Annotated in this window: 42 protein-coding genes, 1 tRNA gene and 2 pseudogenes (1 of these 45 only partly in view); 17 read left to right on the top strand and 28 right to left on the bottom strand. The window is 74.2% G+C overall.

Going from position 1 to position 54,368, the window contains the following annotated elements; genetic code table 11:
- Positions 1-125: 125 nt before the first annotated feature.
- Positions 126-518 (bottom strand): annotated as a pseudogene (locus D7318_RS23625) (transposase); the annotation flags it as partial.
- Here D7318_RS23625 and D7318_RS23620 point away from each other — a divergent pair.
- Positions 423-2,681 carry an exo-rhamnogalacturonan lyase family protein gene (locus D7318_RS23620; protein WP_220729768.1) on the top strand — a complete coding sequence of 753 codons (2,259 nt, stop codon included), beginning with the start codon at positions 423-425 and terminating at the stop codon, positions 2,679-2,681. The pseudogene D7318_RS23625 and the gene D7318_RS23620 sit on opposite strands and share 96 nt — an antisense overlap.
- Positions 2,682-2,771: 90 nt before the next feature.
- On the opposite strand, the gene D7318_RS23615 is transcribed toward D7318_RS23620, so the two are convergent.
- From D7318_RS23615 to D7318_RS23595, 5 genes are all read right to left on the bottom strand, one after another.
- Positions 2,772-10,028 carry a non-ribosomal peptide synthetase gene (locus D7318_RS23615; RefSeq protein WP_120699199.1) on the bottom strand — a complete coding sequence of 2,419 codons (7,257 nt, stop codon included), beginning with the start codon at positions 10,026-10,028 and terminating at the stop codon, positions 2,772-2,774.
- Positions 10,025-13,369: a type I polyketide synthase gene (locus D7318_RS23610; protein WP_120699198.1), complete on the bottom strand. Its 3,345-nt coding sequence runs from the start codon at positions 13,367-13,369 to the stop codon at positions 10,025-10,027. Before D7318_RS23610 ends, D7318_RS23615 begins: the two co-directional genes overlap by 4 nt.
- Positions 13,369-14,655, bottom strand: a complete 1,287-nt coding sequence (locus tag D7318_RS23605; protein ID WP_120699197.1) for an MFS transporter — start codon at positions 14,653-14,655, stop codon at positions 13,369-13,371. The genes D7318_RS23610 and D7318_RS23605 overlap by 1 nt, the downstream gene beginning before the upstream one ends.
- A gap of 337 nt (positions 14,656-14,992) precedes the next feature.
- A tRNA-Pro gene (locus D7318_RS23600) sits at positions 14,993-15,066 on the bottom strand.
- A gap of 73 nt (positions 15,067-15,139) precedes the next feature.
- Complete coding sequence (locus D7318_RS23595; protein ID WP_120699206.1) at positions 15,140-16,567, bottom strand: lipase maturation factor family protein; 1,428 nt, start codon at positions 16,565-16,567, stop codon at positions 15,140-15,142.
- A 138-nt stretch (positions 16,568-16,705) separates the two neighbouring features.
- Here D7318_RS23595 and D7318_RS23590 point away from each other — a divergent pair, with 138 nt between their 5' ends.
- The 7 genes from D7318_RS23590 to D7318_RS23560 all read left to right on the top strand — a co-directional run bounded on the left by D7318_RS23590 (position 16,706) and on the right by D7318_RS23560 (position 23,694).
- Entirely contained in the window at positions 16,706-17,680 is a 975-nt protein-coding gene (locus D7318_RS23590; protein ID WP_120699196.1) for an acetylxylan esterase, read from the top strand.
- 125 nt (positions 17,681-17,805) lie between these two features.
- Positions 17,806-19,416 (top strand): ABC transporter substrate-binding protein, encoded by a 1,611-nt coding sequence (locus tag D7318_RS23585; RefSeq protein WP_120699195.1) that lies wholly within the window; start codon positions 17,806-17,808, stop codon positions 19,414-19,416.
- Between the two features lie 65 nt (positions 19,417-19,481).
- Positions 19,482-20,453: an ABC transporter permease gene (locus D7318_RS23580; protein WP_120699205.1), complete on the top strand. Its 972-nt coding sequence runs from the start codon at positions 19,482-19,484 to the stop codon at positions 20,451-20,453.
- A gap of 14 nt (positions 20,454-20,467) precedes the next feature.
- A complete protein-coding gene (locus tag D7318_RS23575) occupies positions 20,468-21,364 on the top strand; it encodes an ABC transporter permease (protein ID WP_120699194.1) in 897 nt (298 codons plus the stop codon).
- A gap of 83 nt (positions 21,365-21,447) precedes the next feature.
- On the top strand, positions 21,448-22,359 hold the full coding sequence (locus D7318_RS23570) for an ABC transporter ATP-binding protein (RefSeq protein ID WP_120699204.1): 912 nt from the start codon (positions 21,448-21,450) through the stop codon (positions 22,357-22,359).
- Positions 22,352-23,005: an ABC transporter ATP-binding protein gene (locus D7318_RS23565; protein ID WP_120699193.1), complete on the top strand. Its 654-nt coding sequence runs from the start codon at positions 22,352-22,354 to the stop codon at positions 23,003-23,005. The genes D7318_RS23570 and D7318_RS23565 overlap by 8 nt, the downstream gene beginning before the upstream one ends.
- Positions 23,006-23,037: 32 nt before the next feature.
- A complete protein-coding gene (locus D7318_RS23560; protein ID WP_120699192.1) occupies positions 23,038-23,694 on the top strand; it encodes a response regulator in 657 nt (218 codons plus the stop codon).
- Positions 23,695-23,868: 174 nt separating this feature from the next.
- Here the strand turns inward: D7318_RS23560 and D7318_RS23555 are convergent, their stop codons facing one another.
- From D7318_RS23555 to D7318_RS23520, 8 genes are read right to left on the bottom strand one after another with little or no spacing between them, the layout of a single operon-like run.
- The gene (locus D7318_RS23555; protein WP_120699191.1) at positions 23,869-24,945 is read right to left on the bottom strand and encodes an MSMEG_0565 family glycosyltransferase; all 1,077 of its coding nucleotides are present in this window, start codon (positions 24,943-24,945) and stop codon (positions 23,869-23,871) included.
- Complete coding sequence (locus D7318_RS23550; RefSeq protein WP_120699190.1) at positions 24,942-25,778, bottom strand: carbon-nitrogen hydrolase family protein; 837 nt, start codon at positions 25,776-25,778, stop codon at positions 24,942-24,944. The genes D7318_RS23555 and D7318_RS23550 overlap by 4 nt, the downstream gene beginning before the upstream one ends.
- Positions 25,775-26,647 carry a carbon-nitrogen hydrolase family protein gene (locus tag D7318_RS23545; RefSeq protein WP_120699189.1) on the bottom strand — a complete coding sequence of 291 codons (873 nt, stop codon included), beginning with the start codon at positions 26,645-26,647 and terminating at the stop codon, positions 25,775-25,777. Before D7318_RS23545 ends, D7318_RS23550 begins: the two co-directional genes overlap by 4 nt.
- Positions 26,644-28,191 carry an MSMEG_0567/sll0787 family protein gene (locus tag D7318_RS23540; RefSeq protein ID WP_230424003.1) on the bottom strand — a complete coding sequence of 516 codons (1,548 nt, stop codon included), beginning with the start codon at positions 28,189-28,191 and terminating at the stop codon, positions 26,644-26,646. Before D7318_RS23540 ends, D7318_RS23545 begins: the two co-directional genes overlap by 4 nt.
- Positions 28,161-29,252, bottom strand: coding sequence for an MSMEG_0568 family radical SAM protein (locus tag D7318_RS23535; protein ID WP_120699188.1), 1,092 nt, complete (start codon positions 29,250-29,252; stop codon positions 28,161-28,163). Before D7318_RS23535 ends, D7318_RS23540 begins: the two co-directional genes overlap by 31 nt.
- Positions 29,253-29,262: 10 nt before the next feature.
- Positions 29,263-29,784 (bottom strand): MSMEG_0572/Sll0783 family nitrogen starvation response protein, encoded by a 522-nt coding sequence (locus tag D7318_RS23530; protein ID WP_120699187.1) that lies wholly within the window; start codon positions 29,782-29,784, stop codon positions 29,263-29,265.
- A 46-nt stretch (positions 29,785-29,830) separates the two neighbouring features.
- The gene (locus D7318_RS23525; RefSeq protein WP_120699186.1) at positions 29,831-30,646 is read right to left on the bottom strand and encodes an amidohydrolase family protein; all 816 of its coding nucleotides are present in this window, start codon (positions 30,644-30,646) and stop codon (positions 29,831-29,833) included.
- A 13-nt stretch (positions 30,647-30,659) separates the two neighbouring features.
- Entirely contained in the window at positions 30,660-31,970 is a 1,311-nt protein-coding gene (locus tag D7318_RS23520; RefSeq protein ID WP_120699185.1) for an MSMEG_0569 family flavin-dependent oxidoreductase, read from the bottom strand.
- A 264-nt stretch (positions 31,971-32,234) separates the two neighbouring features.
- On the opposite strand from D7318_RS23520, the gene D7318_RS23515 reads away from it, so the two are divergent.
- The gene (locus tag D7318_RS23515; RefSeq protein ID WP_120699184.1) at positions 32,235-33,263 is read left to right on the top strand and encodes an MsnO8 family LLM class oxidoreductase; all 1,029 of its coding nucleotides are present in this window, start codon (positions 32,235-32,237) and stop codon (positions 33,261-33,263) included.
- Between the two features lie 26 nt (positions 33,264-33,289).
- Here the strand turns inward: D7318_RS23515 and D7318_RS23510 are convergent, their stop codons facing one another.
- The 7 genes from D7318_RS23510 to xylB form a co-directional block, all read right to left on the bottom strand.
- The gene (locus D7318_RS23510; protein WP_120699183.1) at positions 33,290-34,612 is read right to left on the bottom strand and encodes a carboxyl transferase domain-containing protein; all 1,323 of its coding nucleotides are present in this window, start codon (positions 34,610-34,612) and stop codon (positions 33,290-33,292) included.
- On the bottom strand, positions 34,609-36,060 hold the full coding sequence (locus D7318_RS23505; protein ID WP_120699182.1) for an acyl-CoA synthetase: 1,452 nt from the start codon (positions 36,058-36,060) through the stop codon (positions 34,609-34,611). The genes D7318_RS23510 and D7318_RS23505 overlap by 4 nt, the downstream gene beginning before the upstream one ends.
- A gap of 39 nt (positions 36,061-36,099) precedes the next feature.
- On the bottom strand, positions 36,100-36,870 hold the full coding sequence (locus tag D7318_RS23500) for a bestrophin-like domain (protein ID WP_120699181.1): 771 nt from the start codon (positions 36,868-36,870) through the stop codon (positions 36,100-36,102).
- Between the two features lie 9 nt (positions 36,871-36,879).
- On the bottom strand, positions 36,880-37,011 hold the full coding sequence (locus D7318_RS34655; RefSeq protein ID WP_268987363.1) for a hypothetical protein: 132 nt from the start codon (positions 37,009-37,011) through the stop codon (positions 36,880-36,882).
- Positions 37,012-37,610: 599 nt separating this feature from the next.
- Positions 37,611-38,072: an N-acetylmuramoyl-L-alanine amidase gene (locus D7318_RS23495; protein ID WP_120699180.1), complete on the bottom strand. Its 462-nt coding sequence runs from the start codon at positions 38,070-38,072 to the stop codon at positions 37,611-37,613.
- Between the two features lie 105 nt (positions 38,073-38,177).
- Positions 38,178-39,458, bottom strand: a complete 1,281-nt coding sequence (locus D7318_RS23490) for an ROK family transcriptional regulator (protein ID WP_230424002.1) — start codon at positions 39,456-39,458, stop codon at positions 38,178-38,180.
- A gap of 8 nt (positions 39,459-39,466) precedes the next feature.
- Positions 39,467-40,900, bottom strand: a complete 1,434-nt coding sequence (gene xylB / locus D7318_RS23485) for a xylulokinase (protein ID WP_120699179.1) — start codon at positions 40,898-40,900, stop codon at positions 39,467-39,469.
- Positions 40,901-41,030: 130 nt separating this feature from the next.
- Between xylB and xylA the strand changes: the two genes are divergently transcribed.
- Positions 41,031-42,203 carry a xylose isomerase gene (xylA, locus tag D7318_RS23480; RefSeq protein WP_120699178.1) on the top strand — a complete coding sequence of 391 codons (1,173 nt, stop codon included), beginning with the start codon at positions 41,031-41,033 and terminating at the stop codon, positions 42,201-42,203.
- 115 nt (positions 42,204-42,318) lie between these two features.
- On the opposite strand, the gene D7318_RS23475 is transcribed toward xylA, so the two are convergent.
- The 5 genes from D7318_RS23475 to D7318_RS23455 form a co-directional block, all read right to left on the bottom strand.
- The gene (locus D7318_RS23475; protein ID WP_120699177.1) at positions 42,319-43,248 is read right to left on the bottom strand and encodes a DMT family transporter; all 930 of its coding nucleotides are present in this window, start codon (positions 43,246-43,248) and stop codon (positions 42,319-42,321) included.
- A 230-nt stretch (positions 43,249-43,478) separates the two neighbouring features.
- A complete protein-coding gene (locus tag D7318_RS23470; protein ID WP_230424007.1) occupies positions 43,479-44,270 on the bottom strand; it encodes an alpha/beta fold hydrolase in 792 nt (263 codons plus the stop codon).
- Positions 44,271-44,347: 77 nt separating this feature from the next.
- Positions 44,348-45,547 carry an ROK family protein gene (locus D7318_RS23465; RefSeq protein WP_120699175.1) on the bottom strand — a complete coding sequence of 400 codons (1,200 nt, stop codon included), beginning with the start codon at positions 45,545-45,547 and terminating at the stop codon, positions 44,348-44,350.
- Between the two features lies 1 nt (position 45,548).
- Positions 45,549-45,833, bottom strand: coding sequence for an SGM_3592 family protein (locus D7318_RS23460; RefSeq protein ID WP_120699174.1), 285 nt, complete (start codon positions 45,831-45,833; stop codon positions 45,549-45,551).
- A 113-nt stretch (positions 45,834-45,946) separates the two neighbouring features.
- Positions 45,947-46,930 carry a TerC family protein gene (locus tag D7318_RS23455; protein WP_120699173.1) on the bottom strand — a complete coding sequence of 328 codons (984 nt, stop codon included), beginning with the start codon at positions 46,928-46,930 and terminating at the stop codon, positions 45,947-45,949.
- A gap of 78 nt (positions 46,931-47,008) precedes the next feature.
- On the opposite strand from D7318_RS23455, the gene D7318_RS23450 reads away from it, so the two are divergent.
- The 3 genes from D7318_RS23450 (at position 47,009) to D7318_RS23440 (ending at position 48,274) form a co-directional block, all read left to right on the top strand.
- The gene (locus D7318_RS23450) at positions 47,009-47,497 is read left to right on the top strand and encodes a YbaK/EbsC family protein (RefSeq protein WP_120699172.1); all 489 of its coding nucleotides are present in this window, start codon (positions 47,009-47,011) and stop codon (positions 47,495-47,497) included.
- Complete coding sequence (locus tag D7318_RS23445; RefSeq protein ID WP_120699171.1) at positions 47,494-47,814, top strand: hypothetical protein; 321 nt, start codon at positions 47,494-47,496, stop codon at positions 47,812-47,814. Before D7318_RS23450 ends, D7318_RS23445 begins: the two co-directional genes overlap by 4 nt.
- Positions 47,815-47,956: 142 nt before the next feature.
- Positions 47,957-48,274: a hypothetical protein gene (locus tag D7318_RS23440; protein WP_120699170.1), complete on the top strand. Its 318-nt coding sequence runs from the start codon at positions 47,957-47,959 to the stop codon at positions 48,272-48,274.
- Positions 48,275-48,325: 51 nt separating this feature from the next.
- Here D7318_RS23440 and D7318_RS23435 read toward each other — a convergent pair whose 3' ends face one another.
- Positions 48,326-48,754 (bottom strand): ATP-binding protein, encoded by a 429-nt coding sequence (locus D7318_RS23435; protein WP_120699169.1) that lies wholly within the window; start codon positions 48,752-48,754, stop codon positions 48,326-48,328.
- A 119-nt stretch (positions 48,755-48,873) separates the two neighbouring features.
- Here D7318_RS23435 and D7318_RS23430 point away from each other — a divergent pair, with 119 nt between their 5' ends.
- The 3 genes and pseudogenes from D7318_RS23430 (at position 48,874) to D7318_RS23420 (ending at position 50,920) form a co-directional block, all read left to right on the top strand.
- Positions 48,874-49,785 (top strand): helix-turn-helix domain-containing protein, encoded by a 912-nt coding sequence (locus tag D7318_RS23430; RefSeq protein WP_120699168.1) that lies wholly within the window; start codon positions 48,874-48,876, stop codon positions 49,783-49,785.
- A gap of 3 nt (positions 49,786-49,788) precedes the next feature.
- A pseudogene (locus D7318_RS23425) lies at positions 49,789-50,022 on the top strand (DUF397 domain-containing protein); the annotation flags it as partial.
- A gap of 85 nt (positions 50,023-50,107) precedes the next feature.
- Positions 50,108-50,920: an SAM-dependent methyltransferase gene (locus D7318_RS23420; RefSeq protein WP_230424001.1), complete on the top strand. Its 813-nt coding sequence runs from the start codon at positions 50,108-50,110 to the stop codon at positions 50,918-50,920.
- Between the two features lie 48 nt (positions 50,921-50,968).
- On the opposite strand, the gene D7318_RS23415 is transcribed toward D7318_RS23420, so the two are convergent.
- Complete coding sequence (locus D7318_RS23415; RefSeq protein ID WP_120699167.1) at positions 50,969-53,911, bottom strand: glycoside hydrolase family 2 TIM barrel-domain containing protein; 2,943 nt, start codon at positions 53,909-53,911, stop codon at positions 50,969-50,971.
- 265 nt (positions 53,912-54,176) lie between these two features.
- Between D7318_RS23415 and D7318_RS23410 the strand changes: the two genes are divergently transcribed.
- Positions 54,177-54,368, top strand: partial view of an SGNH/GDSL hydrolase family protein gene (locus D7318_RS23410; protein ID WP_120699166.1) — the 5' portion only. It continues 612 nt past the right edge of the window; the window shows 192 of its 804 coding nt (coding positions 1-192); it begins with the start codon at positions 54,177-54,179; its stop codon lies off the right edge, out of view.

Below are 54,368 nucleotides of genomic sequence, written 5' to 3'. Positions count from 1 at the left end.
GCACGACGAAGCTCCTGGTCGAGCGAGTGATCTTGGTCGTGAACTCATCTACCAGGAGCTTCACCTCTGTCCGGACCCCACCCCCACCCCAACGCCGGCCCGCACCAGCCAGGTTGGAAAACGCTCACGGCCGGTGTCCAGGCTGAGGCCGGGACCTTTAGGACGGCCTGGTGGATGGCGTCGGTGATGGTCATGCCGACCGAGTACGACAGCCACCTTCCACGCTGGGCGAGTCAGGCGACGAACTCGTGGGTGCCGCCGCCGGAGTCGGTGCGGATCAGCGTCTGCCGTCCGCGCCGCAGCCGCTTCGGCAGCTGGGCCAGAGCCAGTCTGGTGGCCCCGGTGTGGTCGGCGGCGGTGTTGGAGCCGGCGTTGCCGGGCCGCAGCAGGCCCACGACCGGCTCGCCGGACCCGCCGCGGCCGTGGTCGACGAACCCCGTCAGCGGGTGGTGGCCGAACGTCTTCTTCCAGGTCGCGGCAGCGTCCTGCTTCTCGGAGGGCGCCAGGACCAGGACGCCGCGAGCACCGATCGCCCCGACAGGGTCAGCACCCAGTGGTTCACCAGCTCGATCGACGAGGTCACGGTCGAGCAGGAGGGCCCGGTGCGCGCCGTCGTCAAGGTCGAGGGCAAGCACAGGAAGGACCGCCGCGCGTGGCTGCCCTTCACGGTCCGCTTCTACCTCTACGCGGGCTCCGACGCGGTCCGCATGGTGCACACGTTCGTCTACGACGGCGACACGGAGCGGGACTTCGTCAACGGCCTCGGCGTGCGGTTCGACGTTCCGATGCGCGACGAGCCCTACGACCGGCACATCCGGTTCGCCGGGCAGGGCGAGGGCGTGCTGGCCGAGGCCGTGCGCGGCCTGAGCGGGCTGCGCCGTGACCCGGGCGAGGCCGTGCGCGCGGCCCAGCGCGCGGGGCAGGCGACGCCGGACCCCAGCACCTGGGACCAGCGGGTCACCACGCGCCTGGCGTACATACCGTCGTTCGGCGACTACAGCCTGCACCAGCTGAACGCGCAGGGCTTCGAGATCCACAAGCGGACCGAGCGCGGACACTCTTGGCCGCGCGCCGACGGCGGGCGGCGCGCGCGAGGGCTCGCCTATGTGGGGTCGCCCAGCGGGGGACTCGCGTTCGGCATGCGGAACTTCTGGCAGCTGCACCCCACCGAGCTCGAGATCACCGGGGCCGCCACGGACACCGCGCAGGCGACGGTGTGGATGTGGTCCCCGCGCGCCGGGTCGATGGACCTGCGCTTCTACCACGACGGCCTGGGCCAGGACACGTTCGAGGAGCAGCTGGAGGGCCTTGAGATCACCTACGAGGACTACGAGCCGGAGTTCGGGACCCCCTACGGGGTGGTGCGGACGACGGAGCTGGCCTTCTGGGCTCTTGAGGCGACCCCCACGGCCGAGCGCTTCTCCGCGCTCGCCGACGCCGTCGCCGCCCCGCCGCTCCTGGCGAGCGGCCCGGAACACCACCACAGCGCCGGGGTGTTCGGCTCCTGGGCCCCGGTGGACCGCTCCGACGCGGCGAAGGAGCGGCTCGAGGACAACCTCGCGTTCATGCACAGCCACTATGTCGAGGAGGTCGACCAGCGTTCCTGGTACGGCTTCTGGGACTACGGCGACGTCATGCACGACTACGACGGCACCCGCCACAGGTGGCCCTACGACGTCGGCGGCTACGCGTGGGACAACTCCGAGCTGTCCACGGACCTGTGGCTGTGGTACCACTACCTGCGCACCGGGGACGCGACGGCGTTCCGCTTCGCCGAGGCCATGACGCGCCACACCGGCGAGGTGGACATGTACCACCTGGGCGAGTGGAAGGGCCTCGGCACGCACCACGGCGTGCAGCACTGGGGCGACAGCGCCAAGCAGGTGCGGATCAGCAACGCGGGATACCGGCGCTTCTACTACTTCCTCACCGCCGACGAGCGGGTCGGCGACGTGCTCCACGAACTCATCGACGCCGACCGGTCGTTCCTGGTGCTCGACCCGGGGCGCAAGCTGGCCGACGAGCCGTTCGACCCGGATCCCGCGGCGCTCCCCCTCGGCAAGAGCACCGACTGGGGCGCGCTGGCCCTGGCCTGGCTGACGGAGTGGGAGCGAGGCGGCGACGAGATCGCCCACACCAAGCTGATCAACGGCGCCACCACCATCGCCGCGCTGCCCAACGCGTGGGCCCAGGGCGGCAATGTCACCTACAACCTGGAGAACGGCCGCTTCACCGGCCCGTCCGAGCCGAGCGTCAGCATCGGCAGCCTCAGCTCGGTGTTCGGGCTCATGGAGCTGATGACCGAGCTGCTCCAGCTGATCGACGACGAGCAGGTCCACGCCCAGTGGATCAGGTTCTGCCGCCTCTACAACTCCACCGCGGACCAGCAGCGCGAGGAGACCGGATCGTCATGGGGCAGCCTCAACCTGCGCCAGGCGTACTCACGGGCCATCGCCTACGCGGCCGTGCGGCTCGACGACGACGCGCTCGCCGCCCGCGCCTGGCAGGAGCTGCGCACCGGCCACGCGGGCTACCCCGAGAACCACCCCTTCACGGCCGAGCGCGTCGAGGGGACCGCTGTGCTCAACCCCGTCAACGAGGCCCGGCTCTCCACCAACGCCAGCGCCCAGTACGGCCTCGCCGTCATCCAGTGCCTTGCGCTCGTCGGCGACCACATCTGACGGCGCGCGCCCCCCGGCAGCGCGCCCCCGACCGCGGGGGAGGTCCCCAGGCGCCAGCTGTTCGTCCGGGCCCGCCCGGTCGTCCGCGCCTCAGCCGGGCTCCTCGCCTGGCTCCTCCCCGGCGCCGTCCCTCAGGAGCCCCACATACTCGTCGGCCCACGCCTCGATCGTCTCCCGGTCCCACAGGTCGGCCGAGTACTCCACGGCGCCCGTCAGGGTGTCCCCGGCCGGGGTGAGCACCATGATGAACTCCGCCCTTGACGCGGCCGGGGCGATGTCCTCGACCACGGTGGTCACCCCCGGCAGGTCGATCCCGGTGTCGAGCGAGCTCTCGTAGGCGAGGCCGAACGGCAGGGCGTCCGGCATGTTCACGCCCCTGCGTTCCCGCATGGCGGGGGCCACCTGGCGCGGCGGCATGGCGTGCTCCATCCCCGCCACGACCGAGCGGGCGACCCGGTCGGTCAGCCCGGCGAACGAACCCGCGCGGGCGTCGCGCACCCGCAGCGCGAAGCCGGTGGCCGTGCAGCCCACCAGCGACTCGAACGCGCGGCTCTCCCTGCCCGCGTACGAGATGTTCAGCAGCACGTCCGCCTGCTCCGCCTTCTCGGCGAGCATCCGGCCGAGCGCCGCCGCGGTCACCACGAAGGGCGTGGTCGCCCGTCGGACGGCCAGCCGTTCCACCGCCGAGCGGACCTCGGCGGGCACGGTGAACGCGACGACCCCGCCCCGGCCGCTCAGCGCCTCAGGCCTGGGCCGGTCGACGGGCAGGTCGGCCGTGAAGGGCGCGTCCGCCAACTCCTCGAGCCAGTGGTCCGTTCGGCGCGGACCCGTCGCCCTCGCGTGCTCGGCCTGCCAGCGCGCGTACTCCACCTGTTGCGGAGGCTCGGACGGCAGCCCGTGGTCCGTCCCGTCGACCGCCGCGCGGTAGAGCGCGGAGAGCTCCTTCAGCAGCACCGTCAGGGCCCACCCGTCGCACGTGCAGTGGTGCGTCACCAGCAGCAGCACCCACGTGTCGGCGGCCACGCGCAGCAGGCGGAGGGCGAGAACGTCCCCCTCGAACGGGTCGAGCGGCCTGTCCGCCGCCTCCAGGGCGAGTCGGTCCACCCGCGCCGCCCGCTCCGCCTCCGGCAGCGAGGTGAGGTCGTCGACGGGCAGGTCGACGGGGCGGGGCTCCAGGACCTCCTGCCGCCACGAGCCGGTGTCCTCCCTCACCAGGCGGGTGCGCAACGACTCATGGCGCGCCGTCAGCTCGCGAAGCGCGGTGCCGAGGGCCTCGGTGTCGAGACCGCCGGAGAAGGTGATCCGCAGGGCCACGTTGAAGACCTGGGGCTCGGCGTGCCGGAGGTGCAGGGACGCGAAGCGGGTCTGCTGCTCGGTGGCCGGGCCCCGGCGCACCACGTTCACCGACCCGGCGCTCCCCGACCCGGCGCCGGTCAGATACTCCGTCACCGCCCTGAGCGTGGGCTCCTGGTACAGCCGCGAGAGCGGATACTCGACGCCCCACTCCTCGCGGAAACGATTCACCAGCCTCATCGCGGTGATCGAGTGCCCGCCCAGATGGAAGAGGGAGGCGTCGGGGTCGACATCCCGGGGGGCGAGATCGAGCTCGGCCGCCCACAGCTCGCGCAGCCGAGCGCCCCGCGCGGAGGCGGCAGCGGCCTCGGTGGCAGCGGCTCCCGTGGCAGCGGCCTCGTCCGGCGCGACCCTGAGACCGGCCCGTGGGAGCCGCGCCCGGTCCAGCTTGCCGTTGGCCGTCAGCGGAAGCTCGCCGAGGACGCTCCAGGCGCGCGGCACCATGTACTCGGGCAGCCGGTCGCTCAGTTCGCGGGCCAGCCGGGCCGCCAGGGCCCGCTGTTGCCGCGCGTCGTCGCCGACGGGCGCTATGGGGACCACATGGGCGTCGAGTACGGTCTCGCCGCTCTCCCCGCGACGGCCCACGACGGCCGCCCGGCGCACCCCGTCCAGGCGGCCCAGCGTCTGGGCCACCTCCTCCGGCTCCACCCGGAATCCCCGGATCTTCACCTGGTCGTCGGCGCGGCCCACGAACGCGAGCCGCCCTTCGGCGGTCCAGCGCACCAGGTCGCCCGTGCGGTAGTGAGGGCCATCGGGACCGTCCCCCGGCGCGTTCATGAACCGCTCCGCCGTGAGGTCGGGCCGGTGCAGATAGCCCGCCGCCACCCCGGGCCCCGACACCAGCAACTCGCCCACGGCGCCGACGCGCACGGGCTTGTCCGACTCGTCCACCACGCGCAGCCGCACGTTGGCGACCGGGCGGCCGAGCGCGATCAGGTCATCGGCGTCGCCCGCGGCGGAACGGTGGGTCAGGGGCGGCGGCACCGTTCCCGCGACGCACAGCACCGTCACCTCGGTCGGACCGTAGATGTTCACCGTCTCGTACGGGGCCTCGGGCCGGGGCCGCACCCGTAGCTGCTCCCCGCCCAACAGCAGGTGCCGCAACGGTGGTTGCTCCGCCGCGGGCAGCCTGAGCAGCTGCTCGCCCAGCGCCGTGGGCAGGATGCTGAAGGCGATGTCCCGGTCCGCGTACCACCGGGCCAGCGCGAGCGGGTCCTTGCGGACCGCCTCGTCGGCCACCACGACCGTGCCGCCCGCCGTCAGCGCGGGCCAGATCTCCAGCAGGGTCGCGTCGAAGCCCTGGCCGCACACCGCCGCGCTCCGGTCCCCGCCGCCGAAGGCGAAGCGCCCGTGATGCCACCCGCAGAGGTCGACCAGACCCCGGTGTGTGAGCACGACGCCCTTGGGAACGCCGGTGCTGCCCGACGTGTAGACGACACAGGCCGGTGACCCGCCGCTCGCGTCGGACGCCGCCCCCGCGCCTCCCCCGGGGGCGGCCGCGTCCGGCCCGACGACGGCCACCGAAGGGGGCAGCCGCAGCACCTCGGCCTCGGCCAGGTCGCTGATCACCGCGCGGGCGCGGCTCTCGGCGATCACCTGGGCGGCGCGGGCGGCGCCGAGGGACGGGTCGAGCGGCACATAGGCACAGCCCGCCTTCCACACCGCGAGCAACGCCACGACCAGGTCGGCCGAGCGGGGCAGCCACACCGCCACCGCCTGACCCGGGGCACCCCCGGGGTGGTGCGCCAGGAGCGCGGCGGCGAGCCGTTCGGCGCGCTCGTCCAGCTCCCCGTACGTCAGCACGGCGCCCCCGGCCACCACGGCGGGGTGCCCTGGCCGCTCCGCCGCCCGCCGCGCGACCCAGGCGTGGACGGTGGTGTCCGCGACCTGGCGCACCGGGCCCCGCTCCCAGCGTTCCGGCACCTCGTCGCCCTCCGCCACCGCGGGGGCGAGCGAGGAGAGCGGGGTCAGGGGCGCGGCGGTGGCGGCGTCGAGCACGTCGCGGAAGACCGCGAAGAACCCGTCGACGGTGCCAGGGTCGAACAGGTCCGCGTTGTACTCCAGATGACAGCGGATCCCGTCGGGCAGGTCGGTGAAGTAGACCGTCAGATCGGTCAGCGCCTTGTCGGGGCCCGCGTCCAGGGGGGTGGCCTCGATGTCGGGGAGGTCGAAGCAGAACGGCTCCTCCGACTGGAACTCCGCACACGTCTGGAAGACCGGGGTCCGGTCCGTCCCGCGCGGCGGCGCCAGCGCCCGCACCACCCGCTCGAACGGCGTCCCCGCGTGGTCATAGGCGTCGAGCGCGACACCGCGCACCCGCCCGAGCAGCGTCGCGAACCCGGGATCGCCCGAGAGATCGACCCGCAGCGCGAGGGTGTTGACGAAGAAGCCGACCAGGTCATCCGCCCGCCGCGGTCGCTCCGACACCGGTACGCCGACGATCACGTCCTCCTGCCCCGTGACCCGCCGCAGCATCGCCGCCCAGCCGGCCACCAGGGTCATGAACAGCGTGGCGCGGTGGCCCCGCCCCACCTCCCTGACCCGCTCGGACAGCTCGGGGTCGAGGAAGTGGAAGGCCGCGCGGCCTTCCGACGTCATCCGCGCGGGCCTGGGGCGGTCGGTGGGCAGCGCGAGGACCGGCAGGTCACCGCCGAGCGTGCGCGTCCAGTGGGCCAGGTCGCGCGCGGTGTCCGAGCCGTCGTCGGCCGCGCGCCGCTCCCGCGCGTAGTCGGCGTAGCTCCACGTGAGGGCGGGCAGCTCGGCCCGCGTGCCGTCGCGTTCAGCCCGGTAGAGCGCGGAGAGGTCCCGGCTGAGGACGGCGGCGGACGCCGCGTCGACGACGATGTGGTGGAAGGACATCACCAGCACGTGTTCGGCGGCTCCCGTGCGCACGAGGCGGCTGACGAACAGCGGGCCGCGCGCCAGGTCGAAGCGACGGGCGCTCTCCGCCGCCAGCACGTCGAGGACGGCCGCCTCGGGGCGCCCCGAGCCGTCCACCACGTCGAAGTCGGGCTCGCCCGTGTCGGTCGCGCGCTGGACGGCCGACTCACCCGCGGGCAGGAAGACCGTGCGCAGCCCTTCGTGGCGGGCGACGAGTCGGCGCAGTGCCGCCCGCAGCGCGCAGGTGTCGAGCGGGCCGCGCAGCCGGATCGCCTTCACCTCGTTGTAGGCGGTGCGTCCGGGGAGCAGCCGCTCGAGGAACCAGATCCGTTCCTGGCCAGGTGACAGGGGCGCGGCCGACGACGGCTCGGGCGCGCGGCGGCTTCGGTGCCGCCGCCGCAGGGCGTCCAACCGGGGCAGTCCCGCGCGCAGTTGCTCGGGTGTCACACCGAAGTCGACCAGTGCGACGATCTCGTCGGCGCCCGCGTCGGCCACCGCGTCCGCCACCGGCAGGACCGAGTCCACGTCGCCGATCAGGGCGCGCTGGTCGCAGTAGCGGCCGTAGGCCCGCCGGAACAGCACCTCCAGGTCGTCCTCGCCGAGGGACCGCGGATCGGTGCCGAGACCCAGGCTGTTGGCGACGCCGCTGAACAAGGCGAGGGACGCCCGCATGTAACGGGCCATCGGCGCGAACGCCTCGGCGCGGGCCGTCTCGTGGTCCTCGCCCAGATAGGTGTGCAGCAGGACGGCCACCCGCCCGGCGTCCGGATCGAGCCCGTGCCGCGCCCTCGCCTTCCGGTAGCGCGCGATGTTGTCCCTGAGCCGGTCGATGTCCTGGGTCATCAGGTTGGTGACGATCCCCAGGTCATGCCGGGCGGCGAGCTCGTAGGACTCGGGGTTGGCGACCACCGCCGTGTAGAGGGGCGGTGCCTGCTGGACGGGGCGCGGGAAGAGCCGGATCTCCCGCTCGCCGTCCCCGGTCGCGCGGCGCAGCGCGTCGCCCCGCCACAGGGTCCGCACCTGGTCGAGCAGGTCGTACATCTCCTGTCTGTGCCGTCCGAATCGGTCGGGGAAGAAGACGAAGTCATCGGCGTTCCAGCCGCTGGCGACGCCGAGGCCGACCCGTCCGCCGGAGAGGTTGTCCGCCATGGACCACTCCTCCGCCACCCGGACCGGGTCGTGCAGCGGGAGCACCACCGAGCCCGCGTTGAGACGGATGCGCTCGGTCTCCCTGGCCAGGGCGGCGGCCAGCACGACGGGGTTGGGGAAGAGTCCGCCGAACGAGTTGAAGTGGCGCTCGGGCATCCACAGCGACCCGAAGCCGTGCGCGTCCGCGAACCTGGCGGCCTCCATGAGGAGTTCGTAACGTCCCTCCCTCGGGCCCGCCCCTTCGTCGGGACGGTCGCCGTCCTCGGGGTAGTCGCCGAAGAAGTAGAGCCCGAAGTCGGCGCGGCGCGCGGTGCCGGTCACGGGCGTCGGCGCGGGCGTCGGCGCGGGTGTCGGGCTGGGCGTGGCGGCGGGCGTGGGCGTCGGGCCGGGGGTACTTCGGGCGACGGGGGCCGTTCGGGGGGCCGTTCGGGCGGGAAAGAATCCGGCCTCCCTGAGCTCCCTCAGCGACCCCCGGACGGCCTCGGCCACGTGCTCGATGTCGCCGTCCGTGTGCGCGGTGGACAGGAAGAAGTTGCGCCATTCCCAGACGTGCACCCCGCGCAGCATCAGGTGGTAGTAGAGCAGCTCCATGTCGGCGTGGTGCTCGAAGCGGAACTGGGAGCCGAACCACCGTATGCGCAGGGGGAACTCCTCGGCCTCGAAGAAGGCGTCGAGCCCGGTGGCCAGCTCCGTCGTGCGGGCGTTGAGCCGCTCCTGGAGCCCGGGGCCCTGCTCCTTGAGACGCGTGAGCACGGCGCGGGCCGCCGTCATCGACACCGGGTGCTGAAGGTAGGTGCCGCCGAAGAAGGTGGTGTCGACGGGCGGGGCGCTGTCGTCGCCGTAGGTCCAGTACCCGCCGTCGACCCCGTCCATGATGTCGGCGCGGCCCGCGATCGCGCCGATCGGGAACCCCCCGCCGATGAGCTTGCCGTAGGTGGCGAGGTCGGGGGTGACGCCGTAGAGCTCCTGGGCGCCCCTGAGGGCCGACCGGAATCCGGTCAGCATCTCGTCGAACAACAGAACGATGCCGTGGCGGCTGGTCACATCACGGAGGCGGCGCACGAATTCCACCGGCCTGAGCGACGGATCGCGGCTCTGCACCGGCTCGACGACGACCGCGGCGATCCGCCCGGCGTCCCGTTCGATCGCGTGCAGCGCCTCCTCACTGCCATAGCTGAGCACGCTCAGCTCGGCGACGGCGCTGTGCGGGACGCCCCGGGAGACGGGCACCGTTCGCGCCGCGGCACCGCGGCCCGCGACGCGGCCGAGCACCTGGTCGGCATGGCCGTGGTAGGCGCCCTGGAAGGTGACGATCCGGTCGCGGCCCGTGGCGGCGCGGGCGAGGCGGATCGCCGCCGCGTTCGCCTCCGTGCCGGAGTTGGCGAAGGCCACCCGTTCGAGACCGGTCAGCTCGGCCAGCAGCTCGGCGGCCTCGCCGGTCTCGACGCTCCTGGGGCCGAGGCGGATGCCCCGGGAGAGGTGCTCGTTCACGGCCTCCCTGACGAAGTCGGGATCGTGGCCGAAGAGCAGCACCCCGAAGCCCATGGTGATGTCGGTGTAGACGTTTCCGTCGATGTCCTCGATCCTGGCCCCGGCCGCCCGCTCGGCCGCCACCGGATAGAGCATCTCCTTGGTCGATCTGCGGAAGCCGACCACGGCCCTGCTGTCGGCGAGCCGACGCCGGTGGCGTTGCGCGAGCCGCTTGGACGCGGCGGTCCGCGAGGTGTAACGGCGCACGAGGTCGTCGAGGTGCTCCCGCTGGGTGCGGGGCGAGGTGGCGCGGACCATCCCGCTCCCCGGGGCGATCTCCACCCGCGGGCCGTGCGCCGTGGGCCGTTCGGCCTCGGGGTCGGTGGAGGGCGCGGGACGCGCGGCGTCCAGCTGCTCGGTGATGCGCCGGGTGAGCCCGGCCATGGCCGCCAGGTCCCGGTCAAGGGCGCGGGTGAGGCTCTCCTGGTCGGTCACCGCTCCACCCCCTCGTCGGGCCCGGCCGGGGTCCCGGCGTTCCGCAGGGCGAGCAGCTGGGTGAGCTGGGTCAGCTGGGTCAGCATCTGGAGCTGGATCTGCGACAACTGCTGAACGCGGACGGCCAGGTCCTGAAGCTCCTGCCGGGTGGCGAATCCGGCGGCGTCGGCGGGCGGTGTCGGCGGCGCGGGCGGCGGATCCGTGACGGGCGGGTCGGCGACGGGCGGGGCCGCGGGGCTCGGGTCGGTGGCGACCGACGGCGGTGCGCCCTGGGGCAGCCTGCTGGCGATGAGCTCGGCCAGGAGGCGCGGGGTGCCCGTCTCGTCGAACAGCTCACGCATCGTCACCCCGACGCCGTGGTCCTGCTCGATCTCCCGGAGCACATTGATCATGAGGAGGGAGTCGGCGCCGAGATCGAAGAACGAGGCGTCCACGGGCACCGAGGCGGGGTCCTCACCCAGGCTCCGGGAGAGCACCCGCAGGACGCCGTCCAGTATGTGCCCGTCGGCGCGCCCGTCGACGTGCCCGTTCCTCGCCGCCGGTCCCGCCTCCGCCGCCGGTCCGGTCCGCCCGAGCGGTGTGGTCCTCGGGGTGTCCGTCGTTCTCGTGCCGTTCGTGGTCATGGTGCGTTCCTCTTTCGCCGGGACGGGGGGTGCCGGGGGAGCGGGGGGCCGGGGTGGGGGGCCGATCCAGTGGGGCCTGTGCTGGAAGCGGTAGCCGGGCAGGGGGACGCGCCGCCCTCCGGTGCCCGCGAGGAACGCCTCCCAGCGGACGTCGGCGCCCGCGCGGTGCAGCGCGACCGCCGCGTCGTAGAGCGCGGCCCGGCCGCTGCCGCGGCGCAGGGACGGGACCGCCCGCACGTCGCCCAGGGCACGGCGGGCCAGGGCGCTGAGCGTGGCGTGCGGCCCGATCTCGAGCAGCACGTCGGGCCGTTGACCCGCGCAGGAACGCAGCGCCTCGTCGTAGCGCACCGGCTCGCGCGCGTGGCGCACCAGGTGGTGCCGGTCCGGGATCCAGCCGGGAGGGCGCGTCAGGCCGTCGACGGCGCTGATGAAGGGGATGCGCACCGGGGCGAACGGCGTGGCGTCCAGCGCCGTGCCGAACGCGTCGAGCATCGGCTCCACCTGCGCGGTGTGGAAGGCCCGGTCCACCGCGAGGCGTTCGTGCGGCAGTCCCAGCTCGTCGAGCCGGGCGCACATCCGGTCCACGTCCGCCACGGGCCCGGCGAGGACCTGGGAGCCCGCGCCGTTGGTCGCGGCGAGCTCCACGCCGGGCTCCCCCGCGGCGAGCTCGAGGGCGGCGTCCCTGGCCAGCGCCACCGCCACCATGGCGCCGGGGGGAGAGAGCTCAGCCGTCAACCGCCCCCTGCGGGTGACGAGTCGCAGGCCGTCCGCGAGGGAGAGGGACCCGGCCGCGTGGAGCGCCGCATACTCACCGACGCTGTGCCCGGTCACGGCCGACGGGGTGATCCCCGCCTCCGCCCACAGCCGGACCAGGGCGCACTGAAGGGCGAAGAGCGCCGGCTGACCGGTCTCGGTGGGCCAGGGCGCACGATCGGCCCCGCCCGCCAGCAGGTCGGCCAGCAGGGGCTCGCCGGTGATCAGGAGATGCTGTTCCTCGCAGGCGTCGAGCACCTCACGCACCACGGGGAACCGCCCGTACAGCTCCGCCGCCGCTCCGGCGCGGAGGGCGCCCTGCCCGGTGAACTGGAAGAGCGTCCTCGCGGTCCCGTCCTCCGGTACGGCCGCCGAAGGAGGGTCGGGGTCGGAGAGCCAGGCGTCGAGCGCGTCGGCGAGCGCCGCCGGTGTGCCGCCGCGCACGGCGATCCGGTGGCGGCCGTGGGAACGGCCGAGGGCGGCGGTCGTGACCAGGTCCGCCAGCGGCAGATCGTTCCGCACCCGCAGGACGTCCCGCAGCGAGCGGGCGTTGGCGACCAGCGCCTCCCGGCAGGTCGCCGAGACCAGGAGCACATCGGGCGGGGCGGCCGTGGCGGCGCGGGGCAGGGGCGCGGGCGCCGCCTCGAGGACCAGATGCACGTTCGTGCCGCCGACCCCGAGCGACGTGAGCCCCGCCCGCCGGGGCGTCCCTCCCTCGGGCCACGCCCGTGGCGAGCGGGGAACGTAGAACGGGCTGTCGTCCAGCTCCAGCAGAGGATTGCGCTCCTCGAAGCCGGCGATCGGCGGGATGACGCCGCGCTCGAGCACCAGCAGCGTCTTGATCAGCCCGGCCACGCCCGACGCCACGTCGAGGTGGCCGATGTTGGCCTTGACGGCCCCCAGGGCGCAGTAGCCGCTGCGGTCGGTGTCCTCGCGGAACGCGGCACGGGCCCCCTCGAGCTCGATGGGGTCGCCCTTGCGGGTGCCGGTGCCGTGGGTCTCGAGATAGCCGATCGTGTCGGCCGTCACCCCCGCGTGGTCCAACGCCCTGCGGATCGCGATCCGTTGCCCCCGCGCGCTGGGCGCGGAGTACGCCTTCTTGCCCGCGCCGTCGTTGCCGATGCCCCACCCCCTGATGACGCCGTGCACGGTGTCGCCGTCCGCGAGCGCGCGGCTCAGCCGCTTCAGCACCACGGCGGCCACGCCGGTGCCCCCGACGGTTCCGTCCGCGGCCGCGTCGAACGCCCTGAGCCGACCGGACTTCGAGAGGATCGAGCCCTTGACGTAGTGGTGGCCGAGGACCTGCGGCACATGGACGGCCGCCGCGCCGGCGAGGGCGATGTCGCAGTCGCCCATGAGCAGCGACTGGGCGGCCAGCTGCACTCCCACCAGCGAACTCGAGCACGCCGTCTGCACGTTGACGGCCGGACCGGTCAGATCGAGGCGGTAGGCGACCCTGGTGGCGTTGAAGTCGGTGAAGTTGCCCACCAGCACCTGGAATCCGGCCAGCCAGTCGGCGACGGTCTCGCTCGGCAGAACGTTTCCGAGCAGGTACGACCGCAAGGTGTACAGGTGGTATCCGGCGCTGGCGAAGACCCCGATCCGGCTGCCGTCCCGCTCGTCGGGGTATCCGGCGTTCTCCAGGGCGTGCTGGGCGCACTCGAGGAACAGCCGCTGCTGGGGGTCGGTCAGCGCGGCCTCTCGGGCGCTCATCCCGAAGTGCCGGGCGTCGAAGCCCGCGATGTCGTCGAGGAGCGCGGAGACGCCGACGAAGTCGTCGCGCCGGTACAGCTCCTCCGGCACCCCGGCCGCGCGCAGCTCGGCGTCCGTGAAGCGGGTGAAGCGGTCCTCGCCGCCGTGGACGACGCGCCACAGGTCCTCGGGGGTGTCGGCCCCCGGCAGCCGGAACGCCGTCCCGATCACCGCTATCCGCGGGTCGTCCGTCCGCGGGTCGCCGCCGCCCATCAGCCGTGCCCTTCCCGCACGGCGCCGTCACCCTTCTCCGACGGCCTCGGTCTCTCCCTCTCCTCCGGGAGGCCCGGTCCCCCCGGGCGGTCGGGGACCCGGCGCACCACCAGCACGATCAGCAGGGCGAGCGAGAGGGCGATGGCGAGGCCGTGCAGGGAGGCGACCACCGTCAGCGGCGAGAAGGACTCGAGCAGCGAACCGCTGACCAGCATCCCGAGCCCGAATCCGGCGTTCTCGGCCGAGGCGGAGAGCCCGAAGAGGCGTCCGCGCTGCTCGTCGGGAACGGCTTGGAGCCTGGACACGTAGACCACCTCGGTGACGCCGTCCGCCGCCCCGGCGACGAGGGCCACGACGAGCGTGGGCGCGACGGGCAGCCCGCTGAACACGACGATGAACGCCGCGGACATGACGCAGGCGCCGATGGCGAAGGCCCGCTCGCCCAGGGCGCGCCCGCCCCTGGTGGTCCAACGGGTGAGCACCTGCTGGGCGATGATGTTCCCGGCCGCCCATGTCGCCCAGAACTGGCTGATGAAGGTGGCCGGATGGTCCGGGTCGAGCAGGCTGGAGTGGACCGGCAGCGCCACGTTGTGGGAGGACGACCCCAGGCCGTCCACGGCCCTCAGCGCGATCATCGCCATCAGCACCGGCGCGGTGGCCAGCAGCAGCCGGACGGACCACCGCGTGGCGCCGTCCGGGTCGTCCCCGGCGCCCTCCCTCCCCTTGGCCAGGGACTTCGTGCGGATCGGCAGCGCCAGCAGGATCGAGGAGGACACCAGGAACGTCGCCGCGTCCAGGACGAACGCCGTCGTGTAGCCGAGCTGTGCCACCACGACGCCCGCCGATGAGAAGCCCGCGATCATGGCGAGTGAACGCCCCGTGACCAGCCAGCTGTTGGCGCGCGCCCGGTGCTCGAACCCCACGATCTCGGGGATGCTGCTGCGCAGGGCCACCTGGGAGAGCGTCGAGCAGCTCCCGGTGACCACCGCCAGGCCGTACAGCAGGGCGACCCGGCTCGCTTCGGGGGCCAGCGTCAGCGTCAGGAGCGCCACGGCCTGGCAGAGGTCGGCCCCGACGATCAGCCGCTTGCGGTCGTACGCCGAGACGAGGCGCCCGCTGACGACACCGGCCGCCACGCTCGTGCCCAGCCGCACGGCCATGAAGAGCCCGGCGGCCAGCGCGCTCTCCGTGACGTCGTAGACGAAGACGTTCAGCGCCACCATGTTGAGATAACTGCCGTACGCGGATATGCCGTTGCCGAGCACAAGCAGCCGGAAGTGCTTCATGCACCACCCTTCCCTGGACGGCAGGGGAGGTGCGCACCGGTCGCCGCCGCCCCCTCCGAACCCATCACGCCGGACCGGTCGCCCGACGCCCCTTACGCACCGCGGAGTTCACCGCACCCCTTGTGTACCTGCCAACTCCGTCATGCACTGCCCGCCCGCCGTCGGCTTCACACCAGCCGAACGACGATTGCGGCGGTGCGCACAGGGGTGGAGGAGTCCGGGGCCGCCCGGTCCCCGGGGGCGGTCGCGAAGCGAGAAGCCGGAAGCGCGCGGGCCGGAATGACGAAAAGGCCCGCCAGCGGGGGAAACTTCCCCCGCTGGCGGGCCTCGCACCGTGTCGGGACGGCGGGATTTGAACCCACGACCCCTTGACCCCCAGTCAAGTGCGCTACCAAACTGCGCCACGTCCCGGTGCCCGGCTGATCAGGGGCTTTGACCCCCGTTCCGTGCACATGAACCATACCGCATCCGGGGGTGTGCTCGCTCAGCGGCGGGGGGTCGGGGGGAGGTGCTCGCCGACCGGGGTGCGGTGCCACCACCTGCCGGTCTCCCGGCGCTCGCGCCACGTCGTGAAGCGGTACCGGTACAGGCGGGCGCGGACGTGGGTGGGCGGGTGGTCGGGGAAGGGGTTCACGCGCAGCAGGCGGAGGGTGGCGCGGTCGCCGGCGAGCAGGCGTTGGACCAGGGCGCGCAGCCAGGGCTGGGGGCGGTGCGGCGCCAGCGCGGCGAACCACATCATCCAGTCGAGGCGCAGATGGAACGGCGCGAACTGCCGGGGCAGCCGTGCGACGTCCCCCGGCTTGCCGTGGAACGCGTACTCCCGCCATCGCGCGCCCTCGTCGGGGTCGGGGGCGTCCGTGCCCTCGAGCACGATCTCCATCCGCTGGCGGGTGACGCTGCCGAAGGCGCCGTAGGTGTTGACCAGGTGCAGGCTGTTGTAGGAGCGGTTCATCTGCTGGCGCGGGGAGAGGAGGTTCCGCACGGGCCGGTGGCTGAGCACGGCCACGAGCGCCGCGGCCGCCAGGACCGTGATCGTGAACCACGCGGGCGCGTCCGGCTGGTCGGCGGGCGGGGCGGGCAGCGGGAGGTGGCGGGCGGCCAGGGCGCCGTCCACGGCGGCGACGGCGAGGATCATGGTCAGCCAGTTGAGCCACGCGAAGTTCCCCGAGGCGACGAGCCACAGCTGCGTGACCATCACCACGGCCGCCGCCCAGGTCGCCACGGGCTGCGGCGCGAAGAGCGCGAACGGGACGATCAGCTGCGCGACGTGGTTCGCCGCGGCCTCCACCCGGTGCAGCGGGCGCGGCAGGTGGTGGAAGAACCAGCTCAGCGGCCCCGGCATCGGCTGCGTCTCGTGGTGGTGGTAGAGACATGTCAGCCTCCGCCAGCACGGGTCGCCGCGCCACTTGATCAGGCCCGCGCCCAACTCGACGCGGAAGACCAGCCAGATCATCAGGTAGAGGCCGACGGTCGGCGGGGCGATCGTGTCGTTGCCGAGGAAGATCGCCAGGAAGCCCGCCTCGAGCAGCAGCGACTCCCAGCCGAAGCCGTACCAGGTCTGGCCGATGTTGACGATGGACAGATAGAGCGCCCACAGCACCGCCCACAGCGCCATCGACACGGGCAGCGGAACGGCGTCGGCGGCGCCGCCCGCCACCGCGGCGGCCAGCGCGGCGCCCAGCCCCGCGACGGCGGTGAACAGCCGGTCGGAGTAACGCCATTGGAAGACGCTGGGCGCGTGGCGGAACGGCACGGCGCGCACGAACGCCGGGGCGGGCGTGAGGCCGCGCTCCCCGGCCAGCGCGCGGAACTCCCGCAGGGCCGCGAGAAAGGCCACCAGGTAGACGACGGCGAGGCCGCGTTGCAGCACCAGACGGCTCAGCCAGGCGTCGGGGGCGGCGATCCAGTCCATGGTCCCCATGCCTACCACCGCGGGGCTCGGGGGCGCGGCAACGCCCGTTGACCTGGCGCGCGGCGCCACGTAGCTTCTCCGGCGGAAAACGCTTGCCGGGCTGCCGAGGGTCGCCCCCGAACCGTGAGGAGAGGCCCCGTGCCCCTGACCGACATGCCGCTGCGCGCCCTGCGGGAGTACGACTCGGGCGTGGCCGCGCCCGAGGACTTCGACGCGTTCTGGGCCGAGACGCTCGGCACCGCGCGCGCCGCGGGCGCGGAGCCCGCCACCTACCGCCCCGTGACCGACAGCAGGCTGGCGACCGTCGAGGTCTTCGACGTGCGGTTCCCGGGCTGGGGCGCCCAGCCCGTCGCCGCCTGGCTGCTGCTGCCGCGCGGCGTCGAACGCCCGCTGCCCGCCGTGGTGACGTACCAGGGGTACAGCGGCGGGCGCGGTCTGCCCACCGAGCACCTGCTGTGGAGCGCGGCGGGCTACGCGCATCTCGTGGTGGACAGCAGGGGCCAGGGCCATGACACCCCCGACCCCGACCCGGTGCCGACCTCGCAGTGGGTGCGCGGCTTCATGACCCGGGGGATCGACGACCCGCGTGATCACTACTATCGCCGCCTCATCACCGACTGTGTGCGGGCCGTTGACGCCATACGTGAGCACCCGGCGGTCGATCCGGCGCGGGTGATCGTCGCGGGTGGCAGCCAGGGCGGCGGCCTGTCGCTCGCCGTGGCCGGGCTCGCGGGGGACGCGGTGGCCGCGGTGGCGGCCGACGTGCCGTTCCTGTGCGACTTCCGGCGGGGCGCCGACACGGCGGGGGAGGGCCCCTACCTCGAGCTCGTGCAGTACCTGGGGAGCCACAAGAGGGCGGACCCGGCCGGGGTGTTCGCGACGTTGAACTACTTCGACGGGCAGCACTTCGCCGCCAGGGCGACCGCCCCCGCGCACGTGAGCGTGGCGCTCATGGACCCGGTGTGCCCGCCCTCCACGGTGTTCGCGGCGTACAACCGCTACGCGGGCGAGAAGGCCCTGACCATCTGGGAGTTCGGCGACCACGCCGGTGGCCGGGGCACCCAGCCGGTCAGGCACCTGGAGTGGCTGGCGGCACGGGGGCTCGCCGGGTAGCCGCGCCCTGGCGGCACCAGGCGTTCGCCTGTGCGCCACCCGGGAGCCCTGGACAGCGGCCATCACCCTTGATGTTTAATTGCGTCTAGTTCGCAATAACGTCTTATATTCATCAGGGGTGTGCCATGAAGGGCCGGACGTCGAGGACAGGGATCGCGGCGGCGGCGGTGGCCACGCTGCTGGCCGCCGCCTGCTCCGCGCCCAGTGAGGACGGCCGGGGAGACGGCGGGGGAGAAGGCGGCGGTGGCGAGGGCGACTCCCTCGTCATCGGCATCGCCAACGAGCCCGACACCCTCAGCCCGTTGCTCGGCTACGGCAAGGACGGCAACTCCAAGATCTTCGACGGGCTGCTCAGGCACGACGAGGACCTGGAGCTCCGGCCCGCGCTCGCCACCGCGCTGCCCGAGGTCAGCGACGACGGGCTCACCTACACGTTCGGCCTCCGCGACGACGTGGAGTTCAGCGACGGGAGCCCGTTCACCGCGCGGGACGTCGTCTTCACCTACGAGACGATCCTCGACGACGGCACCAACAACGCCGCCAAGGGCGACCTCGACGCCGTCGAGAGCGTCACCGCCGAGGGCGACCACACCGTCGTCTTCACCCTCTCCCACCCCTACGCCCCGTTCGCCGACCGCACCGTCCTGCCGATCGCGTCGGCCGAGGCGGCGGGCGGCCAGGACGTCAACACGGGCCCTTACAACACCGAGCCGATCGGCACGGGCCCCTATGTCGTCACCGGCTGGACCCGCGGCGAGCGCATCACCCTCGAGGCCAACCCCGACCACTGGGGCGGCGAGCCCGAGGTGCGGCGGCTGACCATGGCCGTCATCCCCGACGACGACGTGCGTGCCACCCGGCTGCGCTCGGGCGACCTGGACGCCGCCGTCCTGCCGCCCAACCTTGCCGCCACGTTCGAGGGCGAGGACGGCCTGGTGACCCACCACGCCGAGAGCGCCGACTTCCGCGCCGTCACCCTGCCGTCCGACCACCCCGTCACCGGCGACCGCGACATCCGCCGCGCCCTCGACCTCGCCGCCGACCGCGAGCTGATGGTCGATTCGATCCTCCAGGGCGCGGGACACGTCGCCCATGGCCCGATCCCCACGGTCAGCCCGTGGTTCGCCGAGGGCACCGAACGCGCCCACGACCCCGAGGGGGCCGCCGAGCTGCTCGACGCGGCGGGCTGGGCGCCCGGCGACGACGGCGTCAGGGCCAAGGACGGCCAACGCGCCTCGTTCACCCTGTGGTACCCGGCGGGCGACCGGCTCAGGCAGGAGCACGCCCTGGCCTACGCGGGCGACGCCGAGGAGATCGGCGTCGACATCACCGTCGAGTCGGGGCCCTGGGAGGTCATCGACGAGCGCATGGCCGAGGACGCCGTCCTCTCCGGCGGTGGCAGCCCGGCCGACCCCGACTTCGACCTCTACACCCTGCTGCACTCCTCCCTCGCGGGCGACGGCTACAACAACATGGGCCACTACCGGAACCCGGCCGTCGACGAGGAGTTGGAGAACGGCAGGCGCGCCGCCGACCAGGCCGAGCGCGAGGCCGCGTACGACGCCGTGCAGCGCGAGCTGGCCGACGACCCCGGCTACACCTTCCTCACCCACATCGACCACGTCTATGTGATGGCCGACCGCTGGGACGGCGTCAGCACCCAGATCGAGCCGCACGACCACGGTCTTGGCCATGGCCCCTGGTGGAACGTCGAGGACTGGCGAGCCCGGCCGTGACCGCGACCGCCCCCGACGTTCACACGGACCGCGCCCGCCGCGCCGCCCGGCTGCCCTGGGCCGCCATGGCCAGGCTCGTGGGGCGGCGGCTGCTTGCCGCCGTGCCGGTGCTCGCGCTGGTCACCCTCGGGATGTTCGCGGTGGCCGCGGCCTCGCCGTTCGACCCGGTGCGCCGGTACATCGGCGACGGCGGCGCGGGGACCTCCCAGGAAACGCTCGACGCGCTGCGGCGGAACCTCAGCGCCGACGGCACCTTTGTCGAGCAGTGGTGGACGTGGCTGCGCTCGGCCGCCGCCGGAGACCTCGGCCAGTCGCTCGCCCTGCGCCAGCCGGTCGGCCAGGTCATCGGCGAACGCGTCGGCTGGAGCCTGCTGTTGTGCTCGGTCGCCTTCGTGGTGGCCGTGCTGCTCGGCACCTCGCTCGGGGTGCTCGCCGCGCGCCGGGCGGGCGGCGCGTTCGACCGCGTCGTCACCGCGCTCAGCTACACGCTCCAGGCCGCGCCGCCGTTCTGGCTCGCGCTCCTGGCCATCTGGCTGTTCGCGCTGCGGCTCGACGTGCTGCCCGCCGGCGGGCTCACCGGGAGCGGCGGCGGATCCGCCGTCGACGCGGGCTCCCTGGTCCGCCACCTCACCCTGCCCGCCGCCGTGCTCGCGGTCTCGCAGCTGCCGTGGTTCGTGCTCTACACGCGCCAGGGCGTGCTCGACGCGCTCGGCGAGGACCCCGTGCGCGGCGCGCGCGCCCGCGGCCTGAGCGAGCGCACCGTGCTCATCGGCCACGCCCTGCGCTCGGGGCTGCTGCCGGTCCTCACCCTGATCGGCACCCGCGTCCCCGAGCTGATCACCGGAGCCCTGCTGGTCGAGACCGTCTTCAGCTGGCCCGGCATCGCCTCCGCGACCGTCCGCGCCGCGACCGCGACCGACTTCCCGCTGCTCGCCGCGCTGACCGTGCTCTCCGCGCTCGCGGTCCTCGCGGGCAACCTCATCGCCGACCTCCTCTACGGACTCGCCGACCCCCGGGTCGACCACGACGAGATGTGACCGCGGAAACGCCCATGAACCAGCCCGCCGCCCCTCCCACAGCCGTCGAAGCCGGGCCCTGGCACGCCCCGCGCCGGGTCCGCCGCTCCACGCGCGCCGCGCGCGTGGCGTTCTCCGCGGCGCTCGTCGCCCTCGCCGCGCTCGCCGTGCTCCTGGTCCCGCCGCTCTTCCCGCTCGACCAGCAGGCCGTCGACCTGACCGCCAAGCTCGAACCCCCGTCCGGCGCCCACCCGTTCGGCACCGACGAGGTCGGCCGCGACGTGCTGCTGCGCAGCGTCTACGGCCTGCGCGTGTCCCTCGTCGTCGGGCTGGTCGCGGCGCTGGCCGCCAGCGGCATCGGCCTGCTGGTCGGCTGCGCCGCAGGGGCGGTGGGCGGGAGGTTCGACCGCCTCGTCATGCGGCTCGTCGACACGTTCACCGCCGTGCCGCACCTGCTGATGGGGATCTTCATCGTGGCGATGTTCCGGCCCGGCGTGTGGCCGGTGATCGCCTCCGTCGGGCTGACCCACTGGGTCTCCACCGCGCGCATCGTCCGCGCCGAGGTGCTGTCGCTGCGCTCACGCCCGTTCGTCGACGCGGCCATATCCGGCGGCGCCTCACGGCTGCGCGTCGCGGTGCGCCACCTGGTCCCCGCCGTGCTGCCGCAGGCCGGTCTCGCCGCCGTGCTCATGGTGCCGCACGCCATCTGGCACGAGTCGGCGCTGTCGTACCTCGGCCTCGGCATCCCGGCCCACGAGGCCAGCCTGGGCACGATGATCAACGGCGCCCGCGGCTCCCTGGTGACCGGCGAGTGGTGGCCCACGCTCTTCCCCGGCCTCCTCATCGTCGTCCCCACCCTCGCCATCGCCGGACTCGCCGGAGCCTGGCGCGAACGCATCAACCCCCGCCGTCGATCGGAGCTGGTCCTGTGAGCCGGACGCCCAGCCAACCGCGGGAGGACCCGCCGCAGGGCCGACCCCTGCTGTCCGTACGGGAGTTGTCCGTGCGGTTCCTCATGCCGGGCGGGCGCCCCGTCGCCGCCGTCACCGACGTCTCCTTCGACCTGCGCCCCGGCGAGTGCCTGGCCCTGGTGGGCGAGAGCGGCTGCGGCAAGTCCGTCCTCGCCTCCGCGCTGCTCGGCCTGCTGCCGGGCAACGCCCGCACCAGGGGCGCCGCGCTGATCGACACCGGGGAGGGGCCGCTCGACCTGCTGACCGCCGATGAGGCCACGCTGGCGCGCACCGTTCGGGGCCGCCGCGCCGGGCTCATCCCGCAGAGCCCCGCCGCCCACCTCACGCCGGTGCGCACCGTCCGCTCCCACCTGGCGGAGACCGTGCGCGCCCTGCGCGGCACCCCGCGCCGGGAGCTGCGCGCCGCCGCCGAGGCCGCCGCCGCGCGGGCCGCGTTCCCCGCCGACCACCTCGACCGCCACCCGCACCAGCTCTCCGGCGGCCTCGCCCAGCGCGCCGCCACCGCGCTCGCGCTGGTCGCCGACGCGCCCCTGCTCATCGCCGACGAGCCCACCACCGGACTCGACCGCGACCTGGTGGACCGCACGGTCGGCGAGCTGCGCCGCCACGCCGACGAGGGCCATGGCCTGCTGGTCATCACCCACGACCTGGCCGCCGCCGAGCGCGTCGCCGACCGGGTCGCCGTGATGTACGCGGGCCGCGTCGTCGAACTCGCCGCCGCCGACGCCTTCTTCGGCCACCCCGGCCCCCGCCACCCCTATGCCGCGGGCCTGCTCGACGCCCTCCCCGAACGCTCCTTCACCCCCATCCCCGGGCTGCCGCCCGAGCTGGACGCCCTGCCCGACGGGTGCGCGTTCGCCCCCCGCTGCGACCGCGCGACCGAACGGTGCGCCAGCCTGCCCGCCCTCGCCGACGGCGTCGCCTGCCACCACGCGCGGGAGGCCGCCGATGCTTGAGCTCGACCGCGTCACCGCGGGCTACGACCGCGGCGTCCCCGTCGTCGCCGATCTCTCCCTCGCCGTCGGCGAAGGCGAGGCCGTCGGGCTGCTCGGCCCGAGCGGCTGCGGCAAGTCCACCCTCGCCCGGGTGGCGGCCCTGCTGCACCGCCCCTGGGCCGGGACCGTCCGCCTGGCGGGCGAGCCCGTCACCGGCTTCCGCTTCCGCGCGCCCCGCGCCGAACGGACGCGGGTGGGCGTGGTGTTCCAGCAGCCCAGGCTCGCCGCCGACCCCCGGCTGACGCTGGGCGACCTGATCGCCGAGCCCGCCCGCGCCACCGGGCGCGGCGCGGAGCTCGCCGACCGCGCCGCCCGGCTGGCCGACGACATCGGCCTCACCCCCGCGCTGCTCGGCCGCCGCCCCCACGAGGTGAGCGACGGACAGCTGCAACGGGCCTGCCTGGCACGGGCGTTGCTGCTGCGCCCCGGCCTGCTGATCTGCGACGAGATGACCGCGATGCTGGACGCCTCGACCACCGCCGCGCTCGCCGCCGTCGTCGAGGAGTACCGCCGCGAGCACGGCGCCGCCCTGCTCGCCGTCGGCCACGACCGGGTCCTGCTGCGGCGCTGGTGCGACCGGGTGCTCGACTTCCCGACCGGGCGGTGACCCGCGCCGCGCCGCTGGCTACGGTGACCCGCATGACCATCCGCGTGCTCCTCGTCGACGACGACCCCCTGGTCCGCTCCGGGCTGCGGCTCATGCTCTCCGCCGCGCCCGACCTGGAGATCGTCGGCGAGGCCGCGGACGGCGCCGAGGTGCCCGCGCTGGTGGAACGCCACGCCCCCGGCGTGGTGTTGATGGACATCCGCATGCCCGGCATGGACGGCCTGACCGCCACCGAGCGGCTGCGCGCCCTGCCCGATCCGCCCGAGGTGCTGGTCCTGACGACGTTCAACGCCGACGAGCACGTGCTGCGGGCGCTGCGGGCCGGGGCCGCGGGGTTCGTCCTCAAGGACACCCCGCCCGGCGAGATCGTCGCGTCCGTGCGCCGCGTCGCCGAGGGCGACCCCGTCCTGTCGCCCGCCGTCACCCAGCGGCTGATCGCGCACGTCACCGGCGCGGGCCTGGACGCCCGCCGCGCCAGGCGGCGCCTCGCGGCGCTGGGCGAGCGGGAGCGCGAGGTCGCCGTCGCGATCGGCCAGGGCAAGTCCAACGCCGAGATCGCCGCGGCGCTCTACATGAGCGTTCCGACCGTCAAGACGCATGTCTCGCGGATCCTGGCCAAGCTGGAGCTCAACAACCGCGTCCAGATCGCCCTGCTCGCCCATGACGCGCGGCTGGCCGAAGGCGACTGAGGACACGACCTAGGGCCTGTCTGACAATCCCCGGCGGGCTCGCGACGACTGGCATCCCGCCTGGCTGCGTTGCCGAATCGCGCGAGTACGGCTGAGTACGAGCTGCGATCCGGCGCCTTGCCAGGCGGGCGCCATCCGCCGCTCGCTGATCCACCGGAAATTACCAGACAGGCCCTAGCCGAGCGAGCGGTAGAACGCCAGATGGCGCCGCGCGGCCTCCTCCCACGTGTGCCGGGCGGCCAGCTCACGGCCCGCGGCGCGGCGTTCGGGGTCGTCGTCGCGCAGGGCCAGGGCGAGCGCGGCGGCGAGGTCATCGGGGGTGGCCGCGAAGCGGGCGGCGTGGCCGAACACCTCGCGCAGCACGGGCAGTTCACGCACCACCAGCGGCACGCCCGCGGCCAGCGCCTCCATCGCGGCCAGGCCGAAGCCCTCCTTGACCGAGGGGAAGGCGAACGCGTCGGCCGCGGCCACCAGGGCGGGCAGCTCGTCCTCGGCGACCGGGCCGAGCACGACGGGGTCGACGCCGAGCTCGGCGGCCCTGGCCTCCCAACGCGCCCGGTAGTCGCGGTAGTCGAACAGCGTCTCGCCCCCGGCGATCACCAGCCGCGTCCCCGGATGCCGGGCGCGCAGCAGGGCGTGGGCCTCGAGCAGGTCGAGGGAGCCCTTGCGCGGCTCGATGCCCCCGACGGTCAGCACATAGCGGCCGAGCCGCGCCCGCCACCGCTCCCTGGCGGCGGGGTCGGGGTCGGCGAAGCGCTCGGAGGCCACCCCGTTGGGGATGACCTCGGCCGTGAGGCCCCATCCCGCGGCCAGCTCGTCGGCGACGGCGCGGGAGACGCAGATGTGCGCGTGGGGCTCGGTGAGGGCGCGCTCGTGGCAGGCGGCCAGCTCGGGCGTCGTGAAGTGGTCGAGGTGGTGCACCGTGCGGACGCAGCGGCCCACGGCGTTGGCGCTGATGCAGTCCTGGGCGTGCACGACCGTGTAGGGGCGCGGGTCGAACGCCTCGCGCAGGGTGGCGATCGAGCGCAGGACGCGCTCGCCGACCGTCTCGTCGGGCGGCCCCTCGGGGAAGGGCACGATCCGCTGCGCGACCGAGGGGTGCACGTCGCGGAAGAACGCGCGGTCCCCGCCGCGGCCCAGCGTCCACACGGTGACGTCCGCGCCCGCCGCGGCGAGGGCCTCGGCGAGCGCGAGCGTGTGCACGACACCGCCGCGGGGCTTGGTGGAGTAGCTGAGCAGGGCGATCCTCACGAAGGGCCCTCCCGGTAGGCGGCGGGGCGGCGTTCCCCGAGGTGGCGCAGGACGCGGCGGGCGCGGTCGATCTCGGCGGCGATGTCGAGCTCGGCCACGGCAAGGCCCGCCTTGGACCACGTGCGCGCCAGGATGTCGCCGCCGGGGCCTACCACCTTGGCCTGGCCGAGGAAGCGCATCCCGCCCATGGCGCCGGTCTGGTTGGAGGACGCGAGCACCACCTGGTTCTCGGCGGCGCGCGCCTGGTCGTAGAGGTCGAACAGCTTGGCCTGGCGGTCCTGGGCCATGCGCGGGGCGCGGTTGGTGATGCTGGTCGGCCACGCGGACAGGCAGGCGAGCACCTCGGCGCCGTCGAGGGCGAGGCTGCGGGCCGACTCGGGGAACGTCTTGTCGTAGTCGATGAGCATCCCGACCCGTCCGACGGGCGTGTCGAACGCGTCGAACCGGTCGCCCGGCGCGTAGGCGGCGACCTCGCCCGCCGGGAGGTGCACCTTGCGGTGGCGGCCGAGGACGCCGTCGCCGCTGACGCAGACGGCGGCGTTGTACCGCTCGTCGCCGCCGTCCTCGCAGTAGCCGACGCACACCACCATCTCGGCCGCCAACCGGGCGACCTGGAGGAGCAGCGGGTCGTCGGGCTTGAGCGCGGGCGGCAGCGCCTCGGGGTCGGGGTGGCGCAGGTCGGCCAGGTAGCCGCCGAGCGCGGCGTCGGGCAGCACGAGCAGCCCGGCGCCCGCGGCCCTGGCGTCCTTGATCAGCTGGCCGACCCGCGCGAGGTCGAACTCCAGGTCGCGGCCGAAGTGGGCGGCGGCGGCCGCGATCCGGACCGTGGTCATGTGCGAGCAGCTCCCGCGTAGGTGTAGGCGTCGGGGCGTCGGTCGCGTAGGTGCCCCATGGCGCGGCGCGCGGTCATCAGGGCGCGGGCGACGTCGAGTTCGGCGATGGCCAGCCCTGGGCCGACCCCGGTGTCGGCGAGGACGTCCCCGCCGGGGTCGACGACCTTGGCGCTGCCGACGAAGCGTAGCGAGCCGAACGTGCCCGACTGGTTGGCGGACACCCAGACGATCTGGTTCTCCAGGGCGCGGGCCCGGTCGAACAGGTCGAAACGGCGCTTCCACCGGTCATCGGCGAGGTCGCTCGCGGCGTTGGTGCGGGACCCCGGCCAGGCGGAGACGACCACGCCGATCTCCGCGCCGTCGAGCGCGAGCGCCCTGGCGGACTCGGGGAACGCCTTGTCGTAGCAGATCATCATCCCGATCCGCCCTACCGGGGTGTCGAACGCGTGGAAGCGGTCGCCCGACGCGTAGCTGGCGTTCTCCCCGAGGGGCTGGTGCACCTTGCGGTGGTTGCCGAGCACCCCGTCGCCCGTGACGCACACGACGCTGTTGTAGCGGGCGTCGCCGTCCGCCTCGCAGTACCCGGCCACGAGCGTCATCTCGCCCGCGAGGGCGGCGAGTCGGCGGATCTCGGGCCCGTCGAGCGCGAGGGCGGGCGGGCCCGCGTCCGCCTCGGTGTCGCCCTCGGTCTCGCCCTCGGCTCCGCCTTCGAGGCTCAGCAGATAGCCGCCGAGGCACGCCTCGGGCAGCGCCAGGAGGCGCACGCCCTCGCCCCTCGCCTCCTTGACGAGGCGTTCGACGGTGGCGAAGCCCTCCTCGATGTCGCGGCCGAACTCGGCCGACGCGGCGGCCATCCGCAGGGTGCTCATGCCGTCCCACCTTTGTGAGCGGGTCCCATTCCGGTGACCGACCCGGCGACCGCTTCCGTGATCTCTCCGTCGGGCCAGCGCAGCCCGACCCCCTGGCCCTCCGTCAGCTCCCCGCACACCGCGCCCGTGGCGGGCCCGGCGGGCGGCGCGGGGGCGCCGGGCCCGTCGGCGGTGAGCATCGCGAAGCCCGGGAAGCACGTCAGCCAGTCGCCCACCGTCGCCGCCCCAGGCCGGGGCACGGCGGACACGTCGAGCAGGGCGCGGCAGCCGCTCGCCTCGGCGAGCATGCCGAGCGTCCCTGCGATGCCCGCCATCGACACGTCCTTGGCGGCGGCGGGCCGCGCCGCGGCCACCGCCCCCGTCATGGCGCGCAGCTCCGCCGCGCGGCGGTGGCTCGTCGAGTCCCACTGGCGGCCCTGGTAGCCGGGGCGCCAGCCGCCCGCGAGGTCCGCGGTGAGCCGCACCGCGTGCCCGGGGCGCCCGCCGCCGCCGGGCACCGGGCGCTCGGCGCGGCCGAGCGCGGTCACGGAGAGCGCGGCGGGGACGCCGAGCTGGGTGTGCCCGCCGAGGACCGGGACGCCGTAAGCGGCCGAGGCGTTCCGCAGCCCGCCCAGCACGCGGGCGGCGTGCGCGGCGTCGCGGGCCCCGATGGCGTCGAGCAGGCCGAGGGGCGAAGCGCCCATCGCGGCCAGGTCGTTGACGTTCACCAGGACCGCGCACCAGCCCGCCCATGCCGGGTCGCGCTCGACCATGGACGGCACGATGGCGTCGCACGCGGCGATCACGTCGGTGCCGGGCACGGGCGCGCCGTCGTCGCCGACGTGCCCGGGGCCGCCGAGGGCGAACGGCGCCGCGTCGCGCCCCGAGCCCGCCAGCGCCGCGAGCAGGGGGCCGAGCGGCGCCTTGGTGGCCGCGGCCTGCCCGGCGATCCGCGCGATCGGCCAGCGCATCAGGACGTGCGGGACCCCGGCGACTGCGGCCTCGCGCACCCGCCGCCAGCCGAGGCGCCTGAACAGCGGCTCGGCGGCGACCTGGACCGTGGCGTCGAAGCGCAGCGCGCCCTCGGCCTCGGCCCGGGCGCACGCGGCCCTCACCAGCGCCGCGCCGACGCCGAGCGCGCCCCTGGCGCCCGGGGCGACGACCAGGCGGCTCCCCGCCCACCAGCCGATGTCGGGCCCGCCGCCGACGGGGCCGAGCCGCACCCCGCCGACCACCGCGCCGCTCGCCCGGTCGCGGGCGATCAGCACCACGGTGCGCGGGTCGGCGTCGCGCTCGTCGAGGTCATGACCCTCGAACAGGCCCTGCTCCCGCACGAACGCGTCCCGCCGCAGCCGTCGGTGGGCCGCCGACTCGGCCGCGCCCTCGGCCTGTTCGATGTGGAACGCCGGCTCGCGCGCCAGGGTGCTGCGGTCGCCGAGCAGCGCCAGGATGTCGGGCGGCCGGTCGGTGGCGGGCGATGCCGGGGACACGGGCGCCGCGGGCGAGCCGTCGAGCTGTTCGAACGTCACCGTGCTCACCCGCCCGCCGTCCTCAGCACGCTGCACGCCCCGCAGGCCGCACAGCCCGCGCCCTGGTCGGCGCCGCTCATCCCGGCCGCGCGCAGCCGCGCGGCGACGGCCTCGGTGACGCGCCGCAGCACCTCGGCGCTCGGCGCGCCGACCCCGTCGCGGGCCGCGAGCGTGCCGCGCATCGGGCGGAAGGGCACGACGAAGGGGTAGACGCCCCGGTCGATCAACCGGCCCGCGCCCGCGACGAGTTCGTCGGGGTCCTCGCCAAGGCCGACCAGCAGGTAGGTGGAGACGCGGTTGCGCCCGAAGACGCGGACCGCCTCGTCCCACGCCGCCTCGTAATCGGCCATCGGCACGGTCGACTTGCCGGGCATCCAGCGGCGGCGCACGGCGTCGTCGAGGGACTCGACATGGATGCCGATGGCAGTGGCCCCCGCCTCGCGCAGCGCGCCGATCCAGGACAGGTCGCCCGGCGGCTCGCACTGCACCTGGATCGGCAGCCCAGGCACCGCCGCCAGAACGGCGCGCACCGACCGCGCCAGCGCGCGGGCGCCCCGGTCGGGGCCCGCCGTGGTGCCCGTCGTCATCACCAGCTGCCGCACCCCGTCGAGCCGCACGGCCGCCTCGGCGACCTCGGCCAGCTGGGCCGGGGTCTTGGCGGCGACCGTCGCGCCCGAGCGCAGGGACTCCTCGATCGTGCAGAAGCGGCAGCGTTCCGCCTCCGCGTAGCGGACGCACGTCTGGACGACGGTCGTCGCGAGCACGTCGGCGCCGTGCAGCCGGGCGATGTGCTCGTAAGGGACGCCGTCCTCGGTCGTCAGGTCGTAGAACCTCGGGCGGCGCACGGGGGTCAGGGTGAGCCCGGTGTCCTGCTCGCCGAGCCACACCCGCCCGTCGCGCACCCGGTAGGGGCTGTCGGGGTTGGTGGGCAGGGCGGCGTTGGCACCGTCGATACGGACGTGTCCGTCGTCGCTCGGCCCCGCGCCGTCGGGTCGCCGCACGGGGGCGTCCGACGCCACGCCGTGCAGGGCGAGTTCGGCGCGCGTCATGATCCGCACATCCACCGTCGTGTTCGTCGTTCCGGTGCCAACGCTCATGCCGCCCGCCTTACAGCTGGTAGGTCGAGTTGATGATGGCGCCCTTGCGCGCGTAGTGGATCAGCGCGTCCTGGACGTCGAGGGGGTGGGTCGGGATCACGCCCTCGATCAGGTCCTCCTCGCGGGCGCCGTGCAGGGACAGGCCGAAGCGGCAGCAGTAGACCTTGCCGCCCTCGGCGATGAATGTCTTGAGCTGGTTGTTGATGTTGTGCTCGCCGGGGAACGCGGAGTTGCCCGTGGTCGGGAAGCCGCGCGTGGCCAGGCAGTTGAGGGAGCCAGGCCCGTAGAAGTAGATGGCCGTCTCGAAGCCCTTGCGCAGCGCGCGCGTGGCCTGGAGGACGGCGACGAAGGACACGGACGACTCGTGGGCGATGCCGTGCACCAGGGTGAAGTAGGTCTCGCCGTCCTCGGCCTGGTAGTCGGGGAAGACCTTCGTCGCCCCGTAGATGCTCGAGCCCTCGGGCAGCGAGGGGTGCGGGATCTCGGTGAGGGACTTCTGCTCGACCTCGGTCAGCTCGACGGTCTCGGGCATGGCGATCTCCTTCGTTGCGAACGGGGTTGGGTGGTCGGAGGGTCTGTCAGTCGTAGAGCGCCGCGAAGGTGTCGCGGAAGACGCGCGCGGCCAGCTCGGAGCCGCCGACCGCGGCGGTCATCCGGGCGTGCTCGCCCGCGAAGTCGCCCCAGGGCTGGTCGCTGGCGAACAGCACGCGGTCGTGGCCGACGCCGCGGCGCTCGATCTCCCGGGCCAGCCAGTGCGGGGCGAAGCCGATGGCCCAGGAGAGGTCGGTGTAGACGCGCTTGCCGGACGCGATCCAGTCGAAGAACCGCGCGCCGACGAGCTTGATGTGGCCGCTCATCCCGCCGCCGAAGTGCACGAGGTGGACGGGAACGCGGTCGGCGTACCACTCGACCAGGTGGCCCACCTCGTCGATGTCGGACGCGGCGCCAGGCGACGTGTGGACGTGCACCACCAGCCCGTGCCGCTCCGCCGCGGCGAAGATCCGGTCGAGCGGCGGGCGGCAGGCCGGGTCGGAGGCGCGCCCGCCCAGCAGGAAGCTGAGCTTGAGCGCGCGCACGCCCCGTTCGCCCGCGAGCGCGAGCGCCGCCGCGGTGCGCTCGGCGTCCTCGGGGCGCGGGGAGACCCACAGACCGGCCCTGACCCGGTCGTGGGACCCCGCGGCCTCGACCGCCAACTCGTTGAAGGAGAACGCGACATCGGGGTCGGGAACGCCATAGTTGGGGATGACGAGGGCCCGCTCGGTGCCCTCGGCGTCGAGGTCGGCGACCAGCTGCTTCACCGTGGCGCGGGCGGTGACGTCCGGGTGGACGGGCGGGCCGCCGTAGAAGGGGTACGCGGGCAGCACGCCGATGTGGCGGTGCGCGTCGAAGACCATGGCACTCCTCCTCTCAGCCCAGCGGAAGGGCGGCGGTCAGCTCGGTGGGCGCGCCGGTCAGGGCGCCGCACACGTCGGCGAGGCGCCGCGAGGCGTCGATGTGCCGGGCGAGGAACGCCGCGTCACGGCCCACCCCCTCGAACCGCCCCGAGCCCCACGCGTACTGCCACGGCAGCCCGAGGAACGAGAGCCCCGGGCAGCTGGTGACGCCGCGCCGGTGCATCGGATAGCCGCGCCCGTCGAAGACCGGTATCCCGATCCACCGGTGGTCGCGGGTGAAGCCGGTGCACCAGATGACGGAGGTGATCCCCTCATCGGCCAGGTCGAGGGCGCGCGGCGGCGCATCCGGCCGCCACACGGGGACATAACGCGCCTCGCGCGGGGCGTCGATGCCCTCGCGCGCGATGTACGCGTCGATGGCGTCCTTGATGCCGTCGGCCACCGCGTCGGCCCGGTCCAGGTTGGCCTCGAGGTCGTCGGCGAACTCCAGCCCGCCGCCCTCGATCCCGGTCAGCCGCCCGTACAGCCGCATCCCCTCCCGCGCGAAGGCCCGCAGGTCGATGTCCCGGCCGCCGTCCCTGCCGGTGACATAGTGGTTGACCCGCATCCGCACGGCGGACGCGTCGTCGAACGCGTCGATGCCCCTGGCGTAGTGCCCCATCGCGTCCAGCCACGCCACGCAGTCCCGGCCCCGGTAGAACCGCGCCACGCGGGGCGCGCCGCCCACGGCCAGGTGGACCCGCCGCCCCGCCAGGTGCAGGTCCTCCGCGATCTGGCACCCCGACTGCCCGGTGCCCACCACCAGCACGCCGCCCGCCGGGAGCCGGTCGGCGTTGCGGTAACGGGACGAGTGCAGCTGCTCGACGCCGACGGGCAGCCGCTCGGCCATCCGCGGCACGGCGGGCGCGTGGTAGGGGCCCGTGGCCACCACCACCTGGTCGGCGGTGAAGTCGCCCGCGCTCGTGGCCAGTTCGAAGGTGCCGCCCGCGCCCTTGCGCAGCCCGGTGACGCGGACGCCCGCCACGAGCGGGGGCCGCAGGAAGGCGACGTACTCCTCCAGGTGGCGGACGATCTCCTCGCGCACCATGAACCCGTCGGGATCGTCGCCCGCGTAGGGGAAGCCGGGCAGTCGGCACTGCCAGTTCGGGGTGACCAGGCAGAAGGAGTCCCAACGGCGCTCGCGCCACTCGTGCCCGACCCGGTGCGCCTCGACCACCACGTGGTCGATGCCGCGCTCGCGCAGGTGGTAGCTCATCGAGAGACCGGCCTGGCCGCCCCCGACGATCGCCACCGCGTGGTGGGACCCGGCGAGGCGCGGGCTCATCGCGGGCTCCCGTCGGCGATGTCCAGGGTCGTTCTGCCGCGCTCGACGAAGTCCGCGACGTCGTCGGGCCGGCGCACAGGGAAGTGGAGCTCGGGCATGGGTCCTCCTGTGAGGCGCCGGGGCCGCCGTTCCTCGCCGCCGCTCGTGTGAACCACTTCAGCCAGGGCCCGTTACCGATCCACGTCATCCGGAGTAAAGCCGCGTTACGAACTCCTCACGGCGGGTGCGAGGGAATCCTCCGCGCTCTTCGGCGTTGCACCTGACATGGACGACACGACGGCACGGCTCGCCTCGGTGCGCTGGTCGGTCCTCGACCGCGCCCTCACCCGCCGCGGACAGGCCCCCGCCGACGCGCTGCGCGGCACGGTCCGCTTCGCGCGGCAGGTCGAGGATCTCGGCTACCACCGCTTCTGGGTGGCCGAGCACCATGGCGTGCCCGGCGTCGCGGGCTCGGCGCCCACCGTGCTCGCCGCCGCCGTGGCCGCGGCCACCGACCGCGTCAGGGTCGGCACCGGGGGCGTCATGCTGCCCAACCACAGGCCGCTGGTCGTCGCCGAGCAGTTCGGCGTGCTGGCCTCGCTCTTCCCCGACCGCGTCGACATGGGCCTCGGCCGCTCGGTGGGCTTCACTGGCCCCGTGCGCGAGGCGCTGGGCGTCGACAAGGACGCCGCGGACCGCTTCGGCGAGCAGCTGACCGAGCTGCTCGGCTACTTCGACGGCCGGGCCCCGATCGGCGCGCCACCGGCGACCGGGCTCCATGTGCCCGCCTTCGTGCTCGCGGTGGGGGCGGGCGCGGAGATCGCCGCCGCCCACGGGCTGCCGCTCGTCATGGCCCAGCTGAGCGGCCAACCGGGCGGCGAGGACCGGATGCTGACGGCGATCGACCGCTACCGTGCCACCTTCCGCCCCTCAGCGCAGGCCGAGCGACCGTATGTGATCCTCGCGGTCAACGCCGCCGTCGCCGACACCGCCGAACGCGCCCGGCTGCTCCAGGTCCCCGAGGCATGGGCGACCGCGTGGTCCCGCACCCGCGGCGTCTTCCCGCCCCTCGACCCGCCCGAAGAGATCCTGACCCGCGCGATGACCGGGCGCGAGCGCCGGTACTTCGACGAGGCCCGCGCCGGTCAGCTGCACGGCGACGAGGAGACGATGGCCACCACCCTGGCCCGGCTGATCGACCGCACCGGCGTTCAGGAGCTGCTGCTGACCCTCAGCTCCCACGACGCCGCCGCCCGCCTCGACTCCACCCGGCGGCTGGCCCGCCTCGCGGGACTCGCGGCGCCCGTCGGCTGAGCCACGGACGCCGCTCGCCGCCCCGCTCAGATCGGCACGATGCCCCGCGCGATGCCCAGCTCCACCAGGTCCTGGGGCCGCAGCCGCAGCTGCTCCGCCGTCTCCCGCACCGCCTCGGGACCGCGCTTGAGGATGGCGACCGCGAGCTCGGGGGCGACCACCGAGTAGTAGCTGTCCGGCGTCACCCACGTGTGCCCCGGCGACGTCAGCGCCACCGCGCCGCCCGAGCCGCCCTCCCCGACGAGCAGCGTGGTCACCGGGATCCGGCAGCCCGCCACCGCGGTGATGGCCTCGGCGATGGCCGCCCCCACCCCGTCACGCTCCGCCTCGGCGCCGTTGGCCGCGCCCGGCGTGTCCACCAGCGTCAGCACCGGGATCGACAGGCGGTCCGCGAGCAGCACCAGGCGCGTCGCCGCCCTGAACCCCGCGGGCGTCGTCGCCGTGCCGCCCTGCGCGACATAGGCGACGCTCTTCCCTTCCCGCTGCCCGAACCCGCACGCGATGCCGGGATCAAGACTGGCCAGGGGGGCGCGCAGCGCGAAGTGCGCCCGCACATACGCCTCGGCGCGCGGTCGTTCCGCGTCGCGCGCCCGCTGGACGGCCTGCCAGCCGGTGTCGGGCAGCGGCACGGCCCGCAGCGCCCTGGGCGGCGGAACGGGCCCGGTGGCGGGCCGCGTCAGCAGCGCGAGCCAGCGCGCCACCGCCCGCCCCACCTCGTCGGCCGACACGATCTCGTCGACCTGCCCCACCGCGAGCTGGCCCTCCGCCGTGTACGCCGCGGGGTCCGCGTCCGGCGGCCTGATCCGGGACCCGGCGAAGCCGATCTGCGCCCCCGGCAGCGCCACCCGCACATCCGCGCCCGCCCCGAGCGTCGCCCAGCCGCCGCCCGTGACGGGCCCGGCCAGCACCGCGATGTGCGGCAGCCCTGCGGCCCGCAGCCGCACCATCTGCCGGGCGATGCGCTGGAGTTGGGTGAGCGCGTACATGCCCTCCTGCATCCGGCTGCCGCCGCTCGCGATGAGCGACACGACGGGCAGCGACAGGTCGCGGGCGGTGATGAACGCGTTCTCGATGCGCTCGCCCGTCTCCTCGCCGATCGAGCCCCCGAGGAAGCCGAACTCGAACGCGATCAGCACCGCCTCCGTGCCACCCGACTCGCCGATCCCGCAGACCACCGCCTCGGTCTCGCCGGTGCGCTTCCTGGCCCGCGCCCTGGCGTCGTCGTACCCGGACCAGCCGAGCGGGCCGCCTGGGGTCGAGGCGGCCCGGCCCGGCAGCTCGGTGAAGACGGGGGCGACGGCGGCGATCAGCTCCCTCGCCGTGGCGCCGTCCCCCGGCACGCCGCTCATGTCAGCTCCCGCTTGAGGACCTTGCCCATGTCGTTGCGCGGAAGGGCCGTGAGGAAGCGCACCTCGCGGGGCCGCTTGTGGGTGGCCAGCTGCCCCGCGACATGGTCGGTCAGCTCCTGGGGGCTCGGGCCGCTCCCCGCGTCGCGCGGCACGATCCACGCGATGATCCGCTCGCCCAGGTCGGGGTCGGGCGCGGCCGTCACGGCGGCCTCGGCGACCCCGGGGTGGGTCAGCAGGACGTTCTCGATCTCCCCGGCGCCGATCTTGTAGCCGCCGCTCTTGATGATGTCCGTCGACTTGCGGCCCACGATCCGGTAGCTCCCCGCGGGGTCGCGCGTCGCCATGTCCCCGGTGCGGAACCACCCGCCGTCGAACGCCTCGGCGGTGGCGTCGGGGCGGTTCAGGTACTCGGTGAACAGGTTCGGCCCGCGCACCTGGATCTCGCCCACCGTCTCGCCGTCGCTCGCGGTCAGCTCCGCGCCCGCGTCGTCGACGAGCCGGACGTCGACGCCAGGCAGCGGCACCCCGACCGTGCCCGTCGCCGGCGGGCCGTCGGCGCGCACGCTGGTGTTCATGAGCGTCTCGGTCATGCCGTACCGCTCGATGACCCGCCGCCCGGTGAACGCCAGGATCCGCTCGTGGTCGGGCAACGGCAGCGGCGCCGAGCCCGACACCAGCAGCCGCGCCCCGGCGAGCGCCGCCGCCAGCCGCTCGTCGGAGCCCCCGGCCTCGGCCAGCCTGTGGTACATCGTCGGCACCCCGAACAGCATCGTGCCGTCCCCCACCAGCGCGTCGGCCACGCCTTCAGGGGAGAAACGGCCCAGGTGGTGGACGGTTCCGCCGCGGCGCAGCGGACCCAGCACGCCGAGCACGAGACCGTGCACGTGGAACAGCGGCAGCCCGTGGACCACCACGTCTGCCTCGGTCCACTCCCAGGCGTCGGCCAGCGCGTCCAGGGTGGTGGCCAGGGCGCGGCGCGAGAGGACCACGCCCTTGGGCGGGCCCGTGGTGCCCGACGTGTAGACGATCAGCGCGGCGCTCTCGGCTTCGATCCCGTCGCCCGCGTCCCCCGCGTCGGCCGCCGCGCCCGGGTCGGCGCCCGCGTCGACGTCGAGCCTGGGCAGGGCGGCCAGCGGCTCGGGCAGCGCCGCGCCGACCGGGGCGAGCACCAGGGACGGCGCGCTGTCGCCGATGATGTGCGCCAACTCGCTCGCCCCGATCTTGGGGTTCACGGGCACCAGGGCCACCCCCGCGAGCAGCGCGGCGACGGCGGCCACGGCCGTCTCGCCCGTGGGGGTGGCCCACACGGCGACGCGTCGGTGGCCGCCGAGCCGACGGCCGAGGTCACCGGCCGTGCGGCGCAGTGCGTCATAGCTGAGTATCTGGTCACCGAAGCGCAGCGCGGGCTTGGCCGAAGCGCTTGCCAGGGCCGGAAACAGAGGGCTCATTCGCATCATGCTAGAGGCTGCGCCCCACGGGGCGGCGGCTCATTCGGCGGCCCCGGCCCGTGGGAAGAACGCCTGGTACGCCTCCGTACCGTCGCCCAGGCCGTGGGCGAACGGGTCGTCGAAGTACCAGACCAGGAACAGCAGGAACGCGATCAGCGCGCTGAACAGGCCAGCGAGCACCATCTCACGGCCCGAGCGCTGGATCTGGAGCGCGAAGATCATCCCGACGGAGACCACGCCACCGACGATCAGCCCGAGCCAGACGACCGGCGGCATCGTCGGCTCGGCGCTGTCCCCGCGCCCCACCCTGGCCTCGTCCACCGCGGCGACCTGGTCGATCATGCCCTGGAACGCCTGCACCTCGCGCACGGTCTCCGGCTCGCGCGCCAGCACGGTGTCCCGCAGCTGCCCGAGCAGCGAGTCGCCGCGTTCGGTCAGGTCGTCGTGGTCGAGCATGTGGTCCCACTCCGTGTCCACGGTGTGGTCGACATAGGTGGCGAGGCTGGCGCGGATGTCGTCCCGCGCGTCCTCGGGGAAGACCTCGGCGAGCACGTCCACCTCGTGGAGCGCCTGGGCCTCCTGCCGCACCCAGTCGTCTGCGGCGCCCTGGGCCTCCCAGACCCCGGCGATCGCCAGGCCGAGCACGATGGCGTACACCACGCCGATCATCATCGTCATGTACTCGATGACGTCGGGCGTCTCCGAGGGGTCGTCCTCATGGCCGACGCGGCGCTGGCGCACCACCGCGACAAGGATGACCAGGGCACAGGTCGCCACGACGGCGATGAGCAGCACGAGCCATTCGGACAACGGGACCTCCTAGCCGGCACCGGAACGGGAGCCGGGGCGGGAACGGGGACGGAGCGCGGCGGCGGCCAGCACCGCGGGGGCGACGACCAGCAGCGTGCGGCTGACGAGCGAGCCGCCGGGGTCGGGCGGGTCGTCGTCCACGGCGCTCGGCACCGCCGCGGGCAGCGGCGAGGGCGAAGGGGGCGGCGCCGCCTCGGGTGTGGGGGAGGGCGAGGGCGACGGCTCGTCGGGTGGCTCGGGTGTGGGGGAGGGGTCCGGCTCCGGCGCCCGGGGTGGTGGGGCGGGCGCCGGAGCCGGGGCTGGAGGCGGCTCCTCCTCTTCGGGGGTCGGCCGCGGCTCGGGCGACGGGCTCGGCACCGGCGGCGGTGAGGGCACCGGCGGTGGGCTCGGCACGGGAGGCGGCGTCGGCACCGGAGGCGGGGTCGGCTCGGGCGGCGTGGGAACGGGCGGCGACGGGGGGCAGTGCCACCACCAGCAGGGATGTGGCGGATGGGGCGGTGGCCACGGCCAGTCGGGGATCCCGTGCGCGGGCACCCCCCGGGCCGAGCCCCCCGCGACCAGGGTCAGCAGGAGCGTGGCACAGGCGGCACCGGCCGCCACCCGGCGTGCGCGCTGCGTCGTCTTCACGGGGCGATATTTGCGCCCGCGCCACCCCCGACATGAGGACTCGGACCGTATTTCGCCGGATCTGATGAAAAACAGTCCGGAGAGGATTGGGAGGCGTCGGGAGTGGCGTATTCTCAGCGCCTCAAGGCCGGTGGGCCCTGGTCGCGGGATCCGTGCTCAGACGGCGTTGACCAGCCGCAGAGATACGCGGTCAGCTCCGCCGACCGCTCGTACATCGTGTCCGTGAACCACTCGGGCCGGTCGACCCAGCCCTCGTGCTCGATGCCGATGGAGCGGGTGTTGTGGTCCCAGTCGCCCGCGTGCCAGCCGATGTCGGCGTCGCGAAGGCACTGGGCGACGCGCCCGTCGGCGGCGACGACGTAGTGGGCCGACACCTCACGGGCGCGGTCGGCGAAGACGCCGATGGTGTCCCGGTACGTCTCCTGCGCGACATGGATGACCACATGGTCGATGGGGTGGCTCCAAGGGCGCCGCGCCGACGTGTAGTTGGACGGGTGCGCCGGGGCCCACTCGGCGCCGGGGAAGCCGTCGGGGAACGGGCGCGCCCGCGCCGTTCCGCGAGGTCGGCGGCGCACCGGCGGCCGAGGCGGTCATCGTCGCCCCGGTGACGAGCACCGCGCCACCGCCGCGCAACAGGGCGTGGCGGGTGGGCGAGAACGGCGGGTGAGGGGAGGCATGCCTCATGCTGACGCCCCGTCGGCCGCGCCGCCAAGTCCGGTCGCCGTCCAACGCGCCCCCGCGGCACGGCCCCTGACCAGCTCGCCGGGGCGGTCGAGCGCGGCGCGCACCGCGGACATGGCGGCGCCCAGCAGGGGGCCGTCGGGGCCGAGGGGCGAAGCGGTCACCGGCACGGGGGAGTTGCGGCCGCCCGCCGCCACGGACGTGCGGCGGGCCAGCTCACGGGAGACCGGCGGCAGCAGCCAGGGCGCGAGCCTGGCCAGCGCGCCACCGATGACCACCTGCCGGGGGTCGAGCAGGTTGACGGCGCCCGACAGCGCGATGCCCAGCGCGGTGCCCGCCTGCCGCACGGCCCGCAACGCCGTCGGCTCGCCCGCCTCGCAGCGCGCGCTGAGCGCGCCCATCCGCACGCCCGGGCCCGGCTCGAGCCCCGCGGCGCGCAGCACGGCCTCGGCGCCCGCGTAGGTCTCGAGGCAGCCCTGGCCCCCGCACGAGCAGGGGCGGCCCCTGGGGTGCACCGGCAGGTGGCCGAGCTCGCCCGCGAAGCCGTGGGCGCCCCGCAGGAGTTCGCCGTCGACGACGAGGGCGGCGCCGATGCCGATCTCGGCGGAGACGTGCACGAAGCTGTCGGCGCCGGGGAGCCGGTCGCGCCCCGGGGTGCCGTGGTGCGCGGACCACAGCTCGGCGAGCGCGCCCAGGTTGGCCTCGTTCTCCACCGCGACAGGGCCGAGGTCGACGGGGAGCAGCCCCGCGAGGTCGACGCCGTGCCAGCCGAGGTTGGGGGCGCGCAGCACCGTCGCGGTGTCCCGCGCGACGAGCCCGGGGACGGCCACGGTCAGGCCCGCGGGCGAGAGCCCCGCCTGGGCGGCCTCGGCGGTCGCCCGCCGCAGCATCTCGCCGACCAGGGCGAGGACTTCGGCCGGGTCGCTGCCCTGGCCCCGGCTCACGTGCTCGAGCCGGACGCGGACGTCGCCGCGCAGGTCCATGACGCAGACCGCGAGGTGGTCGACGCCGATCTCGGCGCCGAGGCCGCAGGGGCCGCGGTCGGCGAGCAGCAGCTCGGTGCCGGGGCGGCCCACGGATCCCGACCGCCCCGGTCCGCGTTCCACCAGCAGCCCGCCGCGCAGCAGCTCGTCGACCAGGGTGGAGACCGCGGCCCTGGTCAGCCCGATCCTGGCGGCCACGGCGGCGCGGGAGAGCGGCCCCTCGGCCAGGGTGTGCAGCACCCGGGAGAGGTTCCGCTGGCGCATCTCCGCCTGGGACGCGGGGGCGGGCCTGACCATGACGCCCCTCAGCGCTGCCGCAGCAGCGCGTCGGCGTGGTGGAGCGTGGCGTCGAGGCGGGCGAGCGCGTCGTCGTCCCGTTCGACCGCGCCGTGGCTCGGGCCCGCGGTGGTCTCCCAGTCGCGGGCGACCGCTGCCGGGTCGCGGCCGAGGAGCAGCCCCGCGGCCTGGGCGGCGGCGCCCAGGGCGACCAGCTCGTCGGCGACCGGGACCTTCACCGGGCGGCCCGAGAGGCGGCGCACGGTCTCGCGCCACGCGGTGCCACGGGCGCCGCCGCCGATCAGCAGGATCGGCTCCGAGGTGTCCGCGGTGTCGTCGAGCACCGAGTCGAGGGCGCGCAGCAGGGCGAACACCGCGCCGTCGTAGGCGGCCTGGAGCAGCTGCCCGCGGGTGGTCCCGTGCCGCAGCCCGTGCACGAGGCCCGACGCGTACGGCAGGTCGGGCGTCCGCTCGCCGTCGAGGAACGGCAGCACCACGGCCGAGCCGCCGGGCTCGACGGCCTCGCGGTCCAGGCCGACCAGCGCGGCGAAACGGTCGACGGCCTGCGTGCAGTTCAGGGTGCAGGCCAGCGGCAGCCAGTCGTTCCGCGCGTCGGCGAAGCCCGCGACGATGCCGCTCGCGTCGGTGGCCCGCCGCTCGGAGACGGCGTAGACGGTGCCCGATGTGCCCAGGCTGAGCACCGGGCGGCCGGGGCCGAGGCCGAGGCCGAGCGCCCCGGCCATGTTGTCGCCCGTGCCCCCCGCGACCAGGATCCCCTCCGGCAGCGGCAGCCCGGCCGCGACCGTCCCCGCGGCCTCGCCCGAGGCCACCACGCGGGGCAACAGGGCCGGGTCGAGGCCGACATGGGACAGGATCGCCTCGTCGTAGCTCTCGGTGTCGGACGACCACCAGCCGCTTCCCGAGGCGTCGCCCCGGTCGGTCGTGCCGCCGGTCACGCCCTGCCCGGTGAGCCGCCCCGTCAGGTAGTCGTGCGGGAGGCGGACGGCCCGGGTGGCGGCGGCGGCCTCCGGCTCGTTCTCCCGCAGCCAGGCCCACTTGGTCACGGTGAACGACGGCGCGGGGACGCTCCCCGTCCGCTCGGCCCACACCCCAGGCCCGCCCAACTCCTCGATCAGCCGGTCGCGTTGCGGCGCGGAGCGGGTGTCGTTCCACAGCAGGGCGTTGCGCACGGGACGGCCTTCCGCGCCGAGGGCCACCAGGCCGTGCTGCTGGCCCGCCACCGAGACGGCGGCGGCCTGCCGTGCGACCGGGCCGCACTGCTCGACGGCCTCGACGAGCGCCGACCACCACTGCTCGGGGTCGCTGTCGTGCTCGGCGGTCACCACGTGCGGGGCCTGCCCGCGCGCCACCACGGCGCCGGTCGCGGTGTCCACGACCAGGACTTTCGTGGACTGCGTGGAGCTGTCCACGCCGATGACGAGGGGTCCATCCGGTGCGGCCATGGGCGCGGTCCTCTCTGCGGGTGGTGCGCTGCGTTCGGGGGGCTTCCCCAAGGGGCTCGTGCATACTAATTTGTCAACGGCCATGACGAAATACGGGCCACCACGAAATACTGGGAGCCGAGGAGCAGCCATGTCATACCAGCCCACTCCCGCGGACAAGTTCACCTTCGGTCTGTGGACCGTCGGCTGGCAGGGCCGCGACCCGTTCGGTGACGCCACCCGCCCCGCCCTCGACCCGGTGGAGTCGGTCACCCGTCTCTCGGAGCTCGGCGCCCACGGCGTCACCTTCCACGACGACGACCTGATCCCGTTCGGCGCCTCGGAGAGCGAGCGCGACGGCCACATCAAGCGCTTCAGGCAGGCCCTTGACGCCACCGGCATGGTCGTTCCCATGGCCACCACCAACCTCTTCACCCACCCGGTCTTCAAGGACGGCGCCTTCACGGCCAACGACCGCGACGTCCGCAGGTACGCCATCCGCAAGACCATGCGGAACATCGACCTGGCCGCCGAGCTCGGCGCGCAGACCTATGTGGCCTGGGGCGGCCGCGAGGGCGCCGAGTCGGGGGGCGCCAAGGATGTGCGCGCCGCCCTCGACCGGTTCAAGGAGGCGTTCGACCTGCTGGCCGACTACGTCACCAGCCAGGGCTACGCGCTGCGCTTCGCCCTCGAGCCCAAGCCGAACGAGCCGCGCGGCGACATCCTGCTGCCCACCGTCGGGCATGCCCTCGCCTTCATCGAACGCCTGGAGCGCCCCGAGCTGTTCGGCGTCAACCCCGAGGTCGGCCACGAGCAGATGGCCGGGCTCAACTTCCCGCACGGCATCGCCCAGGCGCTGTGGGCGGGGAAGCTCTTCCACATCGACCTCAACGGGCAGAACGGCATCAAGTACGACCAGGACCTGCGCTTCGGCGCCGGTGACCTGCGCTCGGCGTTCTGGCTGGTCGACCTGCTGGAGACGGCCGGGTACGAGGGCTCGCGGCACTTCGACTTCAAGCCGCCGCGCACCGAGGACATCGACGGCGTGTGGGCCTCCGCCGCCGGCTGCATGCGGAACTATCTGATCCTCAAGGAGCGCGCCGCCGCCTTCCGCGCCGACCCGGCCGTGCGGGAGGCGCTGCGCGCCTCGCGCCTCGACGAGCTGGCCGCGCCGACCCTGGAGCCCGGCGAGACCGCGGCGGCGCTGCTCGCGGACCGCTCGGCGTTCGAGGACTTCGACCCGGACGTCGCGGGCCGGCGCGCCATGGCGTTCGAGGCCCTGGACCAGCTGGCGATGGATCACCTCCTCGGCGTCCGCCCGTGAATCGGTGACTGGCGTCGGCCGCCGCCGCGGCGGCCGGTCGTCGCGGGCCGGTCGACGACCGCCCGGCCATGGCCAGGCGCCCCCGGCCGCCTCGCGCGGCCGGGGGCGCCCCGTGTCACGCGGCGCGTGAGCGGCGGCGGGCCGTCATCAGCGCCAGTCCCGCCACGATGAGGGCCACCCCGGCCCACGCGAGCCCGCCGAGCCGCTCGCCGACCACCACGACCCCGAGCGCCGCGGCCACCACCGGCTCGAACAGCGAAAGCGTGGTCGCCGTGCTCGCCGACACCCGGGCGAGGCCCGCGCCGAACAGCGCATACGCCAGCCACATCGGCACCACCGCCAGATAGGCGACGACGGCCACGCCGCGCGGCTCGCCCACCAGCGGCCCGCCCGTCGCCATCAGCACCGGCAGCAGCACCGTCGCGGCCAGCCCGAACAGCACGCCCATCGACGCCCGCGACGAGTGCCCGCGCCGGATGAGGCGGGCCCCGGCACAGGCGTAGGCCGCGTAGGAGGCCCCGGTCAGCAGACCGAGCGCCACACCGGCCGCCATCCGGTCGCCGCCCCCGTCGACGGGCCCGCCCGCGACCAGCGCGAGGCAGCCCGCGCCCGCGCAGGCCGTCGCCCCGAGCCAGCGGCCCGTCAACCGGGCGCCGTCAAGGGTGCGTTCGAGCAGCGCGGCCACGACGGGCGCGCTGCCGATGGAGACCACCGTGCCCACCGCGACGCCCGCCCAGGCCATCGAGGTGTAGAAGGCCAGCGGGTAGACGACGACGCACAGCGCGCCGAGCAGCGCGCAGCGCAGCGCCTCGGCGCCGCCCCGCAGCACGGCGAGCGCGGAGCGCCCCGCCGTGGCGAAGGTGAGAAGCCCGCCGACGCCCATGGTGGCGGCGCCTATCGACAGCGCGGACGCCGCCTCGGGCGCGAGGTGCGCGGCCGTGCCCGTGGTGCCCCACAGCGTGGCGGCGGCCAGCACGAGGGGCGCCCCTCCCACGGGGGAGAGGGTGGGCGAGGGCAGGGGTGAGGACAGGGAAGAAGAAGACATGCGGGACGTCCTGCTCCGTTGAGTTCCGGGGGAAGAGGGCTCAGCGGGAGGGCGCGCCAGGGTGGGGCCCCGGCTCACCGCGTGGCGGGAGCGGGCCCGTTGCCGTCAGGTCGTGGAAGACCGGCGAAGCGCGGACGTCGCGCCGCGCGCCCTCAGCGGGCGACCGGCGGCGGGGTGACGGTATGCCAGTAGGACGGTCCCATGAGCGGCAGCATAGCCCAGGCGGGCGATCAGCCGCCGGGGGAGCACCAGGAGCGCAGCAGCCGCGCCAGCTCGGTCGGCCGCTCCTCGTGCAGGAAGTGCCCCGCGCCCTCCCAGAGGACGACGCGGGAGCGCGGATGCGCGGGTAGGGAGCGTTCCCAGGCGGCCGCGGCGGCGGAGGAGTGCACGGCGAGCGTCGGGCAGCGCCGCCGCCGCAGATACACCTCGGCCGCCGAGCGCAGCCCGAACGCCCCCCGCGCCAGATACATCCCCTCCCGATAACGGGCCAGGACCCCGGGATCCATCGCGGCCAGCAGGCCCTCGTGCCTGCGGCGCAGCGCGGGCGGCGTGGCCTCGGCGAACTTGTCGGCCAGCGCCCTGACCGCCCACGCCGTGCCCTCCCGCAGCAGCGCCTCCTGCTCCGCCGCCGCCCGGGCCGCCGCGTCGGCGCCGTCGCCGCCGTACCCGGTGGCCAGCGTCACCACCGAGTGGACCAGGCGCGGGTGCTCCACGGCGAGCGCGCCCGCGACCTGCCCGCCCATCGAGTGGCCGACCGCGATCACCGGGCCCGTGCCCAGGTCCCGCAGCCACGCGGCGAGATCGGCCGCCACCTCGCGGGGCGCGCAGCGGTCGGGCCGGTCAGGCGTGCCGCCGTGCCCCGGCAGGTCGGGCACGAGCAGCCGGTGGTGGGGGCTCAGCAGGGGCAGCAGCGCGGCCCAGTCCTCGCCGTCGCAGCTCCAGCCGTGCAGCAGCAGCAACGGCGCCCCACCGCCGGGGGGCGTGCCGGTGTCCACCGCGGCGGGCCGGAAAACGTCGGGCACGGTCAAGCTCTCGCTCCTCACGCCGACTGCCTCGGGGTCCGCGATCGGCTCGCCCCGCGACGATTCTGCCCGGTGCCTCACCTGCGGCCGCGGCCGACCGAGGCGAGCGCGCCCTCGAGGGCGAACGTCGCGGCGCCGAGGCTCACGGGGTTGACCCGGATCGGGCTGAGCACGATCTCCGTGCTCTCCAACGGGCGGCTCAGCGCGTGCCGGGCCACCGCCGCGCGGGCCTCGTCGAGCAGCGGGGTGCCGAGCGCCCTGGCCACCCAGCCGGTCAGGATGATCACTTCGGGGTCGAGCAGGTTGACCAGATCGGCGAGCGCCGCGCCCAGATAGCCGCCGGTCTCCGCGAACACCCGCGCCGCCACCGGGTCGCCCGCGCCGTGCGCGCGGGCCAGCCGGTCCACGGTGGCCGTCTGGTCCTCCTCGCTCAGCAACGGGCTCCCCGCGTCGATCTCGCGCAGCGTCCGCATGATGCCGGGGGCGCCGACATAGCTCTCGACGCAGCCGTGCCGCCCGCAGTGGCAGGGCCGCCCGTCGAGCACCAGCTGGGTGTGGCCCCACTCGCCCGCGCTGTTGGACGCGCCCCGGTGCAGCGCGCCGCCCAGCGCGAGCCCGGCGCCCACGCCCGTCCCGAGGTTGACCACCACGGCGTCCTCGTGGCCGCTGGCCGCGCCGAACCACAGCTCGGCGACCAGGCAGGCCCGCATGGGGTTGTCCAGATAGAGCGGCGACGGCACCTCGCCGGAGAGGAGGTCGAGCAACGGGACGTCGTGCCAGCCCCAGTTCGCCGCGTAGACCGAGACGCCGCCCTCCCGGTCCACCATCCCCGGCATGCTGATGCCCGCGCCGAGCAGCGGCCCGCGGGTCGCCGCCCCGGCGGTGGCGGCGCGCACGGCGCCGCCGATGCGGCGGACCAGCGCGGCCGGGGCGTGGTCGCGCGGGTACAGCTCCTCATGGGCGCGGGCCAGGGTGCGTAACGTGAGGTCCACGACCTCGACATGGACATAGGTCTCGGCGACGTCCACGCCGATCAACGCGCCCCCCTCGGGGTTCACCGCGAGGAGCCCGCGGGGGCGCCCGCCGCCCGAGTCCTCGAACCCGGCGTCCACCAGCATCCGTTGGTCGAGCAGCTCGCCGACCAGGGTCGCCACCGTGGCCGGGCTCAACCCCGTCGCCTCGGCGAGGCGGGGCCTGGAGGCGGGGGAGTCGGCGATGGCCTGGCGCAGCACGCGGTAACGGTTCGCCGTGCGGATGTCCCGTGAGGTCGTCCGCACGTCACTCGCCGCCGTCGTCCTTGCCCTTCCTGCGGAACCAGCGGCGCTTGCGCCGCCGCGCCGGCCGCTCGCCGCGCCGTCCGCCGCCATGTATCCAGCCCGCGGGCGGGTCGTCGGAGCGCCAGGGCTGCGGGGCGGGGCCCCCGTCCTTCCAGCGCTCCCTCAGCATGCGGGTCCGCGCGGTGGGCTCCCGCACCTCGGCGTCCCGCACGAAGCTCTCGTCCAGCACGACGTCGTCCCACTCGTCGCGCTCGGGGCCGTCCTGCCCCTTCGGCTCGGTCCCCACGGGCCTGCCCCCTCCGTCTTCCGTCGGCGCGCACACTCCGTCCCAAGGTGAACGCCGCGGGGGCCGTGGTGGTTCCACGTCCCCCGCGGCCGAAGCCGGCGAGCGGCGGGAGACTACGAGGACGTCTCCGAGGCGTTCGCCGCGGCCTCCTCCTTCTCCCGCTCCTTGCGGCTGGCCCGCAGGCTGGTGATCGTCGTCACCACGAGCACGAGGCAGATCACGCCGAGCGAGACCGGCGTGCTGATCTCCGGCACATGCACCCCGGACTCGTGCAGCGCGTGCAGCACCAGCTTCACGCCGATGAAGCCCAGGATGATCGACAGGCCGTAGGAGAGGTGCACCAGCTTCTTCAGCAGCCCGCCGATCAGGAAGTACAGCTGCCGCAGGCCCATCAGCGCGAAGGCGTTGGCGGTGAAGACGATGTACGGGTCCTCGGTCAGGCCGTAGATGGCGGGGATCGAGTCGAGCGCGAAGAGGATGTCGGTGCTGCCGATGGCCAGCATCACGATCAGCATCGGGGTGATCAGCCGACGGCCGTTCTCCTTGATCACCAGCTTGGTGCCGTGGTACCGGTCGGCGGTCGGGAAGCGCTTCTCGACCATCTTCAGGAAGCGGTTCTCCTCGTACTCGTCCTCCTCGTCGGACTGCGCCTCCTTGATCAACTTCCAGGCGGTCCAGATGAGGAACGCGCCAAAGATGTAGAACACCCAGGAGAACGACGCGATCAGCGCCGCGCCCGCCGCGATGAACAGGCCGCGCAGCACCAGCGCGATCAGCACACCCACCAGCAGCACCCGCGACTGGTACTTCGCGGGAACGGCGAACTTGGTCATGATCAGCACGAACACGAAGAGGTTGTCCACACTGAGCGACTTCTCCGTGACATAGCCGGCGAAGAACTCACCGCTGGGCGTGCCACCTTCGAAGATCAACAGGCCGATGCCGAACATCACGGCCAGGGCGACCCAGATGGCGGACCATGTACCGGCCTCCTTGAGCGACACTTCGTGGGGCTTGCGCCCGAAGAAGAAGTCGACGGCGATCAGTGCGCAGAGCACCGCCACCGTGAGTAGCCACATGGTCAACGAGACGTCCACTGTTCCTCCGGTCATCCGACGTGTGTCACGGGAATTGCCTTGGCGCGGCGTGGAGGGCGGGCGCTATGGTCCCCCTCCATGACCGCTTCCACCAGCGCGCACCCACGATTCGCCGCCGCCCTCGCGGAACGAGGGCTCGACGGCACGGAGATGCGCGCCTTCTCCGAGGCGACCCGTACCGCGGCACAGGCGGCCCAGGCGCTCGGGTGCAAGCTTAATCAAATAGTAAAGTCGCTGGTGTTCGAGGCGGATAAGGAACCGATTCTGGTCCTGATGAACGGCGCGTCCCGGGTGGACACCGAGCTGGTCCGCCGCGAGCTGGGCGCCGCCAGGGTCCGCCGCGTCGACGCCGACACCGTGCGCGCGGTCACCGGGTACGCGATCGGCGGGGTGCCGCCGTTCGGCCATGTCACCGCCCTGCGTACCCTGGCCGACCGCGGGCTGCTGGCCCACGACACGGTCTGGGCCGCCGCGGGCACCGCCCACACGGTGTTCCCGCTCCCCCCTGCCACCCTGATCGCCCACGCCGGGGCCGTTCCCGCGGACGTGGCCGAACACGGGGAGTGACCCCGGGGCGCGAGCGGAAAACCGGATGCCGGGGCTCCCGCCCCGCGGGCGCCGTCGCCTCGGGCGGGGCGCTCTGCCACGCGCTCGTCGTCCCCCGACTCGGCTATCTCATCGACCGCTTCGGCCAGCGCCTGGTGCTGCGCCTGCTGGCGCTCGGATTCGGCGCCGCGGGCACGCTGTTCGCCGTCGCCGCCCGGCTCGACGCCCTGGGGCGCGCGCGGTGGAGCCATCTCGCGGGCGGCGACCCCGGCGGGACGCTGCTGACGACGTGCGGGGCACCGGCACCCGCGCCATGGCCGTGCCGGGCCTGCGGCTGATGTGCGCGGTGTACGTGTGCACTGCGGCGATGTTCGCGGGCTGGGAGCTGAGCACCCTGGCGTTCATCGAGGAGTTCGGCTCGCCCTGGCAGGTCGGCGCCGTCATGGCCACCTACGCGCTCGGCGGCGCCACCGGCGGCCTGTGGTCGGCGCGCGCGAGTGGTCGATGCCGCTCGACCGCCGTTTCCTGCTGGCCATCGTGGGCTGGCTGGGGACCTACTCGTTCTTCTCGGGGCTGCTGATCGCGCCCACCATCATCGCCGGGTACAGCCTGGTCAGGCAGGGCGTGCCCGCGGAGTCGCTGACCGAGGGGATGGCCTGGCTCGTGATCGAGGCCCACGGGGCGCGCTGGGGCTACGCGTTCACGCTGGCGTGCGGCGGCGGCGCGCTGGTCGTCGGTGCCCTCGGAACGCGCCTGCTGCGACAGCTCGCCGCCCCCCGGCTCGACCGCGCCGCCTGAACGACCGGCCCCGCGGAGGCCGTTCGGACCCTTGCGCTCACCCCTTCGTGCTCAGACCCTCGTGGCGTCAAGCGGCAGATCCGCCCACACCACATGGCCTGGCTCGGCCTCCCTGGGCCGCACGCCCCACACCTTCGCCAGGGCGCACACGAGCAGGAGGCCTCGGCCGCCCTCCTCGTCGTCCCCGGCCTGGCGCGGCGCCTGCCGGGGGCCCAGCCCGTCGCTCGCGACCGCGACCCGGAGCAGCGGCCCCAGGATCCGCAGCTCGCAGCCGACGCTCTCGCTCTCGGTGTGCCGCAGCGCGTTGGTGACCAGCTCGGAGATCACCAACTGGGCGTTGTCACACGCCTCCACGGGCGCGCGCCACTGCTTCAGCTGCCGGCGCGTGAGACGACGCGCCTCCGCGGCCGACGTGTCCACGGCGGGCAGCCTGAACCGCAGATGCCCGTGCGTCAGCACGGCGGACGCGGGCCGCGTCATGGGCTGAGCGTGCGAGGAGGAAGCCACGACACCACTGTGCTGGGTGGCCGTCTCATCCGGCAAGAGCCAACCTGCAAATTACAGAATCACCGATGCAGCCTGTCGCGGCCGCTGACGTCATGGCAGACTCCTCGGTGAAGGCGGCGGTCGAGGGGGTGACGGTGGCAGGAGGACAGGTGAGCGGCGCGGCCACCGTCCTGCGGCTCGTCCTGGGACGGCGTCTCCAGGACCTGAGGGACGCCGCCGGGATCTCCTTCGAGGAGGCCGGCAGGGCCCTCGATGTGACACATGCCACGATCCGGCGGATGGAGAAGGCTCAAGTCGGGCTCAAGGTGCCCTATGTGGAGAAGCTCCTCCACATCTACGGGGTCACCGACCCGCAGGAGGTCGACGCCTTCCTCGACCTCGTCCGCGAGGCCAACAGGCCCGGCTGGTGGCACCGTTACCGCGACGTCCTGCCCGACTGGTTCTCCGCGTTCGTCAGCCTCGAGGCCGAGGCCGACCAGATCCGCGCGTACGAGCCGCACTACGTCCCCGGGCTCCTCCAGACCGAGGCGTACGCCGCCGCCGTCCTGCGCGCCGGGATGCCGCACGCGCACGCGAACGAGATCGACAGGCTCGTGGCGCTGCGCCTCGCCCGCCAGGAGCTGCTGGCCCGCAAGCAGCCGCCGCTGCTCTGGGTCGTGCTCGACGAGACCGTGCTCCGCAGGCCCATCGGCCGCCCCACCGTGATGCGCGCGCAGATCACCCACCTGATCGACTCCGTGGCGTCGGCGCCGCACGTCAGACTCCAGATCATGCCGTTCTCCGCCGGGCTGCACCCGGCGATGTACGGGCCGTTCCACCTCTTCCGCTTCCCGCTCGCCGAGCTCTCCGACGTCGTCTGCGCGGAGAGCCTCGTCGGCGCCGCCTACTTCGACCAGCGTGACGATGTGTCGACCTTCAGGGAGGCACTTGACCGCATGTGCGCGCAGGCCGCGCCCGTACACCGCACCGAGGCCATCCTCAGTGGGATTCGTAAGGAGATCTGAGCCATGGATCGCGTCTACAACGGCATGCCCGCCACGCAGTTGGGCGTGGAGGGCTGGCGGAAGCCCTGGAGCGGGGGGAACGGCGGCAGCTGCATCGAGGCGATGCGGCTGCACGACGGCAGGGTGGCGCTCCGTCAGTCGACGGACCCCGACGGGCCCGCGTTGATCTGCACGGTCCACGAGATCCAGCACTTCATCCAGGGGGTCAAGTCGGGCGAGGCGGACTTCCTCCTCGCCAGGTCAGGGGGGACCGGCACGGTGCCCGTCCACGGGGGGACGGACACCGTGCCGGTAGGTCACGGACACAGAGACGGAGCAGGGTGTGAGTGAAGAGGGCTTCTCGGCCGATCAGATCGACACGAGCAGGGCGCACCCGGCGCGGATGTACGACTACTACCTCGGCGGTCAGGACAACTACGAGGTGGACAGGGCCGCGGCCGAGCGCGTCATCGAGCTGCTCCCCGACATCAGGCTCGCCGCCAGGGAGAACCGGAGCTTCATGCACCGGGCGACCCAGGCCATCGCCCGGCGCGGCATACGCCAGATCATCGATGTCGGCACGGGCATACCCACCTCGCCCAACACCCATGAGATCGCCCGCGCGATCGACCCCGAGGTGCGCGTCGCCTATGTCGACAACGACCCGATCGTCAGCACCTACGCGGGAGCCAAGCTCGTCAACGACGGGAACGCCGCGTTCGCCCTCGCCGACCTGCGCGACCCCAAGGCCGTCATCGAACACCCGGCGATCGCCGACCTGATCGACTTCGAGCAGCCTGTGGCCCTTCTGCTGGTCGCGATCCTGCACTTCATCGACGACTCCGCCGACCCCAAGGGCCTGGTCCAGGCGCTCACCGAGCCGCTGGCGCCCGGGAGTTGCCTCGTGCTCAGCCATGGCACCCGTGACCTCCACCCGCCCGAGCGGCTGGCCGCCGTCGGCGAGGTCTACCGGGGCTCCACCTCGACGCTGACGCTGCGGAGCAGGGCGGAGATCCTGTCGTTCTTCGACGGCTTCGACCTGATCGACCCGCCGGGGCTGGTGCAGCCGCCGTTCTGGGCGCCCGAGGCGCCGGTGCCCGACGACCCGATGCTGCGCGGCCTCGGCTTCTACTGCGCGGTCGGCGTCAAGCGCTGAGGAACGCTCGCCGTTCGGGCGGCCGGGGGGCCGCCCGAACGGCGTCCCTCACGCCCCCTTCACCTCGGAGAACGCCAGCGAGAAGCGGGCCGGGGCGGCGTTCAGGTGGTACTGGGGCAGCGGGCCAGGGCCGCAGGACTGGCTGCCGATGCCGTGCTGGGCGTGGTCGAGGGTGACCCACACGGTGTCGCCCGGCACCAGGTCGGGCGTGTGCTCGGCGGCGTGCAGCTGCCCGCTGGTCCAGCGCCGTGCCGTCAGCCAGAACGGCTCGGGATCCGCGGTCACCCGCAGGCCCGTGCCGCCGTCCGTGCGGAGCTCGGCCCAACGGACGTCCGCTCGGGCGCCGTTCTCCTGGGGCCGGACATAGGGCGTCTGCATCGCGTCCACCGGGAGCTCGTAGCGGCCGAGTGCCGAGGCGGCGCGGGTGTCGGGGTATGCCTCGCCTGGCCCGCCGCCGAACCAGGTGACCTGCCCGAACGTGGCGGGCAGGCCGAGCAGCAGGCCGAGGCGCGGCAGCGGGCAGGGCCAGTCGCCCTGGGGGGTGACCGTGACGGTCAGCCGCAGCTCGTCCTCGGTCGCCGTCCAGCGGTAGTCGGTGAGCAGCCCCAGATCGCTCGCGGCGGGGGCGACCCTGGTGCGCACGGTCAGCGACGCGCCGTCGGCGTCCACGGCGTCGACGCGGTGGCGCATCCGGTGCAGGCCGATCTCCTGCCAGCGCACGCCGTGCCGCGCGTCGGACTGCCAGGGCGCGCCGAGGTCGTTGTCGGTCGGCGCGCGCCACACGTCGAGGCGCGGGGGCGCGTCGATGGCCAGGCCGCCGAGCCGGGTGAGGGCGCCGGACGCGGGGTCGAAGACGCCGGGGCCGAGCGCGATGCCCTCATCGGCGCGGGCCGGGGCGACGAGCGCGCCCGTGCCGCGCCGCCGCTCGGGGGGCGTCGCGGTGCCGGGGACCGGCAGCTGGCCCCAGGCGACGAGGTGGCCCTCGGCGGCCCAGGGCAGGGTCCTGGCCAGCGTCGCGCGCACGGTCCACACGGCCTCGCCCGACAGGTCGCTCTCGGGGTGCTCGGGGAGCGCGAGCTCGGCGGACGCGCCGGGCGCGAGCGCCGGTACCTTCAACTCCCCCTCGGCGACGTGTTCGCCTTCGATGGCGTAGGTCCAGGTGAAGGTGAGGTGGGAGAGGTCGGTGAAGTCGTGGCCGTTGGTGAGGGTGACCGTGCCGTTCGCCGGGTCGCCGGTGATGTGGACGGGCTCGATGACCTTCTTGTACTCGACGAGCCCGGGGGAGGGGGTGCGGTCGGGGAAGAGAAGGCCGTCGCAGACGAAGTTGCCGTCGTGGAGTTCCTCGCCGAAGTCGCCGCCGTAGGCGAAGTAGGTCTTTCCGTCCTCGGTCCGCTTGGGCAGGCCGTGGTCGATCCACTCCCAGACGAAGCCGCCCTGGAGGCGCTCATGGGTCTCGAACAGCCGCTGGTAATCGCTGAGTCCGCCGGGTCCGTTGCCCATGGCGTGGGCGTACTCGCACAGGATGAACGGGAGCGCGCGCCGGCGCGCGTCCGCCCGCGGGTCGGGCAGGGGCTCCTCGGCGCGCCGCCCGATCAGCTCGACCTCGGCGTGCGAGGCGTACATCCGCGAGTAGAAGTCGCTGTCGGGGTACGCGCGGTCGTTCTCGTAGTGCACGGCGCGTGAGGGGTCGCGTTCGCGGATCCACGCGCTCATCACGCCGAGTCCTGGGCCGGAGCCGCACTCGTTGCCCAGGGACCAGATGACGACCGAGGGGTGGTTCTTGTCGCGCTCGACCATGCGCCGGGCGCGGTCCAGCAGGGCGGGGGTGAAGCGGTCGTCGGCCACGGGGTTGCCGCGCCAGTCCTCCAGCTCGCAGAAGCCGTGGGTCTCCAGGTCGCACTCGTCGATGACCCACAGGCCGAGCTCGTCGCAGAGGTCGAGGAAGGCGGGGTGCGGGGGGTAGTGGCTGGTGCGGACGGCGTTGATGTTGTGCTGTTTCATCAGGAGGATGTCGCGCCGCATGGTCTCCAGGTCGAGGGCGCGGCCGGTCTCCGGGTGGAACTCGTGGCGGTTGACGCCGCGGAAGAGGACGCGGCGGCCGTTGGCCTTGAAGAGGCCGTCCTCGAGGGTGAGGGTGCGGAAGCCGACGCGCAGGGGGATGCGTTCGCCCTCGGTGGCCAGCTCGGCCTGGTAGAGGCGTGGGGTCTCGGCGGTCCAGGGCTCGACGGGCAGGGAGCGTTCCTCGCCGGTGGGCAGGTCAAGGCCGAGTTCGGGGACGGTGACCCGGCCGCCGGGGACGCAGTCGACGCGGAGGGTGCCCTGGCCTGTGGTGTGGTCGTATCCGGCGTGCACGAAGAAGTCGGCGGCGGCCTGCTCGGGGCGGTGCAGGAGGGTCACGTCGCGGAAGATGCCGGGCAGCCACCACATGTCCTGGTCCTCGAGGTAGCTGCCGGCGGACCACTGGTGGACGCGGACGGCCAGGACGTTGCCCTCGCGGCGCAGGAGGTCGCCGACGGCGAACTCGTGGGGCAGGCGGCTGCCTTGGAACGTGCCGAGCTCGCGGCCGTTGAGCCAGACGCGGGCGCAGGACTCCACGCCGTCGAAGCGCAGGACGGCCTCGCCGTCGGTGGGCCACCGCTCGGGCAGGTCGAAGACGCGGCGGTGGTCCCCCGTGGGGTTCTCGGTCGGGACGCGGGGCGGGTCGATCGGGAAGGGGTAGCGGACGTTGGTGTAGGCGGGCGCGCCATGGCCCTGGAGGACCCAGTGGCCCGGCACGGTGACCTCCTGCCAGTCCGTGGTGTCGGCCCCGTCCTGGGTGAAGGCGGTGTCGGCGCCCTCGGCGGTGGCGGACAGGCGGAACGCCCAGGGGCCGTCGAGGGAGAGCCGGGCGGCGTCGGAAGTGGCGTACCAGGCGCGGGCGGGCAGCGTCCCGCTGCCGGGGGACGGGTCCTCGTAGTAGGGGAGCCGGGCGTCCTCGGGCCGGGTGTCCATGGATCTCCTCTGGCGTGCGGGAGCGAGCGGGGGCTTCTTCGATGTTGATATCTGTGCCCCGTTGTTCGATCACGCTAGATCGGTACGCGGCTTCGGACAACCCCTTCTGAAAGCCGAGGGCGCGACGGGGGGGGGGGGGCCGACACCTCGTCCGCGCCCCGTCGTTCTCGTTCATGAATCCGTAACGCTCTTGGCATGGACATAACTTGCCGGGGGTAAGGCGCCCTTTGCATCACCAGTCCCCCCAACCTCAACGGGAGAATCCATGAAGCTGCGCCGCTCCTTGGCGCTGGCCGCCACCGCGGCCGTCGCCATCGGCGTGTCCGCCCTCGGCCCCGCGTCGGCAACGGCCCAGGAGGCCGCCGCCGTCGACTATGTGGCCCTGGGCGATTCCTACTCCTCCGGCGTCGGTGCCGGAAGCTACGACGAGGCGAGCGGCGACTGCCGCCGCAGCACC

The sequence above is a fragment of the Streptomyces radicis genome (assembly GCF_003626575.1).
GTDB classification, from domain to species: domain Bacteria; phylum Actinomycetota; class Actinomycetes; order Streptomycetales; family Streptomycetaceae; genus Streptomyces; species Streptomyces radicis.
Note: the sequence above shows the minus strand (reverse complement) of the source record. Positions and strands in the feature narration are given on the sequence as shown.

What these genes read in the sequence shown, in the direction of transcription:
- D7318_RS23585 (WP_120699195.1), top strand. Translation starts at nt 17,806, where the DNA reads ATGAAGGGCCGGACGTCGAGGACAGGGATCGCGGCGGCGGCGGTGGCC.
- D7318_RS23550 (WP_120699190.1), bottom strand. Translation starts at nt 25,778, where the DNA reads ATGACCACGGTCCGGATCGCGGCCGCCGCCGCCCACTTCGGCCGCGAC.
- D7318_RS23560 (WP_120699192.1), top strand. Translation starts at nt 23,038, where the DNA reads ATGACCATCCGCGTGCTCCTCGTCGACGACGACCCCCTGGTCCGCTCC.
- D7318_RS23435 (WP_120699169.1), bottom strand. Translation starts at nt 48,754, where the DNA reads ATGACGCGGCCCGCGTCCGCCGTGCTGACGCACGGGCATCTGCGGTTC.
- D7318_RS23520 (WP_120699185.1), bottom strand. Translation starts at nt 31,970, where the DNA reads ATGAGCCCGCGCCTCGCCGGGTCCCACCACGCGGTGGCGATCGTCGGG.
- D7318_RS23575 (WP_120699194.1), top strand. Translation starts at nt 20,468, where the DNA reads ATGAACCAGCCCGCCGCCCCTCCCACAGCCGTCGAAGCCGGGCCCTGG.
- D7318_RS23525 (WP_120699186.1), bottom strand. Translation starts at nt 30,646, where the DNA reads ATGGTCTTCGACGCGCACCGCCACATCGGCGTGCTGCCCGCGTACCCC.
- D7318_RS23475 (WP_120699177.1), bottom strand. Translation starts at nt 43,248, where the DNA reads ATGTCTTCTTCTTCCCTGTCCTCACCCCTGCCCTCGCCCACCCTCTCC.
- D7318_RS23505 (WP_120699182.1), bottom strand. Translation starts at nt 36,060, where the DNA reads ATGAGCCCTCTGTTTCCGGCCCTGGCAAGCGCTTCGGCCAAGCCCGCG.
- D7318_RS23510 (WP_120699183.1), bottom strand. Translation starts at nt 34,612, where the DNA reads ATGAGCGGCGTGCCGGGGGACGGCGCCACGGCGAGGGAGCTGATCGCC.
- D7318_RS23545 (WP_120699189.1), bottom strand. Translation starts at nt 26,647, where the DNA reads ATGAGCACCCTGCGGATGGCCGCCGCGTCGGCCGAGTTCGGCCGCGAC.
- D7318_RS23570 (WP_120699204.1), top strand. Translation starts at nt 21,448, where the DNA reads ATGCCGGGCGGGCGCCCCGTCGCCGCCGTCACCGACGTCTCCTTCGAC.
- D7318_RS23565 (WP_120699193.1), top strand. Translation starts at nt 22,352, where the DNA reads ATGCTTGAGCTCGACCGCGTCACCGCGGGCTACGACCGCGGCGTCCCC.
- D7318_RS23515 (WP_120699184.1), top strand. Translation starts at nt 32,235, where the DNA reads ATGGACGACACGACGGCACGGCTCGCCTCGGTGCGCTGGTCGGTCCTC.
- xylA (WP_120699178.1), top strand. Translation starts at nt 41,031, where the DNA reads ATGTCATACCAGCCCACTCCCGCGGACAAGTTCACCTTCGGTCTGTGG.
- D7318_RS23490 (WP_230424002.1), bottom strand. Translation starts at nt 39,458, where the DNA reads ATGGTCAGGCCCGCCCCCGCGTCCCAGGCGGAGATGCGCCAGCGGAAC.
- xylB (WP_120699179.1), bottom strand. Translation starts at nt 40,900, where the DNA reads ATGGCCGCACCGGATGGACCCCTCGTCATCGGCGTGGACAGCTCCACG.
- D7318_RS23535 (WP_120699188.1), bottom strand. Translation starts at nt 29,252, where the DNA reads ATGAGCGTTGGCACCGGAACGACGAACACGACGGTGGATGTGCGGATC.
- D7318_RS23580 (WP_120699205.1), top strand. Translation starts at nt 19,482, where the DNA reads ATGGCCAGGCTCGTGGGGCGGCGGCTGCTTGCCGCCGTGCCGGTGCTC.
- D7318_RS23450 (WP_120699172.1), top strand. Translation starts at nt 47,009, where the DNA reads ATGACCGCTTCCACCAGCGCGCACCCACGATTCGCCGCCGCCCTCGCG.
- D7318_RS23605 (WP_120699197.1), bottom strand. Translation starts at nt 14,655, where the DNA reads ATGAAGCACTTCCGGCTGCTTGTGCTCGGCAACGGCATATCCGCGTAC.
- D7318_RS23415 (WP_120699167.1), bottom strand. Translation starts at nt 53,911, where the DNA reads ATGGACACCCGGCCCGAGGACGCCCGGCTCCCCTACTACGAGGACCCG.
- D7318_RS23530 (WP_120699187.1), bottom strand. Translation starts at nt 29,784, where the DNA reads ATGCCCGAGACCGTCGAGCTGACCGAGGTCGAGCAGAAGTCCCTCACC.
- D7318_RS23430 (WP_120699168.1), top strand. Translation starts at nt 48,874, where the DNA reads ATGGCAGACTCCTCGGTGAAGGCGGCGGTCGAGGGGGTGACGGTGGCA.
- D7318_RS23610 (WP_120699198.1), bottom strand. Translation starts at nt 13,369, where the DNA reads ATGGGCGGCGGCGACCCGCGGACGGACGACCCGCGGATAGCGGTGATC.
- D7318_RS23595 (WP_120699206.1), bottom strand. Translation starts at nt 16,567, where the DNA reads ATGGACTGGATCGCCGCCCCCGACGCCTGGCTGAGCCGTCTGGTGCTG.